Origin of the sequence: Novosphingobium lentum NBRC 107847 (assembly GCF_001590965.1) — a bacterium.
Classification (GTDB): domain Bacteria; phylum Pseudomonadota; class Alphaproteobacteria; order Sphingomonadales; family Sphingomonadaceae; genus Novosphingobium; species Novosphingobium lentum.
In genome coordinates, this window is sequence record NZ_BCTW01000017.1 from 57,672 (window position 1) to 114,544 (window position 56,873).

Genomic DNA, 56,873 nt, shown 5'->3' on the forward strand with positions numbered 1-56,873 from the left:
GGCGCCCATGATAGGGCGCGTCGATCGCCTTGGCGATGATCCCTTCCTGCCCGGCGTCGCACATCGCGCGGTACAGCGTCTCGCCCGCGCCGATGACGTGGTCCGCGACGTGGATCGGCGGGGAGGCATGTTTCAGCAGCGCCTCCAGCCGCTCCTTGCGCTCGATATTGGGCAAGCCAGCAAGGTCCGCGCCATCGGCCTCGAGCAAATCGAACGCGTGGAAGCTGAGCCTGTCGCTGTCCGTTTGCGATCCGTGCCCGCGCTTCAGCACGGCTTGCAGGCTCGAAAAATCGGGGTTGCCGTCCGAACCATAGGCAACGATCTCGCCGTCGATCAGGCATGGCGGCAGATCAAGCGCGGCGAACGCGGCGACCAGCGGCGCGAACTTGTCGGTCCAATCCTTGCCGCTGCGGGTATAGACGCGCACGTCGGACCCGGCAGCGGCGATCAGCGCGCGATACCCGTCGAACTTGATCTCGTGCATCCAGCGGTTGCCCGCCGGGACCGCATCGACCAGCGTGGCCAGTTGCGGCGGGCGAAACGCGGGCGGCTTGGCGTTGGATTTTGGCTTGGTTTTGGCGGGGGTCTTGGCCTTGGCACGATTGTGCCGGGCGGCGCGCTGCATCTCGGTGGCAAAGGCATCGCCCTTCTTGCCCGCCAGCGAATGCGCGCCACCCTCGTCACCTTCGATCTCGGCCATCGTCCGGCCGGTCAGCACGCTGCTGAGCGCATGTTCGACCAGCGGATCGCCGGGTTGCGCGAACGCATCCTCGACCTTGCGCAGCAGCCAGTTTTCGCGCTTTTCGCCGGGGCGTGGCTTCAGCCGGATCAGGATCCATTCACCCTTCATCCGCTCGCCATCGAGCGTGAAGTGGAGGTGGCCCTTGTCAATATCCTTCCAGCTTTTGCTGGCGACCGGCTGCCACGTGCCCTTGTCCCACAGCATCACCGATCCCCCGCCATACTCGCCCTTGGGGATCGTACCCTCGAAGTCGGCATAGGACAGCGGATGGTCCTCGGTCCGCACCGCCAGCCGCTTGATTTCGGGATCGGGGCTGGGCCCCTTGGCCACCGCCCACGACTTGAGCACGCCGTCGGCTTCGATCCGGAAATCCCAGTGCAGGCGGGTGGCATCGTGCTTCTGGACGATGAAGCGGTTGCCGGTTGCGCTGCTGGCAGGCTTGCCCGCCGGTTCGGCGGTCTTGGCGAAGTCGCGCTTGCGGTTGTATTCGGCAAGGCTGTCGGCGCGTGCCATGTCAGGCGCGCTTTTTGGTCGCAGGTTTCCGGGCTCCAGCCTTGGTCGCCGGTGGCTTGGTCGCGGATGCCTTGGCGGTGGGCGCGGACTTGTCCTTGCCGCCGACCGACTGCTTGAGCGCGGCCATCAGGTCGATGACGTTGGACCCGCCCTTGGTCGCCGGTTCGTCGGCATCCTCAAGAATGGTCTTGCCGCGCGCCTTGGCCTTCTTCTCGACCAGTCCTTTGAGCGCATCGACATAGCGATCGTGAAATTCGCCCGGATCGAACGGCGCGCTTTTCTTGTCGATCAGCGTTCCTGCAAGATCGAGCAGTTCCTGATCGGGCGTGGTGTCGGGAATGTCGGCGAAATAGCTGCGCGCGCCGCGAACCTCGTCCTCATAACGCAGCGTTTCCATGACGATGCCCCGGTCGCACGGCTTGAGCGATACCAGCTGTTCGCGTCCGCGGATCGACAGTTGCCCCAGCGCGACCTTTTTCTTGCTGCGCAGCGCCTCGCGCAGCACGACGAAAGCGTCTTCCGCCAGATCGTCGGCCGGGACGACGTAGTACGGCTTTTCGAAGTACAGCACGTCGATCTCGTGCGCATCGACGAACTGGACGAGTTCGAGCGTCTTCTTGCTCTCGATCTTGACCGCCTCGATCTCCTGATCGGTCAGCAGTACATAGTTGTTCTTCGAAACCTCGTAACCCTTGACGATCTCGTCGCGGTCGACCGGGCCGATGCCGGTCACGACCTTCTCGTAATTGATCGGCTTGCCGCTGGGTTCGTGGATCTGGCGGAACGCGATCGATGCGCCGGACTTGGTCGCGGCGTAGATTTCCACCGGGATCGACACCAGCGCCAGCCTGATCTGCCCCTGCCAATATGCCCGTGCCGCCATGTCAGGATCACCTTTCCGATCCTCACAAGCGTTGTGGGCAGGATCGGTTCCGCCGTCGCGGTCAGCCGAGCGATCGGCGCAGCAGGAAGATTACGAACCCAAACGCGGCCAGGCCGCCGAGCATCGCCATCACCTTCACCAGAAAGACCAGGAAGTTCAGCGCCTGCCTGCCCGCGCTTTCCGGATGCGATGGGTCATCGACCATCCGGGTCGGCTGCGTGATGGCGGGCGGTGTTTCGGGCGCGGTCATGTTCCGGCTATAAGCGGCTTTGGCGGATTGGCGAAGCGATACTCGGTCTACCATGCAACGTGCACGGACGACCGATTGGCGCATGCAGGACCGGCCGTTGGCGGCAAAGACTGCAACCGGGTTGTCCGCCGTTGCGGGTGCGGTGCGATCGCCGCGGAGGGTGAGTCGCCGCAAACCCGAAGTCGCGCACAGGGTCGTGCGGATCGCCATGTAAAGAAAACAAGGTGCTGTAGTACAAGCGTTTATTTTACTGGATGGAGCGACGGTATTAACGATACCCAACAGTACCCTTTGACAAGGCCCCGAAGTGGGCATACCGTTGGATGAATGGGGCGCTAGCTATTACACGAACGCAAGGCCGCAAAGGCAAGCGATAATCGCGCCGGCGTATTGAACTGAAAATTGCATATTTATTTCAGTCGTGGCGAAAATTTGGTCGCAGTCAGATTACGAATTAAATCGTCAATCAAAACGATGTCTGAACTGTAAATCGATTTTATTTATAAAATGCGATTCAAGAAGGCCAAACCCATGTATTCCAGCCGCGCAGCGACCGCCGAAATTCCGGACACCTGCATCCAGGCTGTGATCGTTTCGCAGGTTTGCCTGGTGCGCGAATGTATCGAAAAATCGTTGCACCATGATGCCAGCATCCAGGTTGTGGGCGATTGCGCCACGCTCGACCTCGCGCTGAAATCCATGGAAAACCTGGGCCCGGACATGATCCTGCTCGATGCGGCGTTCGCCGGCGGCGCCACGGCGGCCGCCCGGTTGAGCGAAGCTGCCGGCGCCGCGCAGATCGTTGCGGTGGGGCTGGAGGAATCGGAAGACAATATCCTCGACTGGGCCGAAGCGGGCATCGCCGGCTATGTCGCCGATACCGCATCGATGGACGAATTGCCCCGCCTGCTGCGGCAAATCCGGTGGGGCGGGCAATCATGCTCGTCGCGCGTGGTCGGCGGGCTATTGCGGCGGATGGGGCGGCTGGGCAAGCGCAGCGATCTGCACAATGGCGCGGCGCTGGCCGAACTGACCCCGCGCGAGCAGACGATCTATCGCTGCATCAGTGCGGGCCTGACCAACAAGGATATTGCACGGCAGCTCAATATCAGCGTCGGCACCACCAAGTCGCATGTGCACAATATCCTCGGCAAGTTGAACCTGACCAACCGCGCACAAGTGGCCGCACGAATGGTCGCGTCCCGGCAGTCGTTCGACCCGGGCGAAGCGGCGTTCCGCCCTGCACCCGCGCGCAACCGCGACACGGTTTGACCGCTCTGCGGTCGAACCGCCGAAAGAATGGGCCCGATCGGCTGTCGGATGGCGTTTGCCCGGCTTGATCCGCGCGCCGACACCTGCGGCTCGTCGCCAATCCAGTACGCAATGGCGCTAATTCACCGGGCAAGGCGGTTCCGGGCGTTCGCCTCGAGCTCCGGGCGATGACTGAACCAGCCCGGTAATTGCGCGGAAATCTGCCGTTTCGGCCCCCGTCGGCCCTGTACGGCAAGGCGCCCGCCAGCGATCTACATCCTGCCTCTCGATCCTTTCTATATCCTCCGATCTATTGTCGCAATTTTGGCGACGCCATAATCTTGCCCTCGGCCCAGCGGGTCCAGAGGAAATACATATGGCGGCGACTCCAGTTATCGGCTTGTCCCCGGTCACCTTCCTGAGTGAAGACGCCAACACGGTGGGCTCACAATTTCAAATACCGCTGGCGGTTTTGAAATTCGATTCGAAAGGTGTGATCGATCCATCGGACTGGCCGCCGGTCAAGGCCAAGAAACTTGGCACGAAAGATTCCAAGTTACTCCCCCTGCTGCTTGCCGACCTGCTGAAGCGCGGGATCCTGTCCGCGCCGTCTCCCTGACTTTCGATCGCCCCTCCCGACGTTCGATCCTGCCATTGACTGCCCTCCTGGACGCGCCCGGCGCGTCGCAGACATCGAGGTTCCTTCATGTCCGTCACGCCCAGCTATCCTGGCCTCTACATCCAGGAAATTCCGTCGAATTCGCACGCCATCGTGCCCGCACCGACCTCGGTTGCGGCGTTCGTCGGCTATGTCCACCCCTACAAGAACCCGGGGTTCGACGCGAACGGGCTGACCCCGGTGGTCGAGCTGTTCAGCTTCAGCGACTATGAGAAGTATTTCGGCGGGCTGTTCTCCAGCGGGATCACTGACGCCGCGCTGCCCCGCGCGGTGTACCAGTTTTTCCTCAACGGCGGTTCGACCGCCTACGTCTGCGGGCTGCGGCCGGGGTTCGTCGATTCAGCCGCCACCACGATCCGGCTGGGCGGCGCGGGCGGCACGGTCGTGACGGGGAACCTTGCCACCACCGGCGGCGGCGGCATCACCTTCACCGCGCTGGAACCCACCGACGTCGTGGCGATGACGGTGAACGTGATCAACATCCGCAACGATCCGGCAACCTCGACACGCACGATGTTCGACCTGGTGGTCACGTATGGATCGCGGGTCGAAACCTATCGCGGGCTGGTGCTGCCGGCGGCGGTCGGCACCACTGACTTCGCGGCGGTCAACGGTGCATCGACACTGGTCAGGCTGAGCCCGACCGGCGCCAACTGGGGCGCCCCGTTCCCGGCGGCCGTCACCCAGCCCACGTTCGCGCTGAACCCGCTGCCGGCCAATCCGCTGTCCACGTCGTTCATCGCGGCCGATTTCCTTGCCGCGTTTGCCGAGAACGGGCCGCTCGACAATATCGAGGTGTTCAACCTGCTGCTGATCCCCGGCGTGGCCGACAATGCGGTGGTCAGCGCCGCGATGGCCTTTGCCGAGCGCAAGCGCGCGTTCGCGATCATCGATCCACCACCGCAGGCCCCGGCGGTTGGCATCGGCACCCCCGCGCCGATCGGGGACTGGATGGAGGGGAAGAACGGCCTGTCGATCCCGCGCAGCCAGAACGCCGCGCTGTATTTCCCCTACCTCAATTCGACCGACCCGGTGACCGGCAAGTCCACGCCGATGGCGCCGAGCGGGTTCGTGGCCGGGATCTATGCCCGCACCGATGCCAGCCGCGGCGTGTGGAAGGCGCCTGCCGGCCTGGCCACCACGGTTCTCAACACCACCGGGCCGGTGGCCAGCGGCATCATGAACGATCCGCAGCAGGGCGTTCTCAACCTCGATTCGGTCAACTGCCTGCGCAGTTTTGCCGGGATCGGCACCGTGGTGTGGGGCGCACGCACGATCGTGGCCAACAACACCGCGTTCGCGCAGTCGATGTACGTGCCGGTGCGGCGGATGACGCTGTTCATCGAGCAGACGCTGCTCGCCAACCTCAAATGGGTGGTGTTCGAACCCAACGACGAGCCGCTGTGGTCCGCGATCCGCAGCTCGATCGAAGGGTTCATGCTGTCGCTGTTCAAGCAGGGCGCGTTGCAGGGCGCCTCGCCCAGCCAGGCCTTCCAGGTCAAGTGCGATGCCAGCACCACCACATCGGACGACCAGCTCAAGGGCATCGTCAACATCGTCGTGGCGTTCGCGCCCCTCAAGCCGGCGGAATTCGTGATCATCCAGATCGCGCAACTCGCCGGCCAGGCCGCAAGCTAGAAAGAGGGCGTCATGGGCAAGCCGTTCACCGTCAACATCAACCGCTACGATCCGTACAAGACGTACCGGTTCCTCGTCTATTTCGGCACCTCGACATCACCCGTCGCGGCGGTCAGTAAAGTCGGCGGACTGAAGCGATCGAGCGACGTGATCGAGTACAAGGAGGGCGGCAACCCCGTCATCCTCAAGGGGCTGGGGCGCACGAAGTACGATGCGATCACGCTCGAGCGCGGGCTGACGCAGGACCAGGACTTCGTCGAGTGGGCCAACGCCTCGCAAGTGCTCGACAAGGGATCGCCCAAGACTTCGCTGAAGAACCTGCGGCGCGAAGTGCGGATCGATCTGCTGAACGAGGAAGGCCAGCCGGTCTGGCGCTTTTTCGTCCACCGTTGCTGGGTGTCCGAATATCAGGCGCTGCCCGATCTGGACGCGGGCGCCAACGCCATCGCGCTGGAGCATATCAAGCTCGAAAACGAAGGCTGGGAACAGGACACGTCCCTTGCCGAGCCAACTGAGCAGTGAACGATGAACCTGTTACCGGTCAGCGGGCTCACGTCGGACCTGCGACATCCCAACGGTGCGGATGAGTTGTCGCTGTGCGAAGCGACCGGCTCGGCGGTGTCGCGGTCGCTGACGCTGCTGTCGCGGCTGTCGGATCGCAGCGACTGGTCGGCGCTGACCGTCACCGATTTCGAAGTCCTGCTGCTGCAGTTGCGTGAACAGGTGATCGGTGACGTCTGCGACCTGGGATTTTCCTGCCCGCAGTGCGCAACGCGGGTCGAAGTGTCGTTCCGCATTTCCGACTTTCTCGACGGGATCGGTTCGCGCCGCCCGCCCGGCGTAGAGCCGGTTCCGGGCCGCAGCGGCTGGTTCCGCTCCGAAGGCGTCGAGTTCCGTCTGCCGACCGCCGGTGACCAGGCCGCCGTGGAGCATTCGTCCGACCCGCTGCAAGCCCTGCTGGAGCGCTGCATTGCCCCACCGCTGCCGCCGGTGCGGCTGCGCAAGCGGATCGAGCGGGCGATGGAAGCCCTGGCGCCCGAAGTCTCGCGGCCGCTGGTCGGGACCTGTCCCGGCTGCGACGGCACCGTGTCGGCACCGCTGCATGTCGCGCGGCTGGTGGTGAGCGAATTCGTCCGCGATGCCGCCAGCCTGCACGACGAGGTCGATCTGATCGCCCGCGCCTATCACTGGCCCGAGGCGGACATCCTGCAACTGCCACGGCGACGGCGTCGCGCCTATGCCGAGCGTATCCGGCAGGCGGCCTGACGCATGGCCACCCGAACCCATCCTGCCCGGTCGAGTTACCTTGGCCGTCTTGCCCAGCCCCTGACGGCTGGCGATGCGGTGGTCTGGTCTGCCCCGCGCGCCGCGCCGGACGAGGCGCGCCAGCCGGCCAACGCCCTGTCCCGCCCGCTGCCTTCGGCGGCGCAGACCGAACCGTCGGCGGCGATCGCCGTCCGCGCCGGAGATGCCGTGTCCTTGGCTCAGGGGCCGTCCACGATCACGGCCAGAGACGCACCGCCGACTGCTCCCGATGCCACTGCCGCCGCATTGCCGCGCCACGCCGAAACCGTTCGTGCTGCGCGCAGCGATGCAAAGGCAGTGCCCACGACGCCGTTACCGACGTCCCGCGCAACGACCGATACGCCACCTTTAAGCAGCGCCAGCAGGACGGGGCAAATAGCGGTGCCTATGGAGGCAGTCGCTGCATCCGGCGATGCGACCGCCGGATGGACGGCCAAACCGGAACCGCTGTCGCGGGCCCAGCCCGAACCCGGCACAACCGGCGCAGCGCCAGACCCACCTGCCGCCACGGCGGTCGCCCTGCCCCAGCGGCGACTTCCATCGGTGGATGCCGCCCTGCTCCAACCCGGTCGCGATGTGCATGAACGGCAGCCCCCGCCGGCCCCGTCGATCGCCAAGCCCGCGCCGCCGCGCCTGCATATCGGCGCGATCGAAATCCGCGTGTCGCAGCCGCCGCCAGCGCCCGTGCCTCCGGTCCCGACGATGGTCGCACCCACAGCACCGGTTCCATCCGCTCCCCTGTCGCGCTCGTACACGTCGCGCTTCGGCCTGGCGCAAGGTTGACCGCGATGGCCTGGAGCACACCCGACATCACCTCGATCACCGACGTTCTCCACGACAAGATCGATGCGGCGGTGCAGGCGGCGGTGGGCGGCGCGTTTACCGTCAACGTCAGCCGGTCGAGCCCCGAGACGTCGCGCAAGCAGCCGTGCCAGCTGTCGTTCTACCTGATGCACGTCGCGCGCGACCCGAGCTGGCGCAACACGCCCGTCGCCGGGCCGCGACCGCAGCTCAACAAGGCGCAGCCGCTCAGCCTCAACCTCTACTACCTCCTCAGCGCGTGGGCCGATGCGCGTTATGACCAGGAGCAGCGGGCGATGTCGGCGGCGCTGCAGTACATCCACAGCAACCCGATCTACCGCCATCTGACCGCAGGCGCGGTCGATGAAGAGTTCACGATCTCGGTCGAGGCTGACACGATCGAGGAAATGAGCCGCCTGTGGCAGGCGTTCACCGTGCCGATGCGGCTGTCGTGCGTGGTCAAGGTGGGCGTCGTGTTCATCGCGCCTGTCGCGCCGCGCCCCACCGTGTCGCGGCCACCCGCCAGTGCGAACATCGCGGTCGGGCCGTTGCCCAACGCCGGCGATCCGATTGCGCTGTATGCCGCGATGAACCTGGCGTTCGCGCCGTTTCCGGCAGCGGCCGATCCGTCGGTCGAGCAGGTTTCGGGCGGAGAGCTGGTCGCGGTGGCGAGCGGTCCGGGCGCGAACAGCAATGTGGTCGTGCGCGGTGCGGGCCTCGACCGCGCCGACGCCGCGCAAGTGTTCCTGTCGACGCCCAACGGGGCGAGCGAGTGGCGGCTGGGCGTCGGCTGGCGCAAGCCGGTCACCGATGCCGGCCTGCTCGAACTGGTCCTGCCGGCCAGCTACCTCGCGGCTGCCCCGGCCAATGGCGCGGTGCTGACCCAGTTGCCGCCGCCGGGGATGTATCGCCTGTCTGTCGGGCGCAATCCGCCCCCTGCGGGCAAGCCGCGCAGCAACCGCATTCCGCTGGCTATCTCCGCCCGGCTCGACAACGTCACCGGTCCTGCAAACGGCCCCTACACGCTCCATGGCGCCGGGTTCGCACCGGGTTCCACGCGGGTGGTACTGGGCGGCGTCGACATCACGGCGTCGGCCACGATCACGCCGACCACGATCGCTTTCCCGCATCCCGCCGCTCCGCCCCCCGGCACTTATGCGCCAGAGGTCACCGTAAACGGCGTGCCGTGCGTGCCCGGCCCGGTGGTGACGGTATGACCGGCGTGACCACCTTGCGCGTCGAACCGGCGGCCCGGCTGGCTCCGAACCCCGGCGCGACGCTCGACCTGATCCTGCTGCTGGTGCGCCAGCGCGCGCGGCGGCTGGCGCGGCTGATGGAGCGCGCGTGGGAGGCCGGGCGGTCGAGCCCCGATCAGGGGCTGGCGATCACCGCCGGCGAAGTCGCGTGGCTGCTGGCGGGCGAAGAGGGCCTTGCGGGAGACGTGGCGTTTGCCGCAGCCGACCCCGCGATGGTCGCGCTGCACCAGTCTGCGGCGCGCACGGGCGCCGCCCTCGCCCGCGATCCGGCGTGGGCCGGGCTGCGCGCCGCCTTCGCGCTCGACGATGACGAGGCCGACTTCCTCGCGCTGCTGGTCGCGGTCGAGGCCGATCCGGGCCTGCAGCGCGTGATCGCCTATCTCCACGACGACAGCCGGCTGGTGCTGCCCACGCCCGCACTGTCGATCAGGCTGGCGGGCCGCCACACCCGCACCTGGCCCGCGCGCAACATCCTGCGCTGGCGGTTGGCCGCGCCGGTCGATGGCGCGCCGCCGCACGCACTGACTTCCGCATGGCGGATCGATCCGGCGGTCCTGTTCGCGCTCACTGACGGCGAGTGGCGCGACCCCGAAATTGACGGCGCGGTCGAACTGGTCGGCTCCGAGGCCGTGGCGTCCGCTCTCGCCCTGCAACCCGCCGCTCTGGCGCTGCTGCAGCGGGCGAACGATCTGACCCACGTCGAACTGACTGGCCCCATCGGGATCGGGCGACAGACGCTGGCGGCGAGCTTTGCCGCGTCGCGCCGCCAGCCGCTGCTGGTCGCCAACACGAACAGCCTGATCGCGCGGCACCTCACCCCGTTCGATGCCGTCACGCGGGTGTTGCGGCACGCCCGGTCCAACGGCGCGCTGGTGTATTTCCGCGATGCCGAGGCGGTTCCCGCCGCCGACTGGGCGCGCGCGCGCGAGTTGGGCGTCGAATTCCTGCGCGGCACGCGCATCGCCACCGCGAGCGAGACGGCCATCGCGCTGGCGCCGCTGACGCTGGATCAGCGGCAGGCGCTGTGGGGGAGCCTGGACGACGGCCCCTCGCCCGCCGTGATCGCATCGCACCGGCTGGTCCCGGCGGAAATTGCGCGGCTGGCACGCGCCGGCAGCGGGCCCGCGGCGCCAGCGCGCTCCGTCACCCGGCCCGACCACAACCTGCTCGCGCGGCTGGCCTGCCCTTACGACTGGGATGACCTGGTCCTGCCCCCCGACGTGTCGCGGCAACTGCGCGAATTCGCCGATCAGGTACGCCTGCGGTGGAGCGTCTACGACGAGTGGGGCTTTGGCCGCCTTGCGCACTTGGGGACCGGAATCGCAGCGCTGTTCGGCGGGCCGAGCGGCACCGGCAAGACCATGGCGGCGCAAGTCATCGCGCGGTCGCTGGGGCTGGAACTGTACCGCGTGGATCTGGCCGGCGTGGTCAACAAGTACGTCGGGGAGACCGAGAAGAAGCTGCGCGAGGTGTTCGACGCGTGCGAGGATTCGGGCGCGCTGCTGTTCTTCGACGAGGCCGACGCGCTGTTCGGCGGGCGGATGCAGGTCAAGGACGCGCACGACCGCTTTGCCAATATCGAGACGAACTACCTGCTGCAGCGGATCGAGACGTACGACGGCATCGCCATCCTCGCCACCAACCGGCGCGACGAGATCGACGAGGCGTTCGTGCGCCGCCTGCGCTTCATCGTCGATTTCCTGCCGCCGCGCCCGGAGGATCGCCTGATCCTGTGGCGCCGGGCGTTGCGCGAAACCTCGCCATCGGGCGAGGCGCTGCTCGAGGCGATCGACTGGGCGCTGCTCGCCGAGCGCCTGAACATGACCGGCGCGGCGATCAAGAACACGGCGCTGTCGGCGGCGTTCCTTGCCCGCGCCGAGGGCCGGCGCATCGGCATGGACCACATCCTCCATGCCGCGCGGCGCGAACTGGGCAAGAACCACGACAAGCTGCCGGTGTCCCTGCGCGAAGGGGACGGGCGATGACCGATGTGGCAAACGGCGCGACAACCGGTGTGACGATCGACCGCCTGATCCTCGACCTGCCCGGCATGGATGCCGTGGCGGCGCGCGAACTGGCGCTGGGCATCGCCGAAGGCCTCGCCGGCGCGGGACTCGACGCGGACCACGCCGGGCTATCGGTGACGGTCGATCCGGCGGTCGCGGCCCAGCCGCAACGGCTGGCGGCGCACATCGTGCAGACCTTGCTGCAGCGGATCGGATAAGCGCATGGCCGGTAAATATCTTCGCGGCGCGCTGATCGCCTTTACCGAGACCTTCCCGTTGCCGATCCCCAACGTGGTGATCTTCCAGTACAACCCCGAAACCATGACGCATGGCTGGACAGTCGCCACCACCGCGCCGGCAGCAGCGGGGACGGCCAACCAGCACGTCAGCCAGCTCGCCGTGTCGGGCCCGCCGGTCGAATCGTTCAACTTCACGCTCGCGATGGATTCCAGCGACACGATCGCCGACGGCAGCGCGGTCACGGCGGGCCTGGCGGAGATTTCGGGCGTCTACAGCCGGCTGGCCGCGCTCGAGATGCTGATGTTCCCGCTGCCCCCGCCCGGTGGCGGGCTGATCGGATCGGTATCCTCGGCGCTGGGGATCACGGCGGCGGCACCGTCGCGCTCGGTCCCGTCGGGCGACCTGCCGCTGGTGCTGTTCGTGTGGGGGCCGGGGCGGATCGTGCCGGTGCGCGTGACCAGCTTCTCGGTCACCGAGAAACTCTACGATTCCATCCTGCTCAACCCGACCCATGCCGAGGCGCAGATCGGGCTGCGGGTGCTCGCCTACAACGAACTGTCCGATGTCAGCGACATCATGAAGCCGGTCGCGCAGGCCGCTTCCAAATATTCGCAAGGGCTGCGCGAAGCGCTCGCCATCGCCAATCTTGCCAACGCCGCCGATTCCATCCTCGGCATGCTGCCGATCTAGGACCGCCCATGTTCACCGCCAACAGCCGCTACGCCGGATTGGGCACCTACACCGTCACGCTGGACGACGGGCGCACGGTCACGGCCACCAACCTGCCCGTCTCGCAGCGCGGCCCGGTGCTGGGCTACCACCCCCGGATCGAGGGCGACCGGCTGGATCTGCTGGCAGCGCGTTACCTGAAGGACCCGACCGCGTTCTGGCGGCTGTGCGATGCCAACACCTCGTTCAGTCCCGACGCGCTCGCCGCCCGGCCGCTGATCGGCATTCCCCCGGCGGGCAAGACCTGATGCCCAGCAGCTTCGATCTTTTCTCGGGCGGGACGGCGGTCACCGATTTCGACACCAGCGTGCTGGATCTCGAAATCGAGGAAAACGTCGATCTGCCCGGCGCCTTCCGCGTGACGCTGCCGGTGAAAGTGTCCGCTAGCGGCGACTACGATACCGTATCCGACCCGCGCTTCGGCCCGCTGTCGAACATCGCGGTGACCGCGCAGGCCGCCGACGGCCAGGCGCACTGCCTGATCGACGGCTTTGTGCTGGCACAAGATCTGCACCTCGATGCGGGCGCATCGGCCAGCACGCTCAAGATCACCGGGCAGGACGCCAGCTGGCTGATGAACATGACCGAGACGGTGCGCGAATGGGCCGATGTCACCGACGGCGCCGCCGCCAACACGATCTTCGGCGATTACGGCTTCACCCCCGATCCCGCCAACCTCGACGACGATAGCGCCGCACACACCAGCGACACCGCCAGCCTGATGCAGCGCGCCAGCGATGCGCAGTTCCTGCGCGATCTGGCGCGGCGCAGCGGCAAACTGTTCCGCGTGTTCTGCACCGACAAGCCCGGCGAGCGCACCGGTGCGTTCGTCACGCCATCGGTCGCGGGTGAGCCGGCGTTGATGCTGGCGCTCAATCCGTCCGACGATGCCAACATCGGCCCGCTGCAGATCACCTGGGACGTCATGCGGCCCAGCAGCGTCACCGCGCAGCAACTGCTGTTCAGCGATGCCAGCGGCGAAGCGTCCGGCGGCGAGACCACGGCATCCGGGCTGGCCGACCTCGATGCCAAGAACCTCGCGGCATTCGCCGGCCAGCCGGTGAGCACATTGCTCACGACGCAAGCCGGCGATGCCGAAACGGTGGCCTTGCGCGCCCAGTCGGTGCTGCGCGAATCCGGCTGGTTCGTGCGCTGCGAAGGATCGACCGACGCGGTACGGCTGGGCGCGATCATGCGCGCGGGCACGGTGGTGCAGGTCAATTCGGCGGGCTCGCTCCATTCGGGCAAGTATTTCGTGTGGAGCGTGCGCCACCACATCACCGCCAACGCGCACGAGATGAAGTTTGTGCTGATGCGCAACGCGGTCGGCGCGCCGTCGCCGGGCGGAGTCGGCTTCCCATGAACGAAACGCTGCTCATGGACCTGGTCGATCGGGTCAAGCATCGCTTCCTCGGCAAGTTCCGCGGGACGGTGACGGATGTGGACGCGGCCACCATGCGCATCCGCGCCACCATCCCGGCAGTGCTGGGGTCGGTGACCAGCGGATGGTGCGAGGCGTGCGTGCCGTATGCCGGGCCCGCGGTAGGTTTCATCATGCTGCCCGAGGTCGGCAGCGGGGTGTGGATCGAGTTCGAGGGCGGCGACGTGTCCTACCCGATCTGGGTCGGCTGCTACTGGCGTTCGGGCGAGATCCCGGCCGATGCCAGCGCCACCGCCAAAGCCATTTTCGCCAAGTCGGGCGTGCTGAAGCTCGATGACGACGCTTCGAAGATTTCGCTGGAGGACGCCGACGGCGACAGCCTGACGCTGAGCAGCGGGACCGTCACGATCAAATCCGACAAGGGCAAGATCGTGGCCGATACCACCGGCGTCGCGATCAATGACACCTCGCTGGTGGTGACGTGATGCCCCCGCTGCTCACCACCGCCAGCACGCTGATGTGCCCGCACGGCGGCACCGTGACCGGCACACCCGGCGCGACCAGCGCCACGGCCGACGCGGTGATCCTGCGCGCGACCGACAGCTTCAGCATCGCCGGGTGCACCTTCAACGTCTCCGGCGTGGCGCAGCCGTGCACCGCGATCCAGTGGGTCAAGACCTCGCAGAAGGTCAAGCACGGCGGGGACCTGGTGCTCGATGCCGGCAGCGTCGGCCTGTGCCTGGGTCCGGCGCCGCAAGGGGTGGTGATCGTGTCCGCCACGCAAGCAAAGGTCAGCGGCCTATGAACGCGTCCCTCGTCCGCCACGACTTCGCCTTTCCCTTCGCCATCGATGCGGGGTCGGGACAGGCCGCGCGCGCATCGTACCAGGATCACGTCGACCAGATGATCCGCCAGGTCCTGCTCACCGATCCGGGCGAGCGGGTGTGCCTGCCCACATTCGGCGCAGGGCTGCGGCGGCTGATCTTCGCGCCGATTTCCGCGCAACTGGGTGCAACCACGCAGATGATCGTCACCCAGGCGCTGACGACATGGCTGGGCAACCAGATCACGGTGCAGAAGGTGACCGTGGTCACCTCGGCCGACGATCCCGGCGCTCCGCCCGGAACGATCACGATCACCATCGAATACACGCTGATCGAGACGCAATCGATCCGGCAGACCCGGGTTCAGGTGATCTGACATGACACCTCCCAGAGACCGCCTTGGCGCCCTGATCCTTTCGACCACGCTGAACGGGATCGATTTCGTCACGGTCGACGCGGTTGATCCGCGCACGCTGTATGTGCACTTCGTCAACGCCACCGACATCACATCCGCGAAGATTGGCGCGACGATCACCCGCGGCGACAGCGTTCCGGTCGTGCCCGTGGCGCCGGTCAAGCCAGCCGACTGGTCGCTCGATGCCGAGGGCCGCCCGCTGCTGACGCTGCATGCGCTGATCGACGGTGATTTTTCGGACTACCTGCTGACGCTGGCGATCCCGGCAGCCGATCCGCAACTGCTCGACATCGCGTTTGCCGCCAGCAGGTTCTCGTTCAAGGCCAATTGCCCCAGCGATTTCGACTGCGCGCCGCCGCCGGTCGATTGCCCGCCCGACGATACGGTGGTGCCACCGATCGATTACCTCGCCAAGGACTTCCTCAGCTTCCGCCGCGCGCTGCTCGATTTTTCGGCATTGCGCTATCCCGCGTGGGTCGAGCGGTCGGAAGCCGATTTCGGGGTGATGTTTGCCGAAGCGCTGTCGGCGATGGTCGATGACCTCAGTTACCTGCAGGACCGCGTCGCGGGCGAGGCGATGCTCGAGACCGCGACGCAGCGCCGCTCGCTGACCAGCCTGGCGCGGCTGGTCGACTACGAGCCACGCCCGGCGACCAGCGCCACCACCTGGCTGCAACTGACCGCCAGCGCGCCCGGCACCGCCGCGCCCGGATTGCAGGTCATCGCCGCCGCGCCCGATGGCGGGCAGATCCCGTTCGAGGTGGGCGAGGGCCTTGGCGATGCCACGGCCAAGCCGGTGTCCGACGTGTGGAACCACGGCATCGCGCCCTACTGGTTCGACGACAACGATCGCTGCCTGCCCGCCGGTTCGACCGCGCTGTGGGTGGCGGGCCACGGCTTCGGATTTGTCGATGGTCAGGCGATCCTGATCCAGACCGACCTGCCGGGCGACAGCCAGCGGCGGCTGGTACACCTGATGGCGATCGCCGGCGTCGTCGGGTTCGAGGCGATCGATCCGCTGTTCGGCAACGCGCCGGTCACCCGCATCACGTGGCGGATCGAAGACGCGCTTGATCGTGCGATCGACCTGACGCGGACCACGCTGGGCGGCAACATTGTCCGCGCCACGCAGGGCGCGCGCGTGGTGGAGACGTTCGCGATCGGCACGGCACCTGCGACCGCGCCGGGGGCGACGCTGGCGATCGCGCGGCGCGGTCCCAACGGCGATGCAGTCGCGCCCAACTGGGTCCATCGTTATCCGCTGGTACAAGGCCCGCTGGCGTGGCTTTCACCTGCCGATGGCGGTATCGATACTGGCGCCGCGCCGATGCCCGAACTGCGCCTCGCGCAAGTCCAGCCGATCGCTCAGGACTGGGATTTCGCGCCGAGCCTGCTGCAGGTGCAATCGACCGATCTGGCGGTCACCATCGATCCGGTGCTGTGGCGCGCGGTCGGGTTCTCGCAGACCGGCGCACCGACGCATTTCGACATCGATGGCGACGCCGGATCGACGGTGCGGTTCGGCGACGACACGTTCGGCGCGGCCCCGGCCGAGCAAGACCTGTTCGCGGTGACCTATCGCGTGGGTGTCGGCGCGGCGGGCAACGTCGCGGTGGATACCATCACGCAAGTCGTGCCCGCCGGCGCCGGGGTCGTAACCGGCGCGCGCAATCCGTTCGCGGTGACCGATGGCGCCGATGCGGAAAGCCGCGACCAGATCGTCCGCCGCGCGCCGCAAGCCTTCCGTGCCAAGCAGTTCCGCGCGGTGCGGCCGGAGGATTACGAGGGCGCTGCTGAAAGCCTGCCGTGGGTGCAGAAGGCCGGAACCGCGTTCCGCTGGACCGGCAGCTGGCTGACGGTGTTCACCGCGGTCGATCCCCAAGGCGGCGAAGCGATCGGCCTGGCGCACGAGATCGAGCTGGTCGAACTGCTCAACCGGCGTCGGTTGGCGGGCTACGAATCCTACGCCCCGCCGCCGCAGTACCTCTCGCTCGATCTCAAGATCGCGGTGTGCGCGCTGCCCGGCTGGCTCGACGGCGATGTCGAGGCCGGGGTGCTCGAACGGCTGGGCAGCGCGGCGCGGGCCTATGGCGCCGCCGGGTTCTTTTTCGCCGACCGCTTCACCTTCGGGCTGCCGCTGTATCGCAGCCGGCTGGAAGCCGCGATCCAGGCGGTGCCGGGCGTGCTGGGCGTGCACGGCGTCACCTATCGCCAGCGCGGCAGCTTCGGCGGGTTCGTCGATCTGCCCGAAGTGCTAGCGCCATCGACGCGGCAGATCCTGCGGGTCGACAACGATCCGAGCTGGCCCGAGCGCGGGACGATCCGCGTCACGGTGGAGGGCGGACGATGACATTCCCGATCTGTCCATGCGACAACGATGTCCCCCGCGTGCCGGTCAACCTGCCGCAGCAGACGCGGATCGCGTTCCGTTTCGGCGATTACCGGCAGTTTCGCCGCGCGCTGCTGACACCTGACGATACCCAGGCTGCGCTGGGCGCCTGGCGAACGCAGGGCGAAGGCGATCTGGCGGTGATGATGGCGGAATGGTTCGCCTATCTCGCCGACATCATCACGTTCTACAACGAACGCATCGCCAACCAGTCGTATTTGCGCACGGCCGATCTCGACGCCAGCGTCCGGCGCGTGATCCGCATCCTGGGCTATCGGCCCCGGCCCGCGATCGGCGCCACCGGCGTGCTCGCCGCGCTGGTGACGCCGGGACAAAGCGCGGTGCTGCCCAAGGGGCTCCAGTTCCAGAGCAAGCCCGGCCCCGGCCACCCGCCGCAGACGTTCGAGCTGGCGGACGACACTGCGATCAGCGGTTCCGACCGGGTGCCGGCGCGGAAGCCGCCGGTGCTGCTGGCGGCCATCAACGACTTCCGTTTCAGCCACCTCAGCATCGGCATCGAATATGCCGCGCCCAAGTACGCGCATGCCGCGAAATTCAGCAAGCAGGCCTACTATCTGGTCAAAGCGCCGGCGACCGTCGCCAACTATGGCCTGCTGCTGCTAGGTGCGGTCAAGTCGATCGATCCGGGCGCGCTGCTGCGCCTCAGGCTGCGCAATGCCGGCAAGGGCGGACCGTTTCTGGCCACGGTGACGCAGGCGGTGGTGCAGGATGCACCCGCAGGCGGCAAGCAGACCGCGCTCGCGCTCGACATCAACGACGCCGCGCCGCGCGTGCTGACCGCCGCGCTCGCCACCACGCTGGCCGCCGCCGACGTGGCGCTGGAACAGCCGACGCAGTCGATCACGCTGTGGAGCCTGTACGCCGGCGGCGTCAGCGGCACGACGGTGCACCTCTCCAGCCTGGCGCGGCAGGTCCATGCCCGCGATTGGGTGCTGTTCGTCGCGCCCAACTGGAGCTTCCTGGGGCAAGTCCAGTCCACCACCGACGTCATCTGGGACGCCAACAGCCCGGCGGTGAAGGACCATCCGTTCCCGGTGCCGCACACGCAGTTGACGCTGGCGTCCGCGCCCACCGGCGGGTGGCCTTCGAACGTCGGTTCGATCGCGATGCATTTCGACTGGACCGGGGCCGGGCAACTGATCGACCAGCCGCCGGGATCGTGGAGCGGCACGCCCACCGCGCTAGTCGCGGCATCTGCGCTGCACTTCCGCGCCGCGCCGGCAACGCCCGTGCTGGTGCAGGACAAAAGCGGCGCGGGGCTGCTCGCCTCGGCCGCATCGGCGGGCGATTACAACATCCAGTTCAGCGACCTGCCCAGCCCCGCTCCGAGCCTGACCATGCCGGCCGACGTGCTGTACAACACCTTGCGGGTATCGCGCGGCAAGTCGGTGAACAAGGAAGTGCTCGGCAGCGGCGATGCCACCAAGCCCGACCAGAGCTTCGCGCTGGCACAATCGCCGGTCACCTGGCTCGAACGCGGCGCCACGGCGGCCAGCACGGTCGCGCTGCGCGTGGACGGCGAGCCGTGGACCGAAGTGCCCAGCCTGTATGGCCAGCCGGCCGATGCGCAGGTGTTCGTCACGCGCGAGGATGTCGATGGTCGCACGCACGTCGATTTCGGCGACGGGATCGAGGGCGCACGGCTGCCCAGCGGAATGAACAACGTGGTCGCAGACTATCGCGTCGGCGCGGGCGCAGCCAGCCCGCCCGCCGGCAAGCTGACCGTGATCGCGCAGGCGTTTCCCGGCTTGCGTGCGCTGCTCAACCCGGTGCCGGTCGGCGGCGGCGCCGATGCCGAGCCGGCCAACCAGATCCGCCGCTATGCCCCGCGCTCGGTGCTGACATTCGGGCGGGCGGTCTCGGTGTTCGATTACGAGGCGCTGGCCGCACAGGCGCCGGGGGTATCGCGCGCGCGCGCCACCTGGTCGTGGAGCAACGTGCTGCAACGCGCCGCCGTGGTGGTGTGGGTCGGTGATGACCAGCCGGCGGCGACATCGGCGCGCGCGGTGCTGGCCGCAGCGGGTGATCCCAACCGCCCGGTGCGCGTCGAACTGGCCACGCCGGCGCAAGTCGCGCTGACGCTCACCATCCTGATCGTGCCCGGCTGGGACCGCGACCAGATCACCGCGCAAGTGACCGCCGCGCTGACCGACCCGGAGACCGGCCTGTTCAGCGCGCTGCGCATGGCGATCGGCCAGACGCTGTTCGACAGCCAGATCGAACAGGCGGTGCTGGCCGTTCGCGGCACGATCGCCATCGCCGCCGCAGCCCTGACGATCGACGAAGCGGCCGACGCCGGACCGCTGCACAGCCCGGGCGAAGGGCGGTTCTTCGCGCTCGATCCGCTCGACCTTTCCCTCACATTGCAGGCGGACGCCCATGGCGGATGACGGCTATACCGCACGGCATCAGGACCGGCTGTGGGCCCTGCTTCCCGCGATCTACCGCACGGTGGACCTGCCCGACGGTGCGGGCCCGCTGCACGAGATCGTCGATCGCATCGGCGGGGAATTCGCCAACCTGCGACGCGGCATCGACCGGTTGTGGGACAACCAGTCGATCGAGACCTGCGATGACTGGGTCATTCCCTACATCGGCGACCTGCTCGCCACGCGGCTGGTGTCGTGCCTCGATGCGCGGGCGCAGCGGCTCGATGTCGCCAAGACGATCTACTACCGGCGGCGAAGCGGGACGCTGGGCCTGCTCGAGGAGCTGGCCGCCGACATCGCGGGGCACGACGCGCGCGCGGTCGAATTCTTCCGGCGGCTGGGCCGCACCCGCCACCAGTTCGATCCGGCGATCGGCCCGGTGCCGACCTACCATCCCGGCGACGCGCCCGGATCGGCGGTGATCGAGGGGCTGGCGGGCGCCACATCGGGCACGCCAGCGGGCGGTTATGCCGATCTGCGCAACAACTATCCCGCGCGCAACAGTGCGGGCGCGTTCGACGAATATGCCCATACCGCCGACTTGCGGCGCGGCGTCCAGTCGGCCGGCTGGCACAACATCCCGCACCTGGGGGTGTTCATCTGGTGGCTTTACGCCTTCCCGATCCGGGCCGCGACGCCGGTGAGCAACGGGGCGACGCCGCCGTGCTTCAGCTTCGATCCGTCGGGGCGGCGCATCCCGCTATTCGCGCGGTCGAGCCGGATCGACGACCTCAGGATCACCGGTTTCGGCGAGGACTGGATCAGCCCCGACGAGTGGAACCTGCCAGTCCGGGTGCGCGAAACGCTGTGGTGCGCCTATCCCGACGAGCTGTACCCCGTGTCGTTCGCGGTCGACCTCACCGGCGGCCCCACCCCCGCCCCGCGCCCGCGCGGCGACGTACGCATCCATCCCGAAACCGGCGTGTTCAGCTTCGTCGATCCCGCCGACACCACCTCGCCGGTGGTCGATTACCACTTCGGCTTTTCCGCGCGGATCGGTGCGGGCGGGTTCGACGAACGCGTGCTGTCGATCATCGACCAGCCGCCGATCTCGGCGTCGGTCACCGGCGGCAGCGGGCTCGACGCCGCGCTGGCGGCCATCGCCGGGACCGAAACGGTCGAGATCGCGGATTCGCTAACCTACCCGGGCATCGCCGCCGCGCTGGTCCTGCCGGTGCCCCCCGCCGCGCCCGCGCCCGCCGTCGTCATGGTCCGCGCGCACAACCAGAAGCGCCCGGTGATCCGCTGGGCGGGCGGAGGAGCCAGCTGGATCATCACTGGCCAGGGCGGCAGCCTGGTGCTGCAGGGGGTGTGGCTGCAGGGCGCCGACATCGTGCTGCGCGGCGTGTTCGACACGGTTCACTTGCGCCTGATGACGCTCGATCCGGGCACGCAAGGCCGTTCCGGCGCGCCGTTCGACACCGCGATCGACGGGATGGCGCTGGCGCCGGTGACGCTGTGGATCGAGGGCGAGGTGCAGGACCTGGTGCTGGAGCGTTCGATCACCGGGCCGATCCGGGCGCGCGGCAACGGTTTCGTCGAGCGGCTCTCGGCCAGCGACAGCATCATCCAGTCGATTGCCGTCCCGCCCGCGCCTTCCGCCGCGCCATCTCTCGCGCCGTCGCTGGTGCCGGTCGTCCCCGCGATCGAGGGCACATCGGGCGAAGTCAGCCTGGCGCGCTGCACCGTGCTGGGCCCGATCGCGGTCCACCGGTTGAGCGCGACCGAATGCATCATGGATGACGTCGCCACGGTCGAGGACACCCAGCACGGCTGCGTGCGGTTCAGCGCCTATGCCGACGGCAGCGTGCTGCATGCGCCGTACCGCTCGGTCAGGGTGCCGCCGCACGGACCGCTGTTCCGCAGCCGCCGGTTCGGCGATCCCGACTACGCCCGCCTCTACCGCCTGGCCGACCACGCGATCATCGCCCCGGCAGACGGCGATAGTATCCTCGGCGGTGCCGAAAACGAATCCGAAATGGGTGCTTTCAAGACCGAGAACATCCCGCTGCGCAAACGCGGGCTGGCGGCGAAGTACGAAGAGTACGCTCCCCTCGGCATCTATCCGGTGTGGATCGATGCCGACTAACCCCAAGGACCTTTGTCATGGCCAGTGACCGCGCCCGGATCAGCTATGATCCCTCCCGCGCCTACCGCAGCGTCATCGCGCAGCAGGGACGCGTGACGCTGGAAGCCGACGTCAACGAACAGGCGCTGATCGGCGGCGAGGCGCTGCGGCTGGAGACGATCGATATCGTCGGTCCCGCCGGCACGCCCGACGATGGCTACAAGGTCATCGGCGCCGCCTCGCTCGGCCAGATCACCGTGGGCGCGGGCACGTATTACCTCGGCGGCTGGCGGCTCACGCTCGATGATGCGGTCAAGCTTGGCCAGCAGCCCGACTGGCTGGACGCCCCGCCGCTGCCCGAGGGCGGGAACGCGCTGGTTGCGCTGCTGGTGACCGAGCAGAGCGTTTCGGCGACAGAGGATCAGGCGTTGCGCGAAGTGGCGCTGGGCGGCCCCGATTCCGCATCGCGGACGCGGTTGCTGCAGCAGTTCCCGCTGATCCCGATCGAGGGCGATACGTGCGCCAGCGCGGCCTCGATCGTCGCCAAGCAGCTGGCCGCCGAAGGCGTGACCATCGATCCCGCCAGCTTCGAACTGCTGTCAGGTGCGCGGCTGCTGGTCGATTTCGTCAAGGATCAGGTGCCGCCCGATCCCTGCACCCCGGTCGCGGCGGGGGGCTACCTCGGCGCCGACAACCAGCTGATCCGCGTCACCGTGATCGCCTATGACGCGGCCAAGAACGCGGGCCAGCTGCTGTGGGGCCGCAACAACGCCTCGATCCTCTATCGCGCGACCACCGCATCGGCCACGCCCACGCTGCTGACGCTGCAGGGCGTGCCGATCGACCAGGAGCACGCGCCGCAGCAGAACCAGGCGGTCGAAGTCCTGCGCAGCTGCGCCGAACTGAAGGACGGCGCGTTCGTGCCCGCCGACATCCGCGACCGCAACTTCGTCGCAGCGGGCGCAGGCTTCGTCACCACCGTCGCGGTCGCCTACGATTTCGATCAGGGCACGCTGACCCTGACCGACGCGCTGCCAGCCGAATACGTCAACGATCCCAATCCGCTGTTCCTGCGGCTGTGGGATGCGATCGTGCCGTTCAGCGGCGGGGCTGCCACCCCGCTCGACAGCACCAGCGGCGTGACCGTGACCGTCACGCTGCCCGCGCTGCCCGCGCTGCCCACGACGATCGCGGCGCGGCCGTTCTGGCGGTTTGCCGTGCGGCCCGATACGCCGGCGCAAGTCTATCCGGTGCGCTACCACGAAGCGCCGCAGCCGCCCGACGGGCCGCGCCAGTGGCTGGGCGACCTGGCGGTGATCGGGGCGACGGGCCGGGAAAGCATCGATGTGCTGGCCGATTGCCGCCCGACGTTCGTCCCGCTGACCAAGGAAAAGTGCGGCTGCTGCGGGCTGACGCTCGACCCGCAAGGCGTGGATGCACGCGGCGGGCTGCAGGCGGTGGTGGATTCGCTCAAGGGCGGTCCGGCGGTGCTGACGCTGAAACCCGGCGAATACGTGCTGCGCCGCCCGCTGGTGCTGACCGGCGATCACGCGCGGCTGGTGATCGAAGGCTGCGGCTTCGGCACCTCGATCAACGCCGATCCGCAGGAACTGAACGCGTTCGTGTTCGGCCTGATCATCATCGCCAAGGCCGACGCCGTGACGTTGCGCGGGCTGGAGATCGACGTGCCGCTGGTGCCCAATGGCAAGGAAGGCGGCACACTGTCAGGCGTGATCGTGATCAATTCGGGCTTCGTCGTGATCGAGGATTGCACATTCGGTCTCGCCGCGCCGAAGAACGGCAAGCTGCTGGGCGCGGTGCTGGGCGGCGGCATCACCATTGCGGGCCGCGCGGCAGAACTGACCGTGCGCCGCAACCGGTTCGTGGGCAAGGCGATCTTCGCCAACGGTACGGTCTGCGGGCTGCTGGCGGCGGTCAACACGCAAAGCATCAGCACCTCGCTGATCGGCGTGGACATCAGCGACAACTTTTTCGAGCGATTGACCGCCGGGATCGTCGCGTTCGCCCGGCTGGGCGAGTTGCGTTGCACGTTCAACCGCATCCGCGAGTGCAAGACCGGGATATTCCTGGCCGATCCGATCGTGGGGGCGGCCAATTCGTTTGCCAAGCACGCGATGGGCCAGGCGCAGACGCATCCCGAAATCGCGCAGGCGGTGGAGCGCGGCTATCCGGTGCACTTCCTCGCCGCGATCTCACCCCATGGCATGGCAACGCCGCCGGGAGAGCCCACGGCAGCGCCGACGGGTTCGCCCAGCGCGCGCGCGGCCTTGCTCAAGGAGATGACGGCCGCAGGCACCGCAGCGTTCAACGCGGTCGTCAACGCCCGCACGCAAGGCGCAACAGCCGCGGCGGCACGGGCAGAAGCGGCGCCCACGCCTGCCGCTTCGGCCAAGGCCAAGGTCGATACGAAGATTTCGGCGATGCGCGCCCAGTATCTCAGCGATCTGGCGCATGTCGAAGCCGTGTCGGTCGCGGCGCAGCTTGCCACCCGCCACGTGACGGCGGTGCTGCACATCGCCAACAACGACATCGCGCTCGTCGCCACCGACGCCAAGGCAGCGCCCGGTATCGGCATCGCGATCCTGCGCTCTCCGCAGGACGACACCAGCATGGTGATGCTGAGCAGCAATCGCGTGGTCTGCGCCGACAACCGCACGCTGGCCGGAACGCTGTTCTTCCCGACCATGGCCACGGTCACCGGCAACATGATGGCGCACCCCACCAGCAATACGGGCACATCCGGCCAGCTGCCGGTGTTCATCGCCATCGGCCTGGAAGGCGGGCACTATGCCTACAACGGCAACGTGTTCAGCCGGGGCGCGACGATCCTGCCGCCGCGCACGTTCCCGCAGCCCGACCCGAAAGACTTCTGGCCGTTCCTCAACACGGAGACGTGACGATGGGTTGCTCGTCCTGCACGACGCTTTCGCCCGACCGGGGGCGGCAAGGCGCGGTGACGCCCGATGCATCGGATGTCAGGCGGCGCGCGGCCACGCCGAACGCAGCGGGCAACCAGGCGCATCTGCGTCGGCTGGCGGTGGGCGGGCAACCGTTGCAGGCCAAGCTGACCATCGGCGCGGTCAACGATCCGCTGGAACACGAGGCCGACGCGGCGGCCGACCGGGTGATGCGCATGGCCGATCCGGGAGCGACGCTGTCGTCCGGTCCCGGTGCGCTCCAGCGCAAATGCGCGGCGTGCGAGGACGAGGAGCCCATCGTCAGGCGCCGGGCGGCGGGCGCCGACGTCGCGGGAGAAGCCGCGCCGCAGGCCGTCCACGACGTGCTCAACATGTCCGGCAGTGCGCTGGACCCGGCGACGCACGATTTCATGGCGAGCCGGTTCGGCACCGACTTCAGCGACGTGCGCATCCACACCGATGCGCAGGCCGCGCAATCCGCCGCAGACGTGGGCGCGCGCGCCTATACCGTGGGCAGCAATGTGGTGTTCGGAGCCGGGCAGTACGATCCGGCGGGAGAAGGCGGCCGCCACCTGCTGGCGCACGAACTGGCGCACGTGGTGCAGCAAAGTGCCGGAACGATGGGGGTACAACGCGATCTTGCCACGCCGCCGCCCGCAGTAGCGCCCGCCGCGCAAACTGACCTCACGCCCGCACAGATCCAGGAGGCGATCCGCTTCAACACCGGCTTCTATGACGACGCCAACACCCGGTTGATCCAGTCGATCCTGGGCGGCGGCGTCACGGGACGATGGACCGCCGACAACATCACCGCCATCGCCGCCACGCAGGAAGAATACGGGTTGAAGAAGGACGGCAAGATCGGCCCGGACACGTTCGATTTCATCACCCGCGAACAGACGGCGGAAAACTTGCCGACCGACACCGCCAACTGCCTGACCGCGTTCCGCGTCATCCCGTTTCCCGTGCTCAGCGACACCACGCCGGGTCCGAACGGCAGGACGCGGATCCAGGGTCACCACAAGATCGAAGCCCGGTTTTCCTCGCGGTGCGACTGTTCGCAGTTCGAATACCGGCAGTTCATCGCCGGTGTCGCCACCGGATCGCGCGGCGGGGCCATCCAGGACCTCAGCGCCCAGTTCGGCCATATCCCGGGCGGCGCGCTGCCGGTCGCGATGACCGAGGATGGCAACACGACGTGCGCGGCGCGCAACTATGGCCATCGCAACCAGCCCGGACTGGCCGCCGATACGGTCCAATGCGGTGAAAACCACTACACCGACGGCGATGGTACGGAAAACCAGGCGAGCGGCTGTGTCTATCGCGGTGAGGACCATCCCCAGCTTATCGTCAACGGTTTGCAGACCGGCGATACCACCGATCTGCTCGTCCAGTTTCGCGGCGAGATCCGCCGGGCCGGCACGGTTATCGAGACGAAGACGTGGACCGATATCGATACCAGCGTCGTCACACCCTAGGAGACGGGATAGCGTCCGATGACACCGGCCCCTGCCAACACGATCGCCCCAACCCGTCCGGTTGCGAACGCGCCGGTCTCGAAACCCGCGATTGCCTCCGCACCGCAGGTGCGCGTCGGCAACCAAGCCCACCTGCGCCGCCTCACGCCCGCGCCGACCATGGTGCAGCGCGACGGGCCGGACGTTCCGCTCAAGGAGGCCAAGAAGGAGGACGCGGTCGATCCGCTGATCGGCGGGGTCAAGGAACTGGCGTCGAAAGCCGCCGATACGCCGCAGATCAAGGACACGGCGATCGACGTGGCCAAGCAGATCGCCCTGCCGATCTGGAACGGCGCCAGCACCGGCGACAAGGCTGCGCTGGTCGTCGGCGGGGCGTCGCTGGTGCTCCCGGCCGCCGGCGCGCTGCTGAGCGATCCCAACGGGCGCAAGGCGCTGTCGGGGCTGCCGCTGGGCGCGCCGCTGTCGCTGGTGCCGTATGCCGTGTTCAGCGGCTTCAGTTATGACCTGCCCAAGACCAAGAGCGAACCGCTGCTGCTGCACTTCAGCTTCAAGGGCGACGATTACCTCGACCTGATTCACGCCAAATATTCGAGCGTGCCCAAGATGACGCTGTCCTTCGACATGACGGTGTCGGTCACGCCCGACTACAAAGTGGCGCTGCCGTTCGGACTAGTCAAATTCAGCCCGCTGCCCGGCGTGACGCTGGGTGGCGGCTATGGCGTGACCAGCGACCTGCCCGACCTGATCTCGGGGCCATCGGGCGCGCTCGCGCCGTACAAGGCGCTGCCGACCCCGGCCCTGCCCGCCCCGCGCGCCGGCGCTGCCGGGTTCATCTCGATCGATTTCACCAAGATCGATGCGTTGCGCCCGATCTTCGCGCCGCTGGTGCTGGACATCGGCGACAAGCGCTGAGGCATCATCGGCGCGGAAACACGTTCGCGCGGCTGTAAAGCGAATGCGCCTGCGCCGCGCGCAGCGGCCCGCGCCAGCGTTCCGTATTGCCCAGCCAGCGGTCGATCAGCTTCACGGCTGCTGCGGGGTCTTCCGCCAGCCGTCGCTCGATCGCGGCGAGGTCCGTCGCGGCGCCATCCAAGCCTGCGGTCGCGCGCCGGGCGGGTGTCTGCTGGTAGCGTTCGTCGATCAGCCCCAACGTGGAGCGCGCCGACGACACCATGAGACGCGCGGTCTCGCCGTCACCCGATGCGGCCACTGCGCGCGCGGTGCGCAATGCCTCGTCCACGCGGGCGAGGTCGTGATCGAGATCGAGCGCGACTTGCGCGCCGCAATGGTTCGGCGAGAGCGCGCGGACATAAGCCGCAAGCCCGGTGATGGTCGCGGGCGTGGGCTCGGGGCCGTCGAATTCCTGCGTCACCAGGCCGTGGATGAAGTGTTCGAGCTGCTGGCTCGCTGCGTCCTGATCCACTTTCAGCCGCGATTTCGGGCCGCTGAGGTCGGGGATCGGCTTGGGATTGAACACCCCGTCGCCGCGATGCGAGCTCATGATCGAGGATGTGACGTCGGCAGTGCCGGGGTCGCCCGAAAGGCCCGGGAACATGAAGGCCGGATTGCCATGCCCGCCGCGATGACATGCGTTGCACGACAGCCCCGCCCGCGCCGCCTGTCCGCCCAGCAGCAGCGGCGCACGGAACGCCGCGCGGCCGATGGCGATGCGTTGCGCGGTGGGGCTGTCCATGGCAGCGGCAAGGCATTCGCCCGGTTCGGTGGTCAGCACTTTGGCAAGCTGGCCCGGCACCGACCAGCGCGCGGCGCGCAGCGGCGGCACGCCCGCAGCCGCCCCGATCAGCGGCAACATGGCAGCCGCGATCAGGAAGCGTTTGATCGCCGGACGATCCATCGGCGCAGCTCGTCCGCCTCGGCGCAACCGAACGTGCACTGCGCATCGAGTTGCGCGAGCATCCGCGTCGCGCCCGCCACATCGCCGCGTTCGAGCATCATCTCGCCGTAGTACTCGGTCGCGCCGCGATGGCCCGGCGCCACCGCCAGCGCACGCCGGTAATACGCTTCGGCGATGTCGTAACGCTTCAGCTTGCGGTTGGCGAAGCCGAGGTAGGTCAGGATATCGGGATGCGGGCCGAACACCTGTTCCGCCGCGCGCAGCGACAATATCGCATCGTTATAGCGGTGCTCGTTGATCAGCGCGACCGCCGCGAGATAGGCGCCGTCGCCGGCTTGGGTCGATGCGAACATCAGCAGGCCCGGCACCGCAACGCGTGCCTGCTTGCCCGCGCCGATGGCGGCCTGCACCGCCGCAGCGCCCTGTTGCAGCACCGTCGCATCGGCACAGGCCGTGCCGCAGGTGGTCGCGCGCGCGGTGAACCAGTCGAGCTGTTCCTTGGCCTTGTCCGCCTCACCCAGCTTGGCCAGCGCGATGCCGAGCTGTTCGTGCGCCGGGATCATCGCAGGCTCGAGCTTGACTGCCTTTTCCAGATACGATCGCGCGCCCTTGTAGTCGCTGCGGCCGATCTTGCTGAGCGCCATCAGATAATTGGTGTTGGCATCGCGCGGCGACACGGCGAGCACATGGCGGAACGACTTTTCCGCGTCGGCCCAGCGTTGCGCCTGAAGCGCAGTCAGGCCGGCGCGATATTCGACGGCCGGATCGTATTGCGGCGCGGTTTCGCTCGGCATCGAACCGCCGCCACCACCGCCGCCCATGGCCAGCGCGGACACGGCGCAACACGCCAGCGCAGCACATCCGACAGTTCTGGCGACGGTTCTGGTGATAATCCTGGCGGGAAAAGGCGGGACAGTCATGGCAGCCTCCGATCCTGATGTTGCCAACTTACCATGCCCGGCGAGTCGGACCAAGCGCGGCACGTCAGCGCCCGGCGGGGTTCCGCCTGGCCGAAAAGCTGAAGTCGATCGACACCGGGAAGGCGATCGGATCGGCATTGGCCCATTCGCCTTCGCCGATGTGAAAGCTGGTGCGGTCGAGCCGGGCAGTGCCGCTGGCGCGCGCCTTGTCGCCATCGATCGTGAGGTGGAATGCCAGGGTAACCGGGCGCTCGGCACCCTTGAGCGCCAGATCGCCGCGCACGACGTAGTTGTCGCCACCGGCGTGGCGGATCGAGTGCGACGTGAACGCGGCACTGGGGTGCGTCGCGACGGCGAAGAAGTCGTCTCCGGCCAGCATTCCGTCGCGCTGCGTATCGGCGGTGGTGGCAGAGGCGAGGTCGACCGTGACCTTAATCGCCGAATGATCCAGATCATCCGGGCTGAAGCGGATGGCCCCGGTCCACCGTGCGAAGCTGCCATGCACCGGCGCGCCGCTGACTTGCGCGGTGAAGCCCAGTTTGCCGCCGGGCAAGACCTGCCACGGTGCGACCGGCTGGGCAGCGGCGGCTTCGTCGGTGGTCGCTGCGCCCGTCGGCACGGCGCTGGCCTCATCCGATGCGGCGGCAGATGCTGGGGCAGACGCTGACGCGGCTGGTTCCGAGGACAGCGTGTCGGGCGCAATGCTGGCGGCTGCAACCGGCGCTGCTGCGGCGGCCAGCGGGCTTGCTCCCACCGGAACGCCGTTGCCGCCGAAGAACGCCAGCCCCACCGCGCCGATCAACCCGGCCGCCAGCGCGAACGCGGCGCCGTTGCCCAGCGTTGCGCCCGCCGCTCCGACCGGCGCCATCCGTCCAAGGAACGCGCGATCGGGCCCGAACTGGTGGCGCAGCGCGCCGGCAACATGCAGCACGAACAGCCCCACACCGATCCACGCCAGCGCACTGTGGGCATTGCCGAACAGGGGCCCCAGCGCAGCTGGCAGCGGCAGGTTGGGCAGCGGTATGGTGCCGAACAGCAGCGTCGGCACGTGCAACCGGGCGGTCGAGACAATCGCCCAGCCGGTCAGCGGCCCGCCGATCATCACGGCATAGAGCAGGCCATGCACCGCGCCCGCCAGCCTGTGCGCCCAGATGCTGTCTGCGACCGGCGCGGGGCGCGGCGTGGCCAGCCGCAACCCCAGCCGCACAAGACTGAGCACGAGGATCGTGATGCCCAGCGACTTGTGCAGCTGGAACGCGGCGAACGTGGCCCCGCCGCGCGGCGCATCGGCCATGCGCCAGCCCAGCGCGAGCTGGAACGCCAGCGCCAGCGCGATCGCCCAGTGGAGGGCCATCGCGACGGCGGAGTATCGGCGCGGGGCGATCATGGCGTTACTTCTTCGAGAATTCGGCCTCGATATCGATGGCCACGTCATCGCCGACCACGGGCAGGAACGTGGTCATGCCGAAGTCCGACCGCTTGAGGCTGGTGTGCGCGGAAAAGCCGGCGCGGGCGATGCCGTCCATGCCTTTGCCGACGCCGTTGAAGGTGACTGCCAGCGCCACCGGCTTGGTCACGCCCAGTACCGTCAGCTGCCCGTCGATCCGGGCGGTGGTCGCACCGGTTTTGGTCAGCTTCTGCGAATGGAAGGTCATCGTCGGGAATGCCGCCACGTTGAAGAACTTGGCGCCCTTGAGATCGGTATCGCGCGCCGCCCAGCCCGAATCGAGCGAGTTGGTGTCGATCGTCACGTCGAGCGACGACGCCTCGGGATGCGCCGGATCATAGGTAAAATGGCCGTCGAGCTTTCGGAAATTCACGTTGGTGTGGGTGAAGCCCATGTGCGCGATCGAGGCGAGCACGCTGGTGTGCGAAAGATCGGCCGAATAGGACCCCGCCGGAACCGCCGCAGGATCGATTCCCTCCACGCCCATGGCGATCGAGGTCGAGGCAAAGCCCAGCGACAACAGCGCGAGCGCCGCGAACTTTTTCATGGCAATTCTCCAGGTGAGGTGAGGTGAGGTGAGGTGATCGGCCGCCTGTCTATGCAGCTTTTGCGTCGCGCGAAACCCCGCTGCGGGCAAATTGTGAGGGCGCCAATGGATGCCCGAAGGCATAAATCCACCAATTCTGTTCGACCATATTGAAAAGATGCGAACGTTTGACGATGGGGTCGGCCAGACCCGCACCGATGGAGTCACAGGATGGGCACGAAGGCCAAACGTACGATCCGCGTCGGAATTGGTGGTTGGACGTACGAGCCGTGGCGCGGCAGCTTCTATCCCCAAGGCTTGACGCAAAAGCGCGAGCTGGAATTCGCCAGCCGCGCGCTGACGTCGATCGAAATCAACGGCACCTATTACGGATCGCAAAAGCCCGAGAGTTTCGCGAAATGGCATGACGAGACGCCGGACGATTTCGTGTTCGCGCTCAAGGCGCCGCGCTTTGCGACCAATCGCAAAGTGCTCGCCGAAGCCGGGCAGAGCATCGAGCGGTTTCTCAGCGGCGGCCTGATGGCGTTGAAGGCCAAGCTCGGCCCGATCAACTGGCAGTTCATGGCGACCAAGCAGTTCGACCCGGACGATTTCGAGGCCTTCCTGAAATTGCTGCCCGCCTCGCACGAAGGGCGCGCGCTGCGGCACGCGATCGAGGTGCGGCACGAAAGCTTTCGCAAGCCGGAATTCATCGACCTGCTGCGCGCTTATGGCGTGGCCCCGGTGCTGTCGGCGGACGGCGCATATCCCCAGATCGCCGACCTGACGGCACCGTTCGTGTATGCCCGGATCATGGGCACGACCGAAGACGAGCCGCTCGGGTACATCGATGCAAGGCTCGATGACTGGGTCGACCGGGTTCGGGCGCTTGCCGATGGCCGGGTGCCCAGCGGACTGCAGTGCGTCCAATCGGCTCCGCCTGACACCCCGCGCCCTGACACCCCGCGCGACGTCTATCTCTATGTCATCAGCGGCTACAAGGCGCACAATCCGCCAGCAGCGATGGCGCTGATCGACAAATTGCGCTGACGATCCAATTCAGCCATATTTCGGCACGAATGATTTCGCGAAGTCGAAATAGTCTTTGTTCCACGCGAATTCGCACACGCCCACGCCCGGCTTGCCATCGAAGTCCAGCGTCGCGCAGCCGGTGTTGATCAACGTCTTGGGATCGTGCGACGAGGTCAGCATTCCAAACATGGTGTAGGCGATGCGCGACTTTCGGCCGGCGGTGTCGGTCACCGTGACATCGAACGTCTGCTGCAGCATGGCGTCGCCGTAGACGAATTCATAATCGACCCGTTCGAGATGCCGCATCTCGCCGTCCTTGAACAGGAAGCCGCGCAGTTCGGTTCGACCGAACGCCTGCATCTCGAAGAAATGCATCGAACTGTCGCCGGTGGTGGCGTGGATCCACTTGTAGTGCTGGTTGAGCCCCCACACGCGCGGGCCCCAGCTGTGGTCGCGCACCAGGAACCCCTCATGGTGCAGCTTGCGCCCGTCGAGTTCGAGATCGGCGACCACGCGCCCGTGCTGTTCGGTGCGATCGTTGCCGAAATAGGGCGGATTGCCGCGCGGGTGCGAACTGAAGGCATAAGCCGGATGCGTGGCGGTGAAGGCACCCTTGAAGCGGATGCGCGTCCCATCCCAGTCGATGTTGACGCGCTTGAGCGGATCGACGATTTCCATGTGCAGCGGGCCATGGCGCCAGTCGCCGAAGTCCATGTCATCGGCGACGGGACTTTCCACCACTTCGACGATCTGCTCGGGGAAATCGGGACTGAAGAAGCAGGCGGTCGACTTGGCCACGCCGGTGCCGAGCATGGTCGGATAGATGAACCCGGCAATGTTGTGCTCGGGCATCAGCAGGATGTGCGCGAGCGACTCGCGCCCTTCCAGCGTCAGGTTGTGGCGAAAGGCGTGCTCGGGCAGGACGGAGCTGGGGGGCGATTGCAGTTCGGACACGGATAGGTTTCCTTGCTGATCATTCCACTTGCGCGGGCGATCGTCGGTTGAAGGTCAGTTGAGACTGTCTTGCGGGCGCATGGCCGTGGTGGCCACCTGCCTATGCCATGGACGCGCTGCACAGGGCTGCCAGATCGGGCAGTTCGGCGGGGTCGGGGTCGAACCCGGCATCCTTGAACCACACGCGTTCGCGCCGGTTCTGACGGAGCGAAAACGCCAGGACAGCGGCATTGACGCGCGCGCGGAAGCCCGGTTCGCCATCGTCGGCGACGGCATTGGTCAGCGCGGCGATGCCGTCTGCCAGCGCCAGATAGCCGGCATGGGGATCATCCGGGTTCGCGCCAGCCAGCAGCACGCACACGGCCTTGGCCGCCGCCTGACTGCGCGGGCCTCCTGCCGGCTGCTGCACGATCGCGGCGGCAGTGGTGCGCGCATCGTCCCGGCACAGCCGGTGGTAGCGCTCGGCATAAGGCAACTGCCGCAGCAGCATCGCAAGCTGCGCAAGGATGAGCCCGGACTGTTCGACCGCCAGCGCCTCATCGGGCTTGATCGCCGGGATGATCACGTCGCGCAAGCCGTGCAGCACGCTGGTCAACCGCACTTCGATGCCCGGGGTCATGCGCCGTATCCTTCCAGCAGGTGGCACAACGTGCCCGACAGTCCGACGTGGCAGGCGGCGAGGTAGCCCAGGAACGCGCTCTGGTGGTTGGTGCCATCGCGCGCTGCCCGCACGCCCGAGGCGAAGTTCATGACCGACAGCTTGAAGCTGTTGAGCACCTGATACCAGTGCAGCACGGTTGGGTCGATCGTGCGCCCCGAACGTTCGGCATAGCCATCGAGAAACGCGGGCACCGGCATCATCGAGGCGACGAGCGGCCTCCCTTGCGCATCGCGGCTGCAGAACAGCGGCTCGAGCGAATAGGAAATGTCTTCGTGGACATCGCCGATATGCGCCAGTTCCCAGTCGAGCACTGCCGTCATCTCCAGCGTATCCTCGTCGAACATGAAGTTGCCGAGGCGGTAGTCGCCATGCAGCAGCACCGGCGCATCGCACACCGGCGCGCGTTCGCGCAGCCAGCAGGCGGTGTAGGTGAGCAGTGGCGAGGCTTCGACCTGGTCGTCCTCCAGCACCCGCTCCCAGAAGTTGAGTTGCCACAGCGCGGCTTGGGTGGTGCCCGCTTGCGGCACCGCATAGGTGGCAAGGTCAGCGCGGGCGAAGTCGAAGCCGTGGATGGCGACGAGATTGTCGAGATACTGCGGGATCAGCGCGGCCGAGGCGCGCTCCCCGATGACGATGCCCACGCCCGACGGGCCCGACGTGGCGTCGCGCGGCTTGGTGTCACCGCGCACGAAGCGGGTGATCATTGCCGGCTGGCCCATATGCCGACCGTCGGAATCGACGAACGCGACGCTGGGCGCGGGCACCGTCCCGCCAATCGCCTCGATCAGTTGCGCCTCACGCTCGCGCGAGGTTTCGACGATGCCTTCGAGCGGGTCCATCCGCAGCACCAGCTGTTCGGTTGCACCGCTAGCCGGATCGACCAGATCGAACAGGAATTGTTCCTTCGAGGCGCCGCCACCCATTCGGCGGACATTGCGCGCATGCCCTTGCACCCCGTGCGCGCCGAGCAGGCGTCCCAGCCGCTCGGCCACGTCCTGCGCCTTGCGCGGCTTGTAACCGCTCCTGCCCTGGCGCGCGCGCTTGGCATCGAGCAACGCGACCAGATGCGGTTCGAAATCCTCGCGCCGATCCAGCATCACGTCGCGATCGGCTTCCAATATCGCCACTGTGACATCCTCTCTCGAAATCTTTTCAACCGATGAGCATATGGAACCACATCGAGATTCGCGATGCAAAAAGCGGGAGCCCCCGTCCATTGTCCCAGTTCGAGCAGGACGTGGATGGGCGCTCCCAGTTTGGGGTTTTCCGGAGTCATCCGGCCAGGGGAAGATCCGGCCGGACCCGAAAAACCTTTGCTACTTGATCCTGAAATCGATCGTGATGCTTTACGTCGCGGGCATCCCGGCCAGGCGGCCCTGCGAATCGTTGGAGGGTATGACCGTGGTCCAGTAGTACGTGTCGAAAATGTTCTTGCCCCAGACCATGACTTTCCAGGCTCCGTCTGCGGCTTCATAGCCCAGTCGCGCGTCGGCGGTGGTGTATCCCTTGATATTGAATACGTTGCCCGCAAGATCCGGGCGCGTGAACGAGTTTGGCGCGGACGAGATCGGGAACGGGAACGGGAACGGAAAAGGGATCCGGTTCGCACCGATCGCCGCATCCGAATGGGTGCGGGCGTTCACGCCCACAACCGCTGCCGCTTCAAACAAATCCGCATGACCATCCTCTCGTCAGGTATTCTTTTTTGGTATGACCTTTAGGTATCATGCTGCCAAATATATCGTCAAGTGGTTTACGACTTTGCGCTGAATGCGCGTTCGATCAGTACCAAAATCCCCAAAAATTGAACGATGTCGAGAAGTAACGATCGAAACGTTCTACTCGACACAAGGCACGGCAAGGCCGCCGCGCAGGAGCTTCGTTGCGGATTTGCGATGTCCGGGAGGCCAGCCGGTGGCCGCCGCGCTCAGGCCTGCAGCGCGAAGGGCCGCCTGGATCTGAGCAGCAACCGGTTGGTGTCATAGGAGTGCGTTCGTATCACTCTTGCCGCATCGTCGGCGCGACCTTCGCGCATTGCGGCAACCATGTCGCGCCGTGCCGTGACTGAGTCCAGGCGGGGGCGATGCTTCAGTTGCGTAAGCATCTCGGCAACGAGATCGGCAATTGCATCGACCAGCAGGATCATCAGTCGGTTGTGCGAGGATCGCGCCGCAAGTCGGTAGAACTCCGTGGCCGGCTTGATGGCTGCAACCTGATCCTTGTAGGTCCTAACGCACCTTTCGAGTTCGTCGATATTCGTGTCGAGGCGCGCAAAATCCTGCTGGGTCCCGCGCTGCGCCCCAAGCCTGGCGCATTGCCCAAGCAGACTTGCCCGGACTTCAAGCAGGTCGGCCAGCGGCAATCGCCCGAGAATGAGCATCGACCTGATCGAGGACTCGATGCCTTCGGAGCCGCTTTCCCTGACGAAGGCACCGCCGCCAGCACCTCGCTTGAAGCGGAGCACACCCGACATCTCGAGACTTCGCAGCGCTTCTCGTACTGCGGATCGCCCCACCCCCAGGCTACTTGCCAGTTCCCGTTCCGGCGGCAAGCGGTCACCCGAGTGCAAATCACCGCTCCGGATCCGATCGAGGATGTGCCCCTGGACGTTCTCGAACGTTCGCGGCGCGTTGGGGGCAGATGCATCTGTCGCGCGGGTTGGCCATGGGGTGGTTCTGGCAACCGTTGACCCTGCGGATGGCGCGCTGTCGTCGGAGTTTCCATCCTGCCAACCCGTGGCGCGCCCGTTGCCGGCCAAGGCTAAAAAATCCGCGACGATCGGCTGATGATCCTCGGCAACTTTGTGTCGCAACACGTCGGTGCGCTTGTCAAGCTCGCCCAGAACGTCGGTGCCCAGATGCGTCAACGAGACGAGTTGAGCACGTTTATCGGCCGCGTCGGATTTCAATTCGACCAAGGCCAGCTGCGCAAGGTCATTCAAAACGCGCTGAACGGCCTGACGCGAGATTTGCAGCTGACGCGCAACATGCGCTGCCGACACGGCAGTTGTTTGCAGGCCGACCGCTTCGAGCACCTGCCAACGGGCGCTGGTGAGGCCCAGGTCCGCGACCGCCCTGTCGCGTTCTGCCGTCAGCAGGTTGTTCAGTCGAAAGGCCGCCTGGGTAAGTGCCTTGAATTGAACATTGTTTTCGCAGGCTGTTGCAGTATTCGCCACCATGCGTCCCGGCGTCGCATTTGAGCAACATCTTGTCAATGTTGTCCCCAACTGCCAACATTCGCCGACCGCCAGCTATCCGCCGCACGCCCGCTTGATCCGCTGTGGGCCGTCCGCTTGATCCACTGGAGCTAGGACGAGGCCGCCAGCAGGATATCGATGCCCGACGCCTGCGCCGCAGCCCCCATCTGGCCGGAACCGCCCGACCAGAGGCCGTCGATCGGCTGGGCGCCGTCCGCGCTCAGAGTCCACACCGCCTGTCCGTTCTGGCGCGTCCAATCGAGAAGTTCGGCGCGTTCAGGTCCGTCGGGCATGGCTTCGATCAGGTGGCCGAGGTGGAACGCGAAGACTCCCTTGAACATCGGGCCATCCGCGCCCAGCGTGTCGAACGGTTCGGTCAGGATACCGTCCCTCGTCACCAGCGTGCGCGTCGCGGCAAGCGCCGTCTTCACCGCGATCGCGCGATACTGCGGGTCACCGGTGATCGTGCTGAGGTCGTTCAGCCCGCCCAGCAACACGCCCTGGTTATAGGTGAAGCGCGGTGCCCCGTTGTTGCGGCACTGCGCATCGAGCCCGTCGTTCACCAGCCCGTCCGCCCCGGTCATCGTCGAGGCTGCGAACCACGACCAGCTGCGCAGCGCCCAGTCGCGATAGGCGTCCTGGCGGGTCGCGAGATAAAGCTGGGTCGAGGCGTAGAACAGCAGTTCGTTGGTGATCGCGTTCTTGTAGGTGTGCTTGGGATCCCACCACAGGCCGCCGCCGCAATGATCGTCCCAGTGTTCGGTAACGAGGCGGCGATACGTCTCGCTGGCCCATGCCAGCAGCTCGGGATCATGGCCGATCTGCCAGGCATGGACATTGGCGATCACGGCCCACAAGTCGTCGTCGTTGAGGTAGAGCCCGGTCCGGGTGCGCACGGCGGCGGCGATCTTCGGGTTCCAGCGAAGATCGCCGGTGCGGCGCTCATAATCGATCAGCGCGTCGACGATGGGGAAGCGCTGCCAGTTGTCACTGGCTTGCCAGCCATCGTTGGTACCCCACCGATGATCGAGATATTCGGCGGCGGCGCCCGCACGCGCATGCCAGGCTTTCACCGGCCCGCTCTCCTGCGCATGGGCCGCGACTGCGCCGCCCAGAAGCACCAAAGCGAGCGTTGATCGCAACAGGGCTGGCGGTCCGCCCCTGAACCATCGGCATTTCATAAATCGGCGGTCCTTCAGCCAGTCAGTTGCGCAGTAGCCGTCCACCACGTCCGCCTCCAGCAGTCGTATATGGCCAGAGGCGATTCCCGACTGCCTGCGCGGTGGCACATTATCTCAACTTCCTGCAGACATCATGCGGCAGATCAGCGTCTTGCGCCAGATCGACCGCTGCCAGCCCGACGTCACTGCATGAAGGCTCGCCATCGGGAAGGCATGGTTGGAGGCTTGGGCGGGCGGCTCACGCCACGCAAGGCGCCATCATCGCCAGCAATCGGCCGGGCCGTTGGTTTGGGCCTTACGACCTCGCTTGCGGAGACCAGCGCCTGGATATGGAGCCCGGTCAGCAGAAACACGGAGCGCCCTACCACACTGGATTCAACCACTCCCCGGAGAACCGCCGGAAGCGCGCCCAATCCCGGCTCAGGTTGCCAGCCAATTTCCAGAGACCGGAACAACCCCGGACTCCGTGGTGCGGTCGAGAAGACTCGAACTTCCACGGGCTTTCGCCCACAACGACCTCAACGTTGCGCGTCTACCAATTCCGCCACGACCGCAAATCGAAAGGGCCGCGCAGTGCGGCCCTCGGGGTAGGAGCGGGCCCTTAGCAAAGGGGTCTGGGCCGCGCAACCGGCAATCGGCCGCAAGCGGCAAGCGGAGGACCGCAGCCGCTCGGCGCCTATTGCGGCTTCCAGCCGATCTCGGCGAACTTGGCGGACTTGGGCACGTCGGTCACCGCTTCGTTGATGGTGACGCTTTCGCCCGGCGCCAGCTTCTTCTTTGCCGGTGCGACCTGCCACGTATAGACGATGCGATCCTGCCGGTCGCGCAGCACGATCAGGATCGGCGGCACCTCGTGCATGTCCTTGCCGGTGTTGGTTACCGAACCGCTGGCGCCGAAATATTCGGTGCCGTTGGGCAGCGTGCGGCGGTCTTGCCGCGCGGCCGGGAACGACAGTTCGAGATCGGGCTGCGCCGCGCCGAACACCGGGCGCTCGACCGGCAGCCAGTCGGGCAGGCCGAACACCATCACCGCGCCGACCAGCGCGGCAACGACCAGCGCGAATGACACCGCCGCGATTGTCCACAGTTTCGTCGGATTGCGGCGCGGGCGGAACGGCGGCTCGGGCTCGAACCGCGACGGCGTGCTGTCATACGGCGTGACCACGGCCGCGTGCGGGCGACGCTGATCGACCAGCGGCGGCTCGGGCTCATCGATCGGGGCAACTGCTGCTGTGGAGGCCGCAGGCGTCGGCGCAGCAGGGGTAACTCGCGCCGGTTCGGCCACTGATGCCGACGAGGGAGCGGCGGCGGGTGGTTCGTCCAGCGGCAGGCGGGCAGCGCCGGTTTCGGGCGTGCGGCCGACGTCCGGCGCAGCCGTGACGCCAGCGCCGGCAGGCGCTGCCGCGCGGCTTTCGGCCATGGCCGGCGCGGGTGCGGCAGCAACCGGGGATGGCGAGGCACCATCCCCAACCGTCTCGGCCACAGGGCGCTGGGGGAGTTCAAGACCCGCCTGGAACCAGCTGTGGCGGCATTTGGCGCAACGCACGGTGCGCCCATCATCCCCGATGGCGCTGTCGGGAACGACGTAGCGCGTGGCGCAGGCAGGACAGGCAATAATCATGGTTGCACCGTTAAGCATGGTGCGGTGCAAGGAAACAATAGCTTGAGGACATGGGAAAAGCCGCAGCGGCCTTTTTTCCACATGGATTGCCGGGTATAGGCCTGCGCGCAGCCATACGACCGAATTGTTCCACCTCCTTCTGATCGCGGAAACCCAGGGCAACCCATGAACCAGTCCGACGCGGAGATTGTCCAGTTCGACAATGTCGGCCTGCGCTATGGCACCGGCAAGGAAGTGCTGACCGACATTTCGTTCACGCTGTATCCCGGCAGCTTCTATTTCCTCACCGGGGCGAGCGGCGCGGGCAAGACCTCGCTGCTGAAACTGCTGTACCTGTCGCAGCGCCCCTCGCGCGGGCTGATCCGCATGTTCGGCACCGACGCCATCACCCTGCCGCGCGACCGGCTGCCCGGCTTCCGCCGCCGGCTGGGCGTGGTGTTCCAGGACTTCCGGCTGGTGCAGGATCTGTCGGCGTTCGACAACGTGGCGCTGCCGCTGCGCGTGGCCGGGGTGAGCGAGAAGGACATCCTGCGCCCGGTGTCCGACATGCTCGACTGGGTCGGGCTGGGCGACCGGCGCCATGCCCGCCCCGCCACGCTTTCCGGCGGGGAGCAGCAGCGCGTGGCGATCGCGCGCGCGGTGATCGGGCGGCCCGACATGCTGGTGGCCGACGAGCCGACCGGCAACGTCGATCCCGACATGGCGTTCAAGCTGCTGCGATTGTTCGAGGCGATGAACCGGCTGGGCACGACCGTGGTGGTGGCCACCCACGACGTGCACCTGATCCAGAAAGTGCCCGAATCGCTGATCATGCGGCTCGACAAGGGGCGGCTGAGCGATCCCACCGGCGCGCTGCGCTATCCGCCGCGACGTGCGGCGATGGGCACCCGGCCGCGCGGGACCACCAAGTGAACGCGCCGCCCATTCCTGGCGCACCAGCGGCCGAACGCACCGCTGGCGAAGCGGGCGTCGGTGGAGGCCTGGCCGGCGTTCGCGCCTCGCTGGCCGAACAGTGGCGCGAGCGGACCGGCGGCGCCGATGCGCGAATGCTGCCGCAGGCGCGCCTGTCGGGCCCGATGCCGTGGGTGATGGCCATCATGATCGCACTGACCGTGATCGCCGCCGCCAGCGGTCTGGCGTTGCGCAACACCGCGCATGCCGCCAGCGCCGATCTGGCCGGTGGCGTGACCGTGCAGATCCTGTCGGCCGCGCCCGCCGATCGTGCACGACAGGTCGCGGCGGCGCTGACGGCGCTGCGCACCGCGCCCGGTGTCGCGCAGGCCGCTGCCGTGCCGCAGGACCAGCTCAACGCGCTGATCGAGCCGTGGCTGGGCACCCGCCCCGGTGACGATCTGGAAGCGCTGCCGATCCCCGCGCTGATCGACGTGCGGCTGAGCGCAGGCGCCGGGGCGCAGCAGATCGCGCAACTGCGCCGCCTGCTGGCGCCGGTTGCACCCTCGGCCCGGGTCGATGCGCAGGCCAGCTGGCTGTCGCCGGTGTTCGGCGCAATCGGCGCGCTGCAGGTGCTGGCCGCCACGTTGATCGCGCTGCTCGCCGCCGCGACCGCCGCCGCCGTGCTGCTGGCGGTGCGCAACGCGCTGGGCAGCAACCGCGTCACGATCGAGATCATCCACATGCTGGGCGGCACCGACAGCCAGATCGCGCGGATCTTCCAGCGCGGGGTGGCAGCCGATGCGGCGGCAGGCGGGATCGTCGGGCTGGGTCTGGGGATTGTGGCCATCGCGCTGCTGCGCCGCTCGTTCGTCGCGCTCGAATCGGGCATGGTCGCGGGCGGCGGGCTCGGCTGGATCGACTGGCTGCTGATCCTGCTGGTGCCCCTGGGCGGGCTCGCGCTGGCGGTGCTGACCGCGCGGCTGACCGTGCTGCGCGCGCTGCGCCGGATGCTGTGACCCCCGATACGATGCCCCACCGGCCATGACCGAGCGCCCCGGCATCTTCCGCCGCTTGCTGTCGCTCGCGCCGCTGGTCTGGGCGTTGGGCTTCATCGCGTTCGCGCTCATCCTGCCGCAACCGGCGGGCGACCTGCATACCGACGGGGTGATCGTGCTCACCGGCGGCGGCGGGCGCATTCCGCGCGGGATCGACGTGCTGCGCCGGGGCTGGGCGCGGCAGATGCTGGTGGCGGGGGTGGACCGCGAAGTGCGCCCGCGCGAATTCGCCGCCGAATACGGGGTGGAACCGCGCCTGTTCGCCTGTTGCATGACGCTGGGCTATGAATCGGTCGATACCCGGTCCAACGCGCTGGAGGCGGCGCGCTGGATCGCGTCGCAGCACCTGGCCTCGGTCCGGCTGGTCACGACCGACTGGCACATGCGCCGCGCCGCTGCCGATCTGGCCCATGCCGCGCCGGCGGGCACCGCGATCCTGCGCGATGCGGTGCCGTCGAAGCCTTCGATGCGGATCCTGTTCCTGGAATACAACAAGTACATCGCGCGCTGGGTCGCGCGGATTGCAGGGTATTGATGGTGGGCAAGCTTCTGGCGACGGTTCGCAGCATCGTGTTCTACATCTTGTTCTACACCGGCAGCATCCCGTACGTGCTGCTGGCCATCGCCTCTGCCTCGCCCGCGCGGTTCAAGACGATCTCGCGCAACTGGTCGCGCTATCACCGGGTCTGCGCGCGCGTGCTGCTGGGCATCCGGCTCGACATCGGCGGCGCATCGTCGCACAGCCGCGTGCTTTATGCGGTCAAGCACGAGGCGTTCTTCGAGGCGATCGACGTGCCCGCCTTGTTCGACCAGCCGGTGGTGTTCGCCAAGGCCGAGCTGCTGAAGATCCCCGGCTGGGGCATTGCCGCTGACCGCTTCGGCGTGGTCGGGGTGGAGCGTGATGCCGGCGCCAAGGCGTTGCGCAAGATGCTCACCGCCGCGCGCACGCTGTCGGCGGAAGGTCGCCCGCTGGTGATTTTCCCCGAAGGCACCCGCATACCCCACGGCACCCGTGCGCCGCTGCAGGCGGGCTTTGCCGGGCTGTACAAGCTGCTCGGCTATCCGGTGATCCCGGTCGCGGTGGATAGCGGGCCGCTGTATCATCGCCGGTGGAAACGCCCCGGCACGATCCGCTACCGCTTCGGCGAGGAGATTCCCGCCGGACTGCCCCGCGCCGAGATCGAGGCGCGCGTGCTCGAGGCGATCAACGCGCTCAACCCGTAAGGTACGTCCGATGGATGCCGAACCCGACGCTTCCGCAGGCCTTCACGAAAAGCGCTCGGTCTTCGACGTGCTCGGCCCCGGGCTGGTCACCGGCGCGGCGGACGACGATCCCAGCGGCATCGGCACCTACAGCCAGGTCGGCGCGCAGTTCGGCTATGGCCTGGCGTGGACGATGCTGTTCGGCTTTCCGCTGCTCGCCTCGATCCAGGCGATCTGCGCGCGCATCGGTGCCACCACCGGGCGCGGCATCGCGCAGAACCTGCGCCGCCACTATCCGCGCCCGCTGCTGCAGGGCGTGCTCGTGCTGCTGCTGATCGCCAACGTCATCAACATCGGCGCAGACCTGGGCGCGATGGGCGCGGCGCTGGCGTTGCTGATCCCCGGATCGGTGCTGCTCTACACCGTGATCTTCGGCGTGGTCAGCGTCGGTCTGGAAGTGGTGATCAGCTACAACCGCTATGCCAGCATCCTCAAGTGGACCACGCTGTCGCTGTTCGCCTATGTCGGCGTGGTGTTCGTGAGCCACGTCCCGCTGGCCGAGGCGTTGCGCGGGATCGTGGTGCCCAGCTTCACCTTCGACAAGCCGCACACGATGGCGCTGGTCGCGGTGTTCGGCACCACCATCAGCCCCTACCTGTTCTTCTGGCAGGCCGGGCAGGAAGTGGAGGAACAGCACCGCCGCCACACCAAGCCGCTGTACGTCGCCCCGCGCGAAGCCGGGCCGGAACTGCGCCGCATCCGCACCGACACGATGGTCGGCATGGCGTTTTCGCACCTCACCGCCTTGTTCATCATCGTCGCCACCGCCGCCACGCTTCACGCGCACGGGGTGACCGAGATCGCCAGCGCCGCGCAAGCCGCGCAGGCGCTGGCGCCGATCGCGGGCAAGCTGGCGTTCGCGCTGTTCGCGCTGGGCATCATCGGCACGGGGATGCTGGCGGTGCCGGTGCTGGCGGGATCGGTCGCCTATGCGATGAGCGAGACGTTCGGCTGGGTCGAAGGCCTCAACCGCAAGCCGATGGAAGCCAAAGCGTTCTATGCCGCGATCGCGGTGGCGACGCTGGGCGGGCTGGGCATCAACTTCCTTGCGATCGACCCGATGCGCGCGCTGTACTGGGCCGCCGTGGTCAACGGGTTGCTCGCGCCGCCGCTGATGGTGGTGACCATGCTGATCGCGCAGAACCCGCGCGCCATGGGCCACCTGACAATCTCAAGGAAGCTGGCGTTCGGCGGGTGGCTGTCCACGGCGGTGATGTTCGGCGTGGCGGTGCTGTTTCTGGTGGTGTGAGGGGGGCGGGCTGTGGCCATCGCTGCGCGACCCCACCAAGACCCGCTCGTCCTGAGCCTGTCGAAGGACGCGCGCCACCCCATCCCCAACCGTCATGCTGAACTTCGTTTCAGCATCCATCGCGCCTCCGGAGACCGCCGTGCGTGGGGAGAAATGGATCCTGAAACAAGTTGGGGATGATCCCTCGTCCGACAAGTAGGCTTGGATGATATATGGCTCGACTATGCCGAAAGCGATTCGGCATGATGGGGGTTCGATGGATAGGGAACTTAAGTGGAAGATAGTGGCAGTTGTCGCCAGCATATCGCTTGCCGCCGTCGTAAAAGCCTTGAATCTCGTGTTCCCCGACATGATCGTGCCATTTGGTTGGGCAATAACGCTCTTGGCAATTGGATTTTTGGGCTTGGCCACAGCCTTGCTGTTTGGATGGCACTGGTTTTCAAAATCAAGCGCCGCATCCAAATCTATTTCCGCAATGTCTACCGTAGAACTTAGACAATCATCGTCGCAAAAATCTAAAGAAATTAGGAAGTTTATGGCCGGGACTGACTTGTCCCCAAATATTCTAGAGCCAACCGCAGAGTGGATGGCGAGGAGAAAGAAGATTGAAAATACGTGGTTGGAAAATCATCATCCCGAAACGCTTAGCCTTGTGAGAGAGATGAGAGGTAGGCTCGGTATAACCGTCGCAGAGTTAGGTTGTGTGGCGATTGATCAAGGAATGCTAGCAGGGGTGAACCCGCTTTCTGACGCTGCCAATCTGCTTGATGAATTAGCAAACAAGTTGCCGGGATAAAGTCATCACCGCAGATCTGTCGTTAGCTGACAAAGTAAGAGAAGTCCTTCGACAAGCTCAGGACGAGCGGAATTTTGGTCGAGCCGAAACCCAAGCCCCAAACCTACCCCCCAACCCCGCCATTGTGATCACTCCGCCCGAAGTCGGGCCGGGCGTCGTCCTGGCCTTCCTCGATGATCGAGCGGCGCACGGCGCGGGTGCGGGTGAAGTGGTCGAACAACTGCTCGCCGTCGCCCACGCGGATCGCCTTTTGCAGCGCGGTCAGGTCTTCGGAAAAGCGCTGGAGCATTTCCAGCACCGCCTCGCGGTTCGACAGAAACACGTCGCGCCACATCGTCGGGTCGGACGCGGCGATGCGGGTGAAGTCGCGAAAACCGCCCGCCGAATACTTGATCACCTCGCTTTGCGTCACATCCTCGAGATCGGACGCGGTGCCGACGATGGTGTAAGCGATGAGGTGCGGCAGGTGGCTGGTGACCGCAAGCACCAGATCGTGGTGCGCGGCGTCCATCGTTTCCACGTTGGCACCCAGCGCTTTCCAGAACGCGACCAGCCGGGCCAGCTTGGCGGCATCGACGTCCGCAGGGGGCGTGACGATGCACCAGCGGTTGTGGAACAGGCTGGCAAAACCCGCGTCAGGCCCGCTGCGCTCGGTCCCGGCAACGGGGTGTGCCGGGATCACCGCGAAGCCGGGCAGTTCGGCGGCGAGCGCGACAGCCACCGCGTGCTTGGACGAGCCGACGTCGCTGATCACCACATCGGGGCTGAGCGATCCGGCGATCTCGCGCGCGGCCTTGCCCATCGCGCCCACCGGCACGCACAGGATCACGAGGTCCGCGCCGGTCACCGCTTCGGCGGCTGTATCCGCGATGGTATCGGCCAGCCCGAGTTCGCGCGCACGCACCCGCACCGCCGGATCGGCATCGTAGCCGCGCGTTGTCGCGCCGGGCAGGTGCGCGCGCACCGCCTGGCCGAGCGAGCCGCCCAGCAGCCCCAGCCCGATGATCGCGACGTTTTGAAACGGCAGGTCGGCGCTCACTTCGCCGTCTCCGCCATCTCGCGCAAGGTCTCGGCGATCAGGTCCATCTGGTCGGGCAGGCCGATGGTGATGCGCAAGGCCTGCGGCAAGCCCTGCCCCGGCAGCCAGCGCACGATGGTGCCGCGCTCGATCAGCCCGTTATAGGCGGCTTCGGCGGTCAGCCTGCCCTCGAACAGCACCAGCACGAAGTTGGCCTTGCTCGGCAGCGGCCGCAGCCCGTGGTTGCCCAGCGCGGCCAGCTTGCCGACGAACCGCGCCAGTTCCGCCGCGTTATGGCGGCGCGATTGCTCGACGAAATCGCGGTCCGCCACCGCCGCCAGCGCCGCCGCCTGCCCGCTGACCGAGACGTTGAACGGCCCGCGAATGCGGTTGAGCATATCGACCAGCGGCGGCGCGCCGGTGGCCCAGCCGATTCGTTCACCCGCCAGCCCGTAGATCTTCGAAAATGTGCGCGTCACCAGCACGTTGTCGGCGCGCGCCGCCAGCGCCAGCCCGCCATCGTCCTCGCCGTCCGCAAGGTATTCGGCATAGGCCTGGTCGAGCACCAGCAGCACGTCGGCGGGCAACCCGGCGTGCAGCCGCGCGATGTCGGCGGCGGTGAGGTAGCTGCCGGTGGGGTTGTTCGGGTTGGCGAGGAACACCACGCGCGTCTGCGCCGTCACGCAAGCCAGCAGTGTATCGACATCGGTGCCGTAGTCGGCGTCGGGCGCCACCACCGGGGTCGCACCGCAGCGTCGCGCGGCGATGTCATAAACCGAAAAGCCGTAGCGCACGTACAGCACTTCGTCGCCTGGCCCGGCATAAGCCTGCGCGGCGAGGTTGAGCAGTTCGTCCGACCCGGTGCCCATCACGATCCGCGCCGGATCGATGCCGTTGTCCTTGCCGATGGCGGCGCGCAAGGCGCTGCTGTCGGGATCGGGATAACGCGCCGGATCGCCCGCCGCACTGCGTGCGGTGAGCGCGCGAGGGCTGGTGCCGAGCGGATTCTCGTTGGCGGACAGCTTGACCAGCGGCCGCCCGTCGGCGCCGGTGGACTTGCCCGGGACATAGGCGTGGATGCCGGTGATCCACGGTTTGGGGATAGGTGCGTTGGCCATTTCGCGGCGGGCCTTAGGGGAATTGCAGCGGCGGTGCAAAGCCGCAACCTTGTCCCCCACCCGCAAGCGGGAGGGGTTAGGGATGGGCCGTCCGCCCAGGGCGTTTGCGACCAGCCCACCCCCGACCCCTCCCGCTTGCCGGTGGGGAGACGGTCGCACATTGACACGACGCCTGCTTCCGCCCAATTCCCCGCCCACCATGGCCGATGCCGCCGCCCTTCACGCCAGCCGGCGCCTGCGCCTGACGCAACCGCTCGCGCTCGACAGCGGGCAGCAGCTCGATGGCGTGGAAATCGCCTATGAAACCTATGGCGAGTTGAACGCCGACAAATCCAATGCGATCCTGGTGTGCCACGCGCTGACCGGCGACCAGTACCTTGCCAGTGACCACCCGATCACCGGCAAGCCCGGCTGGTGGGTGCGCATGGTCGGTCCGGGCAAGCCGATCGACACCAGCCGCTTTCACGTGATCTGCGCCAACGTGATCGGCAGCTGCATCGGATCGACCGGCCCTGCGAGCCCCGCTGCGGATGGCAAGCCTTACGCCATGCGCTTTCCGGTGATCACCGTGCGCGACATGGTGCGCGGCCTGGTCGGGCTGCTCGACGGACTGGGCATCGCGCAGCTGCACGCGGTCGTCGGCGGATCGATGGGCGGGATGCAGGCGTTGAGCCTGGCCGCCAATTTCCCCGACCGCATCCGGTCCGCGCTGGTGATCGCCTCGTCCGCCCGCCACTCGGCACAGAACATCGCGTTCCACGAAGTCGGCCGGCAGGCGATCATGGCCGATCCCGAATGGCGCGGCGGCGATTACTACGGCACCGGCAAAGGCCCCGAAAAAGGCCTCGCCGTGGCGCGCATGGCGGCGCACATCACCTATCTGTCCGAAGAAGGCATGCACGAGAAGTTCGGTCGCAAGCTGCAGGACCGGGACGCCAAGACCTTCGGCTTCGACGCCGATTTCCAGATCGAAAGCTATCTGCGCCATCAGGGCCTGTCGTTCACCGACCGGTTCGACGCCAACTCGTACCTCTATATCACCCGCGCGATGGACTATTTCGATCTGGCCGAGGAGCACGGCGGGCTGCTCGCCAACGCGTTTGCGCAGAGCAAGGCGCGGTTCTGCCTGGTCAGCTTCGATACCGACTGGCTGTACCCCACCGCCGAATCGCGCAGCATCGTCCACGCGCTCAACGCCTCGGGCGCCGCGGTCAGCTTTGTGGAACTGAGCGCGCCGTTCGGGCACGATTCGTTTCTGCTCGACGTGCCCGCGCTCGATCGCGTGGTGGCCGGGTTCCTGGGGGCGTGAGTCCGCTCCGCGCCGATCTGGCGATCATCGCCGACAACATCGCACCGGGTGGCCGCGTGCTCGACGTGGGTTGCGGCGATGGTGCGCTGATGGCGGCGCTGCGCGATGCGCGCGGGGTCGATGCGCGCGGGATGGAAATCGATCCCGCCAATGTCGAGCTGTGCGTGGCGCGCGGGCTGTCGGTGATCCAGGGCGATGCCGACTCGGACCTGTCCGAATATCCCGACGCCAGTTTCGACTATGCGATCCTGAGCCAGACGCTGCAGACCACGATGCGGCCCGACCGCGTGCTGGAACAGTTGCTGCGCATCGGGCGCAAGGCGTTCGTCAGTTTCCCCAATTTCGCGCACTGGCGCGTGCGGCTGAGCCTGCTGTGGGGCGGGCGGATGCCGGTGACGCGGCTGCTGCCGGTGGCATGGTACGCAACGCCCAACATCCACCACGTCACGGTCGATGATTTCCGCGCCCTGCTGGACGAACGCGGCATCCGCGTGGAGCAGGCGTGGTTCCTCAACGGCGACCGCGAGACCAGCGCTGCCGCCGCCAACTTCCGCGCCGAACACGCGGTGTTCCTGCTCTCACGCAACGACTGACGCTACGCTGCCCAATCGGGTCAGCTTGCCAGCCGCAGCCCGGCTGGCGCCCCGGAGACTTCGCCCGGCTGATCGGGCCAGATGCCGCGCGTGTCGTAAACCGCTTTGCCGCTGCGTTCGGCCAGCGGCACCACGCGGAACACGTCGTGATCGACCAGCACCACCAGCACGTCGCAATCTTCCAGCGCGGTATCGAGATCGATCAGGTGCGCGCCGGTATCGGTGAACTCGCGCGGCAGCTGCGCCGCATAAGGTTCGACCACATGGACGCGCGAACCGTAACGGCGCGCCAGTGTCGCCGCGACCAGCCGCGCCGGGCTTTCGCGGAAATCGTCGATGTTGGCCTTGAAAGCCAGCCCCAGGCACGCGATTTTCGCGCCGGGATGCGCCTCCACCAGCGCGGTCGCGTGCGCGATCACGTGGTGGATCTTCTTGTCGTTCACTTCGCGCGCGGTGCGGATCAGCGGCGTGTCTTCCGGCGCACCATGGACGATGAACCACGGGTCGACCGCGATGCAGTGTCCGCCCACGCCGGGTCCGGGTGAGAGGATGTTGACGCGCGGATGGCGGTTGGCCAGCCGGATCACTTCCCACACGTCGAGCCCCATGCGGTCCGACACGATCGACAGTTCGTTGGCGAACGCGATGTTGACGTCGCGATAGGCGTTTTCGACCAGCTTGGTCATTTCCGCGCTGCGCGCATCGGTGGTGATGCAGGTGCCGCGCACGAACCGCTTGTAGAATGCCAGCGCCTTGCGCGCACAGCGCGGGGTGATGCCGCCAATCGAGCGATCGTTGTTGGTCAGTTCTTCCAGGATGCGGCCCGGCAGCACGCGTTCGGGGCAATAGGCGATCGAGACGTCGGGCGTACCGGCGGTCAGGCCCGGCATCTTGAGATCGGGGCGCAGGCCCGCGATCATGTCGCGCATCTTCTCGGTGGTGCCGACCGGTGAGGTCGATTCGAGGATCACCGTATCGCCCGCCTTGAGCACGGCGGCGACTTCGCTGGCAGCGGCGAGCACGTACGAGATGTCGGGCGAGTGGTGATCGTCCTTGGCGAACGGGGTCGGCACCGCGATCACGAACACGTCCGACGGTTCGATCCGGGTCGAGGCGCGCAAGAGTCCGCGCTGAACGACGCCATGGACCAGTCCGTCGAGATCGACTTCCTCGATATGGATTTCGCCGCGGTTGATCGTATCGACCACGCTTTGCGTGACATCGAGCCCGAGCACGCGGCAGCCCGCGCGCGCGATGATCGCGGCGGTGGGCAGGCCGATGTAGCCCAGCCCGACGACGCAGACGTCCGGTTTCAGATCATTGGGCTTGGAACTAGAGGATGGGGTATTCGACATTCGCCAGCAGCTCCACGATGCGGCGCGCGGATTGCCCATCCCCGAACGGGTTGTGGGCGCGCGCCATGGCCGAGTAGGCAGCCTTATCGTCGAGCAGGGTGAAGATTTCGGAAACGATGCGGTCCGCGTCGGTGCCGACCAGCCTGGCAGTGCCCGCCACCACGCCTTCGGGACGTTCGGTGGTCTCGCGCATCACCAGCACCGGCTTGCCCAGCGCGGGCGCTTCTTCCTGCACGCCGCCGCTGTCGGTCAGCATGATCTCGCTGATCGCGATAAGGCGGGCGAAATGCGGATAGTCGAGCGGCTCGATCATCGCCACGTTGGGCAGGCCCGCCAGCGCCGCGTCCATCACCCGGCGCACGTTGGGGTTGGGGTGGACGGGAAAGATCAGCGCCACGTCGGGGCGTTCGGCAATGCGGCGGATCGCATCGGCGATCGCTTCCAGCCCGCCGCCGAAATTCTCGCGCCGGTGGCTGGTCACGCCGATGATCCGCTTGCCCGCAAAGCGCGCTTCCAGATCGGCCAGCCCCGCTGCCAGCGCGGGCTCGGCGGCGATTCGTGCGGTGACCCATTCCAGCGCGTCGATCACCGTGTTGCCGGTGACGTGGACGGTGTGCGCCGCTACGTTCTCCGCTTTTAGCGCCGCCGCAGACGTCTCGGTCGGCGCGAAATGCAGCGCGGCGATCGTGCCGATGATCTTGCGGTTAATTTCCTCGGGCCACGGGTGGTAGATGTTGTGGCTGCGCAAACCCGCCTCGACATGCGCGACGGGCAGCTTGCGGTAATAGGCAGCGAGCGCGCCCGCCATCGCGGTGGCGGTATCGCCCTGCACCACCACCCAGTCAGGCCTGGCGACGTCCATGACTTTGCCCAGTTCGACCAGCAACGCGGCGGTCAGCGCATCGAGCGTCTGGTCGGGGCGCATCAGATCGAGATCGTGGTCGGGCACGATCCCGGCAATCTGCAGCACCTGATCGAGCATCCCGCGGTGCTGCGCCGAAACGCAGGTGACGACGCGAAAGCGCGGATCGGCCTTCAGCGCATGGATCACCGGGAACATCTTGATCGCCTCGGGCCGCGTGCCGAACACGACGAGGACAGTCCGGGGCGAAATTATTTGTGAGCTCGAAGTTTTCTCTGGGGTAGGCATGGCCGACGGTCTAGCAGCGAGGCGTTAAACACGCATTACGGGCGACCGGCACCGCTATCGGGCTTGCGCTGCTGGATCATGGCCGAGACGAATTCGGTCATCAGCTTAACCCCGCGTGCGGACAGGCTGATGAGCGATGCCCGACCGTCGGTGTCGGGGCGGCGATCGAGCAGGCCTTCGTCTTCCAGTGCGGTGAGCCAGCGAAGCGCGGTCGTGCTGGGGACGCAACTGGCAATGCACGCACTGGTAACGCGAACGCTTTGCTCGTCCAGATGGGATACGAACAGGTCCAGCAGAATATCCCAGGCCGGTTCCCGCATCAGATGCCCGGAAAACAACACGTCCCGGGCACGGCGGCGATCGTATTCGGCCTTGGTCCACGCGCGCAAGTCGCTGCGGTATACTTTTCCGGCCGGCGTGTCGTTCGATCGATCTTGCAACGGCACGACAAACGGTTCGCTGGATGAATCGGCTGCTCCGGCCAGGCTGAGCAAAAATTGGCCCGTGCGCCGGAGTTCCTCCGTTGAAAGCATCGCGCTTTCTGCGCCTTTTTCATGGGATCGACTCAAGAGGAAAGCACCGTCCATCGCAGGATCGGCTGTCGAAGTCGTTTGAATCGGTCCAAAATCGACCATTTTGTCTGTTTGGATGCCCCCTATTGTCTGTTTACATCCCCCCAATGGAAGCAATGCAGGATAAGGGCTCCGATAAAAAGTCCAATAACATCAAGAACGGAGCAATCGTCAGAGGGGACCGAGCATGTCGAGTGCTTCCTGGACCAAAGCCGTGGGCACAAGCGCCCTGTTCGCCTCGAGTATCAGGAGCGCGGTTTGCAGGAGTTGCGCCGCTCCCTTGAGGTCTCGTTCCACGCAAAAACTGATTTTTAGCTCGTCAGGAATACGATCGCCCTTACTCATCATTCACCCGCGGTTATGTTCCAGCCGCACTGGCACGACTCGGTCGGACCCTACGATTCTCGATACGATATGTCCAAAATGAATTAAGAATGCTGATTCATTTTGATTTCGGACTTTACTGTAAAGCCCCCAGGCCTGCGTGCCGATACGCTTGGGTTTTGCCAACCCGGGTGGCGGCGGGCCCCGGCAAATCGGCGGCCAGCCGTTAACGACGAAATAACGGCCTGGCATTAAGCCTCGCGTGAAAGCGGCCCTGGCGCCGCATCCACGAAAGGTTTTTGCGTGACCGCCATGTTTCCCCCGATCACCGCCAACGCCGCCGCTGCGGGGTTTGCGGACATCACCAGCGCGACCCGCGTCACGGTGGTGGGCCTGGGCTACGTCGGGCTGCCGCTGGCGGTCGCGCTGGCCAAACAGTTCTCGGTCACCGGGCTCGACATCGACACCCGTCGCATTTCCGAACTGGCCGACGGGCTTGACCGCACCGGCGAGATCGACGCCGGCCGCATGGCCCAATCGAGCTTGGGCGTGACCTACGATCCCAACGTCTGCCCCCCGGGCGATTTCTACATCGTGACCGTTCCCACCCCGATCGACGGCGAGAACCGCCCGGACCTGCGGCTGGTCGAGGCCGCGTCGCGCACCGTGGGCAAGCTGCTGCCCGCCGCCGTCGCCGAAGGGCGCACCCCGATCGTGGTCTATGAAAGCACCGTCTATCCCGGCGTGACCGAGGGCATCTGCGCCCCGATTCTCGAGGACGTTTCCGGCCTCATCTGCGGCGAGCATTTCTTCCTCGGCTACAGCCCCGAACGCATCAATCCGGGCGATCGCGAGCACACCATCGACCGCATCACCAAAGTCGTCGCCGGCCAGACCCCCGAAGTGCTCGACCGCGTCGCCGACCTGTATGGCGCGATCACCAGCGGCGGGGTGTTCCGCGCCGCTTCGATCAAGGCCGCCGAAGCCGCCAAGGTTATCGAGAACGCCCAGCGCGACATCAACATCGCCTTCATGAACGAGATCGCGCAGATCTTCTCCCGGATGGACCTGTCCGTCTGGGACGTGCTGGCGGCCGCGAACACCAAGTGGAACTTCCTGCCGTTCACCCCCGGGCTGGTCGGCGGACACTGCATCGGGGTCGATCCCTACTACCTCAGCCACCGCGCCGCCGAACTGGGCCACCAGAGCCAGGTGATCCTTGCCGGGCGCGGGGTGAATGATGGCATGGCCGACTGGGTGGCGGGCGAACTCCACGCCAAGCGCGGTGGCAAGCCCGGCTCGGTGCTGGTCATGGGCCTGACGTTCAAGGAAAACGTGCCCGACTTGCGCAACAGCAAGGTCGCCGACGTGATCCATTCGCTGGCCGCGCGCGGCCATGCGGTGACCGTCCACGATCCCCACGCCGACGCCGCCGAGGCGCGCCACGAATACGCATTGGACCTGAGTGCGGATGCGCTGTCCGCGCGGTATGATCTGGTGCTGCTGGCCGTGCCGCACCGCCAGTACCTCGCCATGGGTGATGAGCAGGTCGCCGCGCTGGTGGCCGACGGCGGCACGCTGGCCGATCTCAAGGGCGTGCTGAACGGCCGGGCCGACTGGAAGCTTTGACAACGCACTGAGTCCTCGCCCCTCGACAGGCTGGAGATTAACGTCCGGCTTCGAGCCGGCAGGTGGGGGTCGCGTGGGGCTTGCTGAATTGCAACAGTGCGGCGCAATAAGGCATGAGGTCCCCGCCTTCGCGGGGAAGCAGGACTGCATCGCCATTGCGGGGAAGCAGCTACAGATGAGGGAATTTGCATGCGCGTACTCGTCACCGGCGTTGCCGGGTTCATCGGTTATTCGCTGGCGACGCAGTTGCTTGCGCGCGGCGACACGGTGATCGGCATCGATATCGTCAACGATTACTACGATGTGCGGCTGAAGGAAGCGCGGCTGGCGCGGCTGGTCGATCAGGGCGGCGACCGGTTCCGCTTCCACCGCATCGACTTTGCCGATTATCCCGCGCTCACCGCCGCGCTGGCCGACGAAAAGTTCGAACGCATCATCCACCTCGGCGCACAGGCAGGTGTGCGCTATTCGATCGAGAACCCGCACGCCTACGTCACCGCCAACCTCGTCGGGCACCTCAACCTGCTCGAAGTGGGGCGGCATCGCGGCGCCGAACACATGGTCTATGCCAGTTCCAGCTCGGTCTATGGCGGCAACACCAAGCTGCCGTTCTCGGTGGAGGACCGCGTCGACCACCCGATGTCGCTCTACGCCGCGACCAAGAAGGCGGACGAGCTGATGAGCGAGACTTACGCGCATCTCTACCGCCTGCCGCTGACGGGCTTGCGCTTTTTCACGGTGTATGGCCCGTGGGGCCGGCCCGACATGATGATGTGGCTGTTCACCAAGGCGATCACCGAGGGCAAGCCGATCCAGGTCTTCAACCACGGCGACATGTACCGCGACTTCACCTTCATCGACGACATCATCGCCGGGGTGATCGCCAGCCTCGACAACCCGCCGCCCGACGATGGCGCGGTCAAGGCCGGCGGCAGCGTCAAGCCGCACCGGTTGTACAACATCGGCAACCACAAGTCCGAGCACCTGCTGAAAGTGATCGACATCCTCGAGGCCGAACTCGGCCGCAAGGCGGAGCGGATCATGATGGACATGCAGCCGGGCGACGTCCGCCAGTCCTTCGCCGACATCGACGCGATCGCCGGCGACCTGGGCTACCGGCCGACCACCAGCATCGACGTCGGTGTGCCCAAGTTCGTCGAGTGGTATCGGGCGTATAACGGCGGTTGAGCGGCAGCGGGGGCCGCGATTCCGGGCGCCGCCAGCTTCTCTAACTTTGCCTTTATCGCGCGTGGAATGTTTATCGCCGCGAGTCGCGGTCGTGCGCGAGACTATCGTGGTTTGACAAAGAGTTGGGTGCGCCTGCCGCATCGCGACGATGATAGCGCGGGTGGGGCGTGTAGGAAAATGCGGGGCGAGGTTTGGGGCCGGGGACGCAGCAGCTTGGCACAAGGCGCTGTCCGTCTGATTCCCACCACCGCAATTCCCGATTGCCAGCCCGACAATCCGCGTTAGGCACCGGTCCATGCATCGCGTCGCGCTCATCGGTTTCGGTCTGGCCGGAAAGGCGTTTCACGCCCCGTTGATCGCCAGCACCGACGGCCTCGCGCTCGCCGCCGTGGTCACCTCGCGCCGGGCCGAGGTCATGGCCGAGTATCCCGCCGCGCAGGTATCGCCCGATCTCGACGCGGTGCTGGCCGATCCTGCCATCGCGCTGGTCGTGCTGGCCAGCCCCGACCATCTCCACGCGCCGCAGGCGCTGGCCGCGCTCGATGCGGGCAAGCATGTCGTGATCGACAAGCCGTTCGCGCCCACGCTGGCCGAGGCGCGTGCCATCGCGGTGCGGGCGGCAGAGCGAGGCCTGTTGCTGTCGATCTTCCACAACCGCCGCTGGGACGCCGATTTCCTCACCTTGCGGCGCCTGATCGCGGCTGGCGAACTGGGTGAGGTGATCGAACTGGAAAGCCGGTTCGACCGCTTTCGCCCCGACATCGGCGAACGCTGGAAGGACCGGCGTGCCGGCGGGGTGTGGCAGGATATCGGACCCCACCTGATCGACCAGGCGTTGCAACTGTTCGGTCGTCCCGAGGCGATCAGCGCCGATCTCGCCATGCTCAAGCCGGGCGGCAGCGCCAACGATTATGCGCAGGCCGTGCTGCGCTATCCCGGCCGCCGGTTGACGCTGCACATCGCGCAGACCGTGCCCGATCACGCGCTGCGACTGGCGGTGCACGGCACGACAGCCAGCTTCGTCAAGCACGGGCTCGATCCGCAGGAAGACCAGTCCAGGGCGGGGATGCGCCCGACCGATCCCGCCTGGGGCGTGGACCCGTCCCCCGGCCGCCTGACCCGCAGCGACGGCAGCGTCGCCATCGTGCCGCTGGAGCGCGGCGACTATGGCGCCTTTTACCGCGGCATGGCCCGGGCGCTGTCGGGCGGGGGCGAATTGCCGGTCGGCGTCGATGACGCGCTCGCGGTGATGGAAGTGCTGGAAGCCGGCATCGCCAGCAGTACGCAACGGCGTGAGGTTGTGCTTTGATCGCAGCGAATGGCGTTGACCGCGCGCCGACGCTGCAGCTACAACGAAGGCTGGTCGGCAGCGGTAGCAACCCCGTCCCGTCCCGGCCCGGCCCGGCATCCCTCCATCCGGCCCTTCCCCCACTCCGCTCATCCTGAGCCTGTCGAAGGATGCTGGCCAGCGGTGGCGTTCGGGGGCGTGGAGTTCAGGCCTGCAGGTGTGATGGCGCGCCGGCATCCGCAGGCGGCGATGGCCATTGCCCGTCTGATCGACCGGCGGCTGGCATCCTTCGACAGGCTCAGGATGAGCGGGGTGGGGGGATGAGCGGGGTAGGGGGATGAGCGGGGCTGGGGCGACAGGCTCCGACCGGCGACCAGCCGACCGGCTCAGGATGAACCGGTCGGCTGGTACGGGCCGCTTTCCATCGTCCGCGCGCTTACTT

52 protein-coding genes and 1 tRNA gene (1 of these 53 only partly in view) are annotated in these 56,873 nt (G+C 66.9%); 33 read left to right on the plus strand and 20 right to left on the minus strand.

The genetic code is table 11. The features are described from left to right. From ligD to NL2_RS15155, 3 genes are all read right to left on the minus strand, one after another. On the minus strand, positions 1–1,255 hold the beginning of the coding sequence (gene ligD, locus NL2_RS15145) for a DNA ligase D (RefSeq protein WP_068076527.1). Its footprint begins 1,271 nt before the window's first position; only the first 1,255 of its 2,526 coding nucleotides appear in the window; its start codon is at positions 1,253–1,255; the stop codon falls past the left edge of the window. 1 nt (position 1,256) lies between these two features. Then, positions 1,257–2,138: a non-homologous end joining protein Ku gene (ku, locus tag NL2_RS15150; protein WP_068076528.1), complete on the minus strand. Its 882-nt coding sequence runs from the start codon at positions 2,136–2,138 to the stop codon at positions 1,257–1,259. Between the two features lie 61 nt (positions 2,139–2,199). Then, the gene (locus NL2_RS15155) at positions 2,200–2,388 is read right to left on the minus strand and encodes a hypothetical protein (protein ID WP_068076529.1); all 189 of its coding nucleotides are present in this window, start codon (positions 2,386–2,388) and stop codon (positions 2,200–2,202) included. A 531-nt stretch (positions 2,389–2,919) separates the two neighbouring features. Here NL2_RS15155 and NL2_RS15160 point away from each other — a divergent pair. The 21 genes from NL2_RS15160 (at position 2,920) to NL2_RS15255 (ending at position 27,149) form a co-directional block, all read left to right on the plus strand. Next, positions 2,920–3,660, plus strand: a complete 741-nt coding sequence (locus NL2_RS15160; RefSeq protein WP_169799522.1) for a LuxR C-terminal-related transcriptional regulator — start codon at positions 2,920–2,922, stop codon at positions 3,658–3,660. A gap of 355 nt (positions 3,661–4,015) precedes the next feature. Continuing rightward, on the plus strand, positions 4,016–4,258 hold the full coding sequence (locus tag NL2_RS21230; protein WP_157083196.1) for a hypothetical protein: 243 nt from the start codon (positions 4,016–4,018) through the stop codon (positions 4,256–4,258). An 87-nt stretch (positions 4,259–4,345) separates the two neighbouring features. Further along, positions 4,346–5,956 carry a phage tail sheath family protein gene (locus tag NL2_RS15165; protein ID WP_068076531.1) on the plus strand — a complete coding sequence of 537 codons (1,611 nt, stop codon included), beginning with the start codon at positions 4,346–4,348 and terminating at the stop codon, positions 5,954–5,956. A gap of 12 nt (positions 5,957–5,968) precedes the next feature. Beyond that, positions 5,969–6,478: a phage tail protein gene (locus tag NL2_RS15170; protein ID WP_068076532.1), complete on the plus strand. Its 510-nt coding sequence runs from the start codon at positions 5,969–5,971 to the stop codon at positions 6,476–6,478. 3 nt (positions 6,479–6,481) lie between these two features. Further along, the gene (locus tag NL2_RS15175; RefSeq protein WP_068076533.1) at positions 6,482–7,222 is read left to right on the plus strand and encodes a T4 family baseplate hub assembly chaperone; all 741 of its coding nucleotides are present in this window, start codon (positions 6,482–6,484) and stop codon (positions 7,220–7,222) included. Between the two features lie 3 nt (positions 7,223–7,225). After that, complete coding sequence (locus NL2_RS21235) at positions 7,226–8,044, plus strand: hypothetical protein (protein WP_157083197.1); 819 nt, start codon at positions 7,226–7,228, stop codon at positions 8,042–8,044. Positions 8,045–8,049: 5 nt separating this feature from the next. Then, positions 8,050–9,279: a Pvc16 family protein gene (locus NL2_RS15185; protein WP_068076535.1), complete on the plus strand. Its 1,230-nt coding sequence runs from the start codon at positions 8,050–8,052 to the stop codon at positions 9,277–9,279. After that, the gene (locus NL2_RS15190) at positions 9,276–11,303 is read left to right on the plus strand and encodes an ATP-binding protein (protein ID WP_068076536.1); all 2,028 of its coding nucleotides are present in this window, start codon (positions 9,276–9,278) and stop codon (positions 11,301–11,303) included. Before NL2_RS15185 ends, NL2_RS15190 begins: the two co-directional genes overlap by 4 nt. Then, on the plus strand, positions 11,300–11,542 hold the full coding sequence (locus tag NL2_RS15195; RefSeq protein ID WP_068076537.1) for a hypothetical protein: 243 nt from the start codon (positions 11,300–11,302) through the stop codon (positions 11,540–11,542). Before NL2_RS15190 ends, NL2_RS15195 begins: the two co-directional genes overlap by 4 nt. A gap of 4 nt (positions 11,543–11,546) precedes the next feature. After that, positions 11,547–12,254 carry a hypothetical protein gene (locus NL2_RS15200; RefSeq protein ID WP_068076538.1) on the plus strand — a complete coding sequence of 236 codons (708 nt, stop codon included), beginning with the start codon at positions 11,547–11,549 and terminating at the stop codon, positions 12,252–12,254. An 8-nt stretch (positions 12,255–12,262) separates the two neighbouring features. Then, positions 12,263–12,541 carry a hypothetical protein gene (locus NL2_RS15205; RefSeq protein WP_068076539.1) on the plus strand — a complete coding sequence of 93 codons (279 nt, stop codon included), beginning with the start codon at positions 12,263–12,265 and terminating at the stop codon, positions 12,539–12,541. After that, positions 12,541–13,656, plus strand: a complete 1,116-nt coding sequence (locus NL2_RS15210) for a hypothetical protein (protein ID WP_068076540.1) — start codon at positions 12,541–12,543, stop codon at positions 13,654–13,656. Before NL2_RS15205 ends, NL2_RS15210 begins: the two co-directional genes overlap by 1 nt. Next, positions 13,653–14,159, plus strand: coding sequence for a phage baseplate assembly protein V (locus tag NL2_RS15215; RefSeq protein WP_068076541.1), 507 nt, complete (start codon positions 13,653–13,655; stop codon positions 14,157–14,159). Before NL2_RS15210 ends, NL2_RS15215 begins: the two co-directional genes overlap by 4 nt. Beyond that, the gene (locus tag NL2_RS15220; RefSeq protein WP_068076542.1) at positions 14,159–14,479 is read left to right on the plus strand and encodes a hypothetical protein; all 321 of its coding nucleotides are present in this window, start codon (positions 14,159–14,161) and stop codon (positions 14,477–14,479) included. The genes NL2_RS15215 and NL2_RS15220 overlap by 1 nt, the downstream gene beginning before the upstream one ends. Then, positions 14,476–14,874 carry a GPW/gp25 family protein gene (locus NL2_RS15225; RefSeq protein ID WP_068076543.1) on the plus strand — a complete coding sequence of 133 codons (399 nt, stop codon included), beginning with the start codon at positions 14,476–14,478 and terminating at the stop codon, positions 14,872–14,874. Before NL2_RS15220 ends, NL2_RS15225 begins: the two co-directional genes overlap by 4 nt. Before the next feature lies 1 nt (position 14,875). Beyond that, entirely contained in the window at positions 14,876–17,263 is a 2,388-nt protein-coding gene (locus NL2_RS15230) for a baseplate J/gp47 family protein (RefSeq protein ID WP_068076544.1), read from the plus strand. After that, on the plus strand, positions 17,260–19,713 hold the full coding sequence (locus tag NL2_RS15235) for a baseplate J/gp47 family protein (protein ID WP_084356125.1): 2,454 nt from the start codon (positions 17,260–17,262) through the stop codon (positions 19,711–19,713). The genes NL2_RS15230 and NL2_RS15235 overlap by 4 nt, the downstream gene beginning before the upstream one ends. Then, entirely contained in the window at positions 19,703–21,841 is a 2,139-nt protein-coding gene (locus tag NL2_RS15240; protein WP_068076546.1) for a hypothetical protein, read from the plus strand. The genes NL2_RS15235 and NL2_RS15240 overlap by 11 nt, the downstream gene beginning before the upstream one ends. 17 nt (positions 21,842–21,858) lie before the next feature. Further along, positions 21,859–24,738, plus strand: coding sequence for a DUF6519 domain-containing protein (locus tag NL2_RS15245; RefSeq protein WP_068076547.1), 2,880 nt, complete (start codon positions 21,859–21,861; stop codon positions 24,736–24,738). 2 nt (positions 24,739–24,740) lie between these two features. Beyond that, positions 24,741–26,237, plus strand: coding sequence for an eCIS core domain-containing protein (locus NL2_RS15250; protein WP_068076548.1), 1,497 nt, complete (start codon positions 24,741–24,743; stop codon positions 26,235–26,237). Positions 26,238–26,255: 18 nt separating this feature from the next. Continuing rightward, the gene (locus NL2_RS15255) at positions 26,256–27,149 is read left to right on the plus strand and encodes a hypothetical protein (RefSeq protein ID WP_157083198.1); all 894 of its coding nucleotides are present in this window, start codon (positions 26,256–26,258) and stop codon (positions 27,147–27,149) included. A gap of 4 nt (positions 27,150–27,153) precedes the next feature. Here the strand turns inward: NL2_RS15255 and NL2_RS15260 are convergent, their stop codons facing one another. The 4 genes from NL2_RS15260 to NL2_RS15275 form a co-directional block, all read right to left on the minus strand. Next, positions 27,154–28,092 carry a hypothetical protein gene (locus tag NL2_RS15260; protein ID WP_068076550.1) on the minus strand — a complete coding sequence of 313 codons (939 nt, stop codon included), beginning with the start codon at positions 28,090–28,092 and terminating at the stop codon, positions 27,154–27,156. Next, positions 28,062–28,928: a tetratricopeptide repeat protein gene (locus NL2_RS15265; protein WP_068076551.1), complete on the minus strand. Its 867-nt coding sequence runs from the start codon at positions 28,926–28,928 to the stop codon at positions 28,062–28,064. The genes NL2_RS15260 and NL2_RS15265 overlap by 31 nt, the downstream gene beginning before the upstream one ends. Positions 28,929–29,076: 148 nt before the next feature. Further along, positions 29,077–30,399, minus strand: coding sequence for a YceI family protein (locus tag NL2_RS15270; RefSeq protein WP_068076552.1), 1,323 nt, complete (start codon positions 30,397–30,399; stop codon positions 29,077–29,079). Between the two features lie 4 nt (positions 30,400–30,403). Then, positions 30,404–31,006 (minus strand): YceI family protein, encoded by a 603-nt coding sequence (locus tag NL2_RS15275; RefSeq protein WP_068076553.1) that lies wholly within the window; start codon positions 31,004–31,006, stop codon positions 30,404–30,406. Between the two features lie 210 nt (positions 31,007–31,216). On the opposite strand from NL2_RS15275, the gene NL2_RS15280 reads away from it, so the two are divergent. Further along, positions 31,217–32,035: a DUF72 domain-containing protein gene (locus NL2_RS15280; protein WP_068076554.1), complete on the plus strand. Its 819-nt coding sequence runs from the start codon at positions 31,217–31,219 to the stop codon at positions 32,033–32,035. 9 nt (positions 32,036–32,044) lie between these two features. On the opposite strand, the gene NL2_RS15285 is transcribed toward NL2_RS15280, so the two are convergent. The 8 genes from NL2_RS15285 to NL2_RS15320 all read right to left on the minus strand — a co-directional run bounded on the left by NL2_RS15285 (position 32,045) and on the right by NL2_RS15320 (position 39,630). Further along, the gene (locus tag NL2_RS15285) at positions 32,045–32,971 is read right to left on the minus strand and encodes a DUF7064 domain-containing protein (protein ID WP_068076555.1); all 927 of its coding nucleotides are present in this window, start codon (positions 32,969–32,971) and stop codon (positions 32,045–32,047) included. A 100-nt stretch (positions 32,972–33,071) separates the two neighbouring features. After that, complete coding sequence (locus NL2_RS15290) at positions 33,072–33,590, minus strand: hypothetical protein (RefSeq protein ID WP_068076556.1); 519 nt, start codon at positions 33,588–33,590, stop codon at positions 33,072–33,074. Next, complete coding sequence (locus NL2_RS15295; RefSeq protein ID WP_169799523.1) at positions 33,587–34,759, minus strand: phosphotransferase family protein; 1,173 nt, start codon at positions 34,757–34,759, stop codon at positions 33,587–33,589. The genes NL2_RS15290 and NL2_RS15295 overlap by 4 nt, the downstream gene beginning before the upstream one ends. A 219-nt stretch (positions 34,760–34,978) precedes the next feature. After that, complete coding sequence (locus tag NL2_RS15300; RefSeq protein WP_169799524.1) at positions 34,979–35,275, minus strand: TonB-dependent receptor; 297 nt, start codon at positions 35,273–35,275, stop codon at positions 34,979–34,981. A gap of 284 nt (positions 35,276–35,559) precedes the next feature. After that, positions 35,560–36,810 carry a GntR family transcriptional regulator gene (locus NL2_RS15305; protein WP_068076559.1) on the minus strand — a complete coding sequence of 417 codons (1,251 nt, stop codon included), beginning with the start codon at positions 36,808–36,810 and terminating at the stop codon, positions 35,560–35,562. Positions 36,811–36,938: 128 nt separating this feature from the next. Then, positions 36,939–37,901: a glycoside hydrolase family 76 protein gene (locus NL2_RS15310; RefSeq protein WP_245647715.1), complete on the minus strand. Its 963-nt coding sequence runs from the start codon at positions 37,899–37,901 to the stop codon at positions 36,939–36,941. 575 nt (positions 37,902–38,476) lie between these two features. Then, a tRNA-Leu gene (locus tag NL2_RS15315) sits at positions 38,477–38,563 on the minus strand. Positions 38,564–38,685: 122 nt separating this feature from the next. After that, positions 38,686–39,630 (minus strand): zinc-ribbon domain-containing protein, encoded by a 945-nt coding sequence (locus NL2_RS15320; RefSeq protein ID WP_068076560.1) that lies wholly within the window; start codon positions 39,628–39,630, stop codon positions 38,686–38,688. A 165-nt stretch (positions 39,631–39,795) separates the two neighbouring features. Here NL2_RS15320 and ftsE point away from each other — a divergent pair, with 165 nt between their 5' ends. From ftsE to NL2_RS21240, 6 genes are all read left to right on the plus strand, one after another. Continuing rightward, complete coding sequence (gene ftsE / locus NL2_RS15325; RefSeq protein WP_068076561.1) at positions 39,796–40,542, plus strand: cell division ATP-binding protein FtsE; 747 nt, start codon at positions 39,796–39,798, stop codon at positions 40,540–40,542. Then, the gene (locus NL2_RS15330) at positions 40,539–41,540 is read left to right on the plus strand and encodes a cell division protein FtsX (RefSeq protein WP_245647716.1); all 1,002 of its coding nucleotides are present in this window, start codon (positions 40,539–40,541) and stop codon (positions 41,538–41,540) included. The genes ftsE and NL2_RS15330 overlap by 4 nt, the downstream gene beginning before the upstream one ends. A 25-nt stretch (positions 41,541–41,565) precedes the next feature. After that, positions 41,566–42,114, plus strand: coding sequence for a YdcF family protein (locus NL2_RS15335; RefSeq protein WP_068076562.1), 549 nt, complete (start codon positions 41,566–41,568; stop codon positions 42,112–42,114). Next, on the plus strand, positions 42,114–42,803 hold the full coding sequence (locus NL2_RS15340) for a lysophospholipid acyltransferase family protein (RefSeq protein WP_068076563.1): 690 nt from the start codon (positions 42,114–42,116) through the stop codon (positions 42,801–42,803). Before NL2_RS15335 ends, NL2_RS15340 begins: the two co-directional genes overlap by 1 nt. Before the next feature lie 10 nt (positions 42,804–42,813). Then, positions 42,814–44,091, plus strand: coding sequence for an NRAMP family divalent metal transporter (locus NL2_RS15345; RefSeq protein WP_068076564.1), 1,278 nt, complete (start codon positions 42,814–42,816; stop codon positions 44,089–44,091). Positions 44,092–44,347: 256 nt separating this feature from the next. Further along, the gene (locus NL2_RS21240) at positions 44,348–44,887 is read left to right on the plus strand and encodes a hypothetical protein (protein WP_157083200.1); all 540 of its coding nucleotides are present in this window, start codon (positions 44,348–44,350) and stop codon (positions 44,885–44,887) included. A 103-nt stretch (positions 44,888–44,990) separates the two neighbouring features. On the opposite strand, the gene NL2_RS15350 is transcribed toward NL2_RS21240, so the two are convergent. Both NL2_RS15350 and NL2_RS15355 read right to left on the minus strand, forming a co-directional pair. Then, positions 44,991–45,914 (minus strand): prephenate/arogenate dehydrogenase family protein, encoded by a 924-nt coding sequence (locus NL2_RS15350; protein WP_068076585.1) that lies wholly within the window; start codon positions 45,912–45,914, stop codon positions 44,991–44,993. An 8-nt stretch (positions 45,915–45,922) separates the two neighbouring features. Next, the gene (locus tag NL2_RS15355; RefSeq protein WP_068076565.1) at positions 45,923–47,023 is read right to left on the minus strand and encodes a pyridoxal phosphate-dependent aminotransferase; all 1,101 of its coding nucleotides are present in this window, start codon (positions 47,021–47,023) and stop codon (positions 45,923–45,925) included. Between the two features lie 199 nt (positions 47,024–47,222). Here NL2_RS15355 and metX point away from each other — a divergent pair, with 199 nt between their 5' ends. Then, entirely contained in the window at positions 47,223–48,332 is a 1,110-nt protein-coding gene (gene metX, locus NL2_RS15360; RefSeq protein ID WP_068076566.1) for a homoserine O-acetyltransferase MetX, read from the plus strand. Then, entirely contained in the window at positions 48,329–48,925 is a 597-nt protein-coding gene (metW, locus tag NL2_RS15365; protein ID WP_068076567.1) for a methionine biosynthesis protein MetW, read from the plus strand. The genes metX and metW overlap by 4 nt, the downstream gene beginning before the upstream one ends. 20 nt (positions 48,926–48,945) lie before the next feature. On the opposite strand, the gene wecC is transcribed toward metW, so the two are convergent. The 3 genes from wecC to NL2_RS15380 are packed head-to-tail and all read right to left on the minus strand — an operon-like array spanning position 48,946 to position 52,065. Next, the gene (wecC, locus tag NL2_RS15370) at positions 48,946–50,280 is read right to left on the minus strand and encodes a UDP-N-acetyl-D-mannosamine dehydrogenase (protein WP_068076568.1); all 1,335 of its coding nucleotides are present in this window, start codon (positions 50,278–50,280) and stop codon (positions 48,946–48,948) included. After that, a complete protein-coding gene (gene wecB, locus NL2_RS15375; protein ID WP_068076569.1) occupies positions 50,258–51,430 on the minus strand; it encodes a non-hydrolyzing UDP-N-acetylglucosamine 2-epimerase in 1,173 nt (390 codons plus the stop codon). Before wecB ends, wecC begins: the two co-directional genes overlap by 23 nt. Before the next feature lie 35 nt (positions 51,431–51,465). Next, positions 51,466–52,065: a helix-turn-helix domain-containing protein gene (locus tag NL2_RS15380; protein WP_157083201.1), complete on the minus strand. Its 600-nt coding sequence runs from the start codon at positions 52,063–52,065 to the stop codon at positions 51,466–51,468. Between the two features lie 573 nt (positions 52,066–52,638). Between NL2_RS15380 and NL2_RS15385 the strand changes: the two genes are divergently transcribed. The 3 genes from NL2_RS15385 to NL2_RS15395 all read left to right on the plus strand — a co-directional run bounded on the left by NL2_RS15385 (position 52,639) and on the right by NL2_RS15395 (position 56,452). Further along, entirely contained in the window at positions 52,639–53,955 is a 1,317-nt protein-coding gene (locus NL2_RS15385; RefSeq protein ID WP_068076571.1) for a nucleotide sugar dehydrogenase, read from the plus strand. A gap of 189 nt (positions 53,956–54,144) precedes the next feature. Beyond that, positions 54,145–55,143, plus strand: a complete 999-nt coding sequence (locus NL2_RS15390) for a GDP-mannose 4,6-dehydratase (protein ID WP_068076572.1) — start codon at positions 54,145–54,147, stop codon at positions 55,141–55,143. A gap of 295 nt (positions 55,144–55,438) precedes the next feature. Then, positions 55,439–56,452 carry an oxidoreductase gene (locus tag NL2_RS15395; protein WP_068076573.1) on the plus strand — a complete coding sequence of 338 codons (1,014 nt, stop codon included), beginning with the start codon at positions 55,439–55,441 and terminating at the stop codon, positions 56,450–56,452. The last annotated feature ends 421 nt before the right edge of the window (positions 56,453–56,873 follow it).

Excerpts from the sequence above, each read along its gene's own strand:
- ku (WP_068076528.1), bottom strand. The coding sequence starts at position 2,138 with ATGGCGGCACGGGCATATTGGCAGGGGCAGATCAGGCTGGCGCTGGTG.
- NL2_RS15155 (WP_068076529.1), bottom strand. The coding sequence starts at position 2,388 with ATGACCGCGCCCGAAACACCGCCCGCCATCACGCAGCCGACCCGGATG.
- NL2_RS15160 (WP_169799522.1), top strand. The coding sequence starts at position 2,920 with ATGTATTCCAGCCGCGCAGCGACCGCCGAAATTCCGGACACCTGCATC.
- NL2_RS21230 (WP_157083196.1), top strand. The coding sequence starts at position 4,016 with ATGGCGGCGACTCCAGTTATCGGCTTGTCCCCGGTCACCTTCCTGAGT.
- NL2_RS15165 (WP_068076531.1), top strand. The coding sequence starts at position 4,346 with ATGTCCGTCACGCCCAGCTATCCTGGCCTCTACATCCAGGAAATTCCG.
- NL2_RS15170 (WP_068076532.1), top strand. The coding sequence starts at position 5,969 with ATGGGCAAGCCGTTCACCGTCAACATCAACCGCTACGATCCGTACAAG.
- NL2_RS15175 (WP_068076533.1), top strand. The coding sequence starts at position 6,482 with ATGAACCTGTTACCGGTCAGCGGGCTCACGTCGGACCTGCGACATCCC.
- NL2_RS21235 (WP_157083197.1), top strand. The coding sequence starts at position 7,226 with ATGGCCACCCGAACCCATCCTGCCCGGTCGAGTTACCTTGGCCGTCTT.
- NL2_RS15185 (WP_068076535.1), top strand. The coding sequence starts at position 8,050 with ATGGCCTGGAGCACACCCGACATCACCTCGATCACCGACGTTCTCCAC.
- NL2_RS15190 (WP_068076536.1), top strand. The coding sequence starts at position 9,276 with ATGACCGGCGTGACCACCTTGCGCGTCGAACCGGCGGCCCGGCTGGCT.
- NL2_RS15195 (WP_068076537.1), top strand. The coding sequence starts at position 11,300 with ATGACCGATGTGGCAAACGGCGCGACAACCGGTGTGACGATCGACCGC.
- NL2_RS15200 (WP_068076538.1), top strand. The coding sequence starts at position 11,547 with ATGGCCGGTAAATATCTTCGCGGCGCGCTGATCGCCTTTACCGAGACC.
- NL2_RS15205 (WP_068076539.1), top strand. The coding sequence starts at position 12,263 with ATGTTCACCGCCAACAGCCGCTACGCCGGATTGGGCACCTACACCGTC.
- NL2_RS15210 (WP_068076540.1), top strand. The coding sequence starts at position 12,541 with ATGCCCAGCAGCTTCGATCTTTTCTCGGGCGGGACGGCGGTCACCGAT.
- NL2_RS15215 (WP_068076541.1), top strand. The coding sequence starts at position 13,653 with ATGAACGAAACGCTGCTCATGGACCTGGTCGATCGGGTCAAGCATCGC.
- NL2_RS15220 (WP_068076542.1), top strand. The coding sequence starts at position 14,159 with ATGCCCCCGCTGCTCACCACCGCCAGCACGCTGATGTGCCCGCACGGC.
- NL2_RS15225 (WP_068076543.1), top strand. The coding sequence starts at position 14,476 with ATGAACGCGTCCCTCGTCCGCCACGACTTCGCCTTTCCCTTCGCCATC.
- NL2_RS15230 (WP_068076544.1), top strand. The coding sequence starts at position 14,876 with ATGACACCTCCCAGAGACCGCCTTGGCGCCCTGATCCTTTCGACCACG.
- NL2_RS15235 (WP_084356125.1), top strand. The coding sequence starts at position 17,260 with ATGACATTCCCGATCTGTCCATGCGACAACGATGTCCCCCGCGTGCCG.
- NL2_RS15240 (WP_068076546.1), top strand. The coding sequence starts at position 19,703 with ATGGCGGATGACGGCTATACCGCACGGCATCAGGACCGGCTGTGGGCC.
- NL2_RS15245 (WP_068076547.1), top strand. The coding sequence starts at position 21,859 with ATGGCCAGTGACCGCGCCCGGATCAGCTATGATCCCTCCCGCGCCTAC.
- NL2_RS15250 (WP_068076548.1), top strand. The coding sequence starts at position 24,741 with ATGGGTTGCTCGTCCTGCACGACGCTTTCGCCCGACCGGGGGCGGCAA.
- NL2_RS15255 (WP_157083198.1), top strand. The coding sequence starts at position 26,256 with ATGACACCGGCCCCTGCCAACACGATCGCCCCAACCCGTCCGGTTGCG.
- NL2_RS15260 (WP_068076550.1), bottom strand. The coding sequence starts at position 28,092 with ATGGATCGTCCGGCGATCAAACGCTTCCTGATCGCGGCTGCCATGTTG.
- NL2_RS15270 (WP_068076552.1), bottom strand. The coding sequence starts at position 30,399 with ATGATCGCCCCGCGCCGATACTCCGCCGTCGCGATGGCCCTCCACTGG.
- NL2_RS15275 (WP_068076553.1), bottom strand. The coding sequence starts at position 31,006 with ATGAAAAAGTTCGCGGCGCTCGCGCTGTTGTCGCTGGGCTTTGCCTCG.
- NL2_RS15280 (WP_068076554.1), top strand. The coding sequence starts at position 31,217 with ATGGGCACGAAGGCCAAACGTACGATCCGCGTCGGAATTGGTGGTTGG.
- NL2_RS15290 (WP_068076556.1), bottom strand. The coding sequence starts at position 33,590 with ATGACCCCGGGCATCGAAGTGCGGTTGACCAGCGTGCTGCACGGCTTG.
- NL2_RS15305 (WP_068076559.1), bottom strand. The coding sequence starts at position 36,810 with ATGGTGGCGAATACTGCAACAGCCTGCGAAAACAATGTTCAATTCAAG.
- NL2_RS15320 (WP_068076560.1), bottom strand. The coding sequence starts at position 39,630 with ATGATTATTGCCTGTCCTGCCTGCGCCACGCGCTACGTCGTTCCCGAC.
- ftsE (WP_068076561.1), top strand. The coding sequence starts at position 39,796 with ATGAACCAGTCCGACGCGGAGATTGTCCAGTTCGACAATGTCGGCCTG.
- NL2_RS15335 (WP_068076562.1), top strand. The coding sequence starts at position 41,566 with ATGACCGAGCGCCCCGGCATCTTCCGCCGCTTGCTGTCGCTCGCGCCG.
- NL2_RS15340 (WP_068076563.1), top strand. The coding sequence starts at position 42,114 with ATGGTGGGCAAGCTTCTGGCGACGGTTCGCAGCATCGTGTTCTACATC.
- NL2_RS15345 (WP_068076564.1), top strand. The coding sequence starts at position 42,814 with ATGGATGCCGAACCCGACGCTTCCGCAGGCCTTCACGAAAAGCGCTCG.
- NL2_RS21240 (WP_157083200.1), top strand. The coding sequence starts at position 44,348 with ATGGATAGGGAACTTAAGTGGAAGATAGTGGCAGTTGTCGCCAGCATA.
- NL2_RS15355 (WP_068076565.1), bottom strand. The coding sequence starts at position 47,023 with ATGGCCAACGCACCTATCCCCAAACCGTGGATCACCGGCATCCACGCC.
- metX (WP_068076566.1), top strand. The coding sequence starts at position 47,223 with ATGGCCGATGCCGCCGCCCTTCACGCCAGCCGGCGCCTGCGCCTGACG.
- wecC (WP_068076568.1), bottom strand. The coding sequence starts at position 50,280 with ATGTCGAATACCCCATCCTCTAGTTCCAAGCCCAATGATCTGAAACCG.
- wecB (WP_068076569.1), bottom strand. The coding sequence starts at position 51,430 with ATGCCTACCCCAGAGAAAACTTCGAGCTCACAAATAATTTCGCCCCGG.
- NL2_RS15380 (WP_157083201.1), bottom strand. The coding sequence starts at position 52,065 with ATGGTCGATTTTGGACCGATTCAAACGACTTCGACAGCCGATCCTGCG.
- NL2_RS15385 (WP_068076571.1), top strand. The coding sequence starts at position 52,639 with ATGTTTCCCCCGATCACCGCCAACGCCGCCGCTGCGGGGTTTGCGGAC.
- NL2_RS15390 (WP_068076572.1), top strand. The coding sequence starts at position 54,145 with ATGCGCGTACTCGTCACCGGCGTTGCCGGGTTCATCGGTTATTCGCTG.
- NL2_RS15395 (WP_068076573.1), top strand. The coding sequence starts at position 55,439 with ATGCATCGCGTCGCGCTCATCGGTTTCGGTCTGGCCGGAAAGGCGTTT.